51 protein-coding genes are annotated in these 57,671 nt (G+C 45.4%); 35 read left to right on the top strand and 16 right to left on the bottom strand.

What is annotated here, in order from left to right; genetic code table 11:
* The first annotated feature begins 329 nt into the window (after positions 1–329).
* From Q1Q15_RS07145 to Q1Q15_RS07195, 11 genes are all read left to right on the top strand, one after another.
* Positions 330–2,111 carry an aminopeptidase P family protein gene (locus Q1Q15_RS07145; RefSeq protein WP_300458014.1) on the top strand — a complete coding sequence of 594 codons (1,782 nt, stop codon included), beginning with the start codon at positions 330–332 and terminating at the stop codon, positions 2,109–2,111.
* 397 nt (positions 2,112–2,508) lie between these two features.
* Positions 2,509–2,673 (top strand): rubredoxin-like domain-containing protein, encoded by a 165-nt coding sequence (locus Q1Q15_RS07150; RefSeq protein ID WP_300458015.1) that lies wholly within the window; start codon positions 2,509–2,511, stop codon positions 2,671–2,673.
* A gap of 37 nt (positions 2,674–2,710) precedes the next feature.
* The gene (locus Q1Q15_RS07155) at positions 2,711–2,893 is read left to right on the top strand and encodes a hypothetical protein (protein WP_300458017.1); all 183 of its coding nucleotides are present in this window, start codon (positions 2,711–2,713) and stop codon (positions 2,891–2,893) included.
* Entirely contained in the window at positions 2,886–3,464 is a 579-nt protein-coding gene (locus Q1Q15_RS07160; RefSeq protein WP_300458019.1) for a hypothetical protein, read from the top strand. Before Q1Q15_RS07155 ends, Q1Q15_RS07160 begins: the two co-directional genes overlap by 8 nt.
* A 41-nt stretch (positions 3,465–3,505) precedes the next feature.
* Positions 3,506–3,685, top strand: coding sequence for a rubredoxin (locus Q1Q15_RS07165; protein WP_300458020.1), 180 nt, complete (start codon positions 3,506–3,508; stop codon positions 3,683–3,685).
* 62 nt (positions 3,686–3,747) lie between these two features.
* A complete protein-coding gene (locus Q1Q15_RS07170; protein ID WP_300458022.1) occupies positions 3,748–4,578 on the top strand; it encodes a rhodanese-like domain-containing protein in 831 nt (276 codons plus the stop codon).
* Between the two features lie 50 nt (positions 4,579–4,628).
* Entirely contained in the window at positions 4,629–5,750 is a 1,122-nt protein-coding gene (locus Q1Q15_RS07175) for an FAD-dependent oxidoreductase (protein WP_300458024.1), read from the top strand.
* Positions 5,751–5,808: 58 nt separating this feature from the next.
* Positions 5,809–7,953 carry a bifunctional TVP38/TMEM64 family protein/FAD-dependent oxidoreductase gene (locus tag Q1Q15_RS07180; protein ID WP_300458025.1) on the top strand — a complete coding sequence of 715 codons (2,145 nt, stop codon included), beginning with the start codon at positions 5,809–5,811 and terminating at the stop codon, positions 7,951–7,953.
* Between the two features lie 51 nt (positions 7,954–8,004).
* Complete coding sequence (locus Q1Q15_RS07185) at positions 8,005–8,196, top strand: ferredoxin (RefSeq protein ID WP_300458026.1); 192 nt, start codon at positions 8,005–8,007, stop codon at positions 8,194–8,196.
* Positions 8,197–8,210: 14 nt separating this feature from the next.
* On the top strand, positions 8,211–8,786 hold the full coding sequence (gene rbr, locus Q1Q15_RS07190) for a rubrerythrin (protein WP_300458028.1): 576 nt from the start codon (positions 8,211–8,213) through the stop codon (positions 8,784–8,786).
* A gap of 222 nt (positions 8,787–9,008) precedes the next feature.
* Positions 9,009–9,362, top strand: a complete 354-nt coding sequence (locus tag Q1Q15_RS07195) for a DVU0772 family protein (RefSeq protein WP_300458030.1) — start codon at positions 9,009–9,011, stop codon at positions 9,360–9,362.
* Positions 9,363–9,452: 90 nt separating this feature from the next.
* Here the strand turns inward: Q1Q15_RS07195 and proC are convergent, their stop codons facing one another.
* Complete coding sequence (gene proC, locus Q1Q15_RS07200) at positions 9,453–10,310, bottom strand: pyrroline-5-carboxylate reductase (RefSeq protein WP_300458032.1); 858 nt, start codon at positions 10,308–10,310, stop codon at positions 9,453–9,455.
* Positions 10,311–10,740: 430 nt separating this feature from the next.
* Here proC and Q1Q15_RS07205 point away from each other — a divergent pair, with 430 nt between their 5' ends.
* The 6 genes from Q1Q15_RS07205 (at position 10,741) to nifS (ending at position 16,180) form a co-directional block, all read left to right on the top strand.
* Complete coding sequence (locus tag Q1Q15_RS07205) at positions 10,741–12,096, top strand: lysine 2,3-aminomutase (RefSeq protein WP_300458033.1); 1,356 nt, start codon at positions 10,741–10,743, stop codon at positions 12,094–12,096.
* 97 nt (positions 12,097–12,193) lie between these two features.
* Entirely contained in the window at positions 12,194–12,682 is a 489-nt protein-coding gene (locus Q1Q15_RS07210; protein ID WP_300458034.1) for a MarR family transcriptional regulator, read from the top strand.
* A gap of 89 nt (positions 12,683–12,771) precedes the next feature.
* Positions 12,772–13,557: a TIGR02757 family protein gene (locus Q1Q15_RS07215; RefSeq protein ID WP_300458035.1), complete on the top strand. Its 786-nt coding sequence runs from the start codon at positions 12,772–12,774 to the stop codon at positions 13,555–13,557.
* 19 nt (positions 13,558–13,576) lie between these two features.
* Entirely contained in the window at positions 13,577–14,290 is a 714-nt protein-coding gene (gene sfsA, locus Q1Q15_RS07220) for a DNA/RNA nuclease SfsA (RefSeq protein ID WP_300458037.1), read from the top strand.
* 144 nt (positions 14,291–14,434) lie between these two features.
* Positions 14,435–14,998 (top strand): Fe-S cluster assembly protein NifU, encoded by a 564-nt coding sequence (gene nifU, locus Q1Q15_RS07225; RefSeq protein ID WP_300458039.1) that lies wholly within the window; start codon positions 14,435–14,437, stop codon positions 14,996–14,998.
* 9 nt (positions 14,999–15,007) lie between these two features.
* Entirely contained in the window at positions 15,008–16,180 is a 1,173-nt protein-coding gene (nifS, locus tag Q1Q15_RS07230; RefSeq protein WP_300458040.1) for a cysteine desulfurase NifS, read from the top strand.
* Positions 16,181–16,241: 61 nt separating this feature from the next.
* Here nifS and cysK read toward each other — a convergent pair whose 3' ends face one another.
* The 3 genes from cysK to Q1Q15_RS07245 are packed head-to-tail and all read right to left on the bottom strand — an operon-like array spanning position 16,242 to position 18,536.
* Positions 16,242–17,165 carry a cysteine synthase A gene (gene cysK, locus Q1Q15_RS07235; protein ID WP_300458041.1) on the bottom strand — a complete coding sequence of 308 codons (924 nt, stop codon included), beginning with the start codon at positions 17,163–17,165 and terminating at the stop codon, positions 16,242–16,244.
* A complete protein-coding gene (epsC, locus tag Q1Q15_RS07240; protein WP_300458042.1) occupies positions 17,149–18,135 on the bottom strand; it encodes a serine O-acetyltransferase EpsC in 987 nt (328 codons plus the stop codon). Before epsC ends, cysK begins: the two co-directional genes overlap by 17 nt.
* A 5-nt stretch (positions 18,136–18,140) precedes the next feature.
* Entirely contained in the window at positions 18,141–18,536 is a 396-nt protein-coding gene (locus tag Q1Q15_RS07245) for a helix-turn-helix domain-containing protein (protein WP_300458044.1), read from the bottom strand.
* 319 nt (positions 18,537–18,855) lie between these two features.
* Between Q1Q15_RS07245 and clpB the strand changes: the two genes are divergently transcribed.
* A complete protein-coding gene (gene clpB / locus Q1Q15_RS07250) occupies positions 18,856–21,444 on the top strand; it encodes an ATP-dependent chaperone ClpB (protein ID WP_300458045.1) in 2,589 nt (862 codons plus the stop codon).
* A gap of 490 nt (positions 21,445–21,934) precedes the next feature.
* On the opposite strand, the gene Q1Q15_RS07255 is transcribed toward clpB, so the two are convergent.
* The 3 genes from Q1Q15_RS07255 to Q1Q15_RS07265 all read right to left on the bottom strand — a co-directional run bounded on the left by Q1Q15_RS07255 (position 21,935) and on the right by Q1Q15_RS07265 (position 27,288).
* Complete coding sequence (locus Q1Q15_RS07255) at positions 21,935–22,207, bottom strand: hypothetical protein (RefSeq protein ID WP_300458046.1); 273 nt, start codon at positions 22,205–22,207, stop codon at positions 21,935–21,937.
* 913 nt (positions 22,208–23,120) lie between these two features.
* Entirely contained in the window at positions 23,121–26,588 is a 3,468-nt protein-coding gene (locus Q1Q15_RS07260) for a serine hydrolase (protein WP_300458048.1), read from the bottom strand.
* A 394-nt stretch (positions 26,589–26,982) separates the two neighbouring features.
* Complete coding sequence (locus Q1Q15_RS07265) at positions 26,983–27,288, bottom strand: hypothetical protein (RefSeq protein WP_300458050.1); 306 nt, start codon at positions 27,286–27,288, stop codon at positions 26,983–26,985.
* 168 nt (positions 27,289–27,456) lie between these two features.
* Between Q1Q15_RS07265 and Q1Q15_RS07270 the strand changes: the two genes are divergently transcribed.
* The 7 genes from Q1Q15_RS07270 (at position 27,457) to Q1Q15_RS07300 (ending at position 34,859) form a co-directional block, all read left to right on the top strand.
* Positions 27,457–27,756, top strand: coding sequence for an AAA family ATPase (locus Q1Q15_RS07270; protein WP_363320893.1), 300 nt, complete (start codon positions 27,457–27,459; stop codon positions 27,754–27,756).
* Between the two features lie 343 nt (positions 27,757–28,099).
* Entirely contained in the window at positions 28,100–30,928 is a 2,829-nt protein-coding gene (locus Q1Q15_RS07275) for an ABC transporter substrate-binding protein (RefSeq protein WP_300458053.1), read from the top strand.
* A 134-nt stretch (positions 30,929–31,062) separates the two neighbouring features.
* Positions 31,063–31,338, top strand: a complete 276-nt coding sequence (locus Q1Q15_RS07280) for a PEP-CTERM sorting domain-containing protein (protein ID WP_300458055.1) — start codon at positions 31,063–31,065, stop codon at positions 31,336–31,338.
* Between the two features lie 566 nt (positions 31,339–31,904).
* The gene (locus tag Q1Q15_RS07285) at positions 31,905–32,945 is read left to right on the top strand and encodes a hypothetical protein (protein ID WP_300458056.1); all 1,041 of its coding nucleotides are present in this window, start codon (positions 31,905–31,907) and stop codon (positions 32,943–32,945) included.
* A gap of 264 nt (positions 32,946–33,209) precedes the next feature.
* Complete coding sequence (locus Q1Q15_RS07290; protein ID WP_300458058.1) at positions 33,210–33,608, top strand: hypothetical protein; 399 nt, start codon at positions 33,210–33,212, stop codon at positions 33,606–33,608.
* Positions 33,609–34,119: 511 nt separating this feature from the next.
* Entirely contained in the window at positions 34,120–34,518 is a 399-nt protein-coding gene (locus tag Q1Q15_RS07295) for a hypothetical protein (RefSeq protein ID WP_300458059.1), read from the top strand.
* A 5-nt stretch (positions 34,519–34,523) separates the two neighbouring features.
* Positions 34,524–34,859 (top strand): hypothetical protein, encoded by a 336-nt coding sequence (locus Q1Q15_RS07300; RefSeq protein ID WP_300458061.1) that lies wholly within the window; start codon positions 34,524–34,526, stop codon positions 34,857–34,859.
* Positions 34,860–35,392: 533 nt separating this feature from the next.
* On the opposite strand, the gene Q1Q15_RS07305 is transcribed toward Q1Q15_RS07300, so the two are convergent.
* Positions 35,393–36,070 (bottom strand): TetR/AcrR family transcriptional regulator, encoded by a 678-nt coding sequence (locus Q1Q15_RS07305; RefSeq protein WP_300458063.1) that lies wholly within the window; start codon positions 36,068–36,070, stop codon positions 35,393–35,395.
* Positions 36,071–36,176: 106 nt separating this feature from the next.
* Here Q1Q15_RS07305 and Q1Q15_RS07310 point away from each other — a divergent pair, with 106 nt between their 5' ends.
* The gene (locus tag Q1Q15_RS07310) at positions 36,177–37,130 is read left to right on the top strand and encodes a DMT family transporter (protein WP_300458064.1); all 954 of its coding nucleotides are present in this window, start codon (positions 36,177–36,179) and stop codon (positions 37,128–37,130) included.
* A 375-nt stretch (positions 37,131–37,505) separates the two neighbouring features.
* On the top strand, positions 37,506–39,026 hold the full coding sequence (locus Q1Q15_RS07315) for a glutamate synthase-related protein (RefSeq protein WP_300458066.1): 1,521 nt from the start codon (positions 37,506–37,508) through the stop codon (positions 39,024–39,026).
* A 185-nt stretch (positions 39,027–39,211) separates the two neighbouring features.
* Here the strand turns inward: Q1Q15_RS07315 and Q1Q15_RS07320 are convergent, their stop codons facing one another.
* Together Q1Q15_RS07320 and Q1Q15_RS07325 are read right to left on the bottom strand one after the other, a co-directional pair.
* A complete protein-coding gene (locus Q1Q15_RS07320) occupies positions 39,212–41,452 on the bottom strand; it encodes a vitamin B12-dependent ribonucleotide reductase (RefSeq protein ID WP_300458067.1) in 2,241 nt (746 codons plus the stop codon).
* 154 nt (positions 41,453–41,606) lie between these two features.
* Positions 41,607–42,500, bottom strand: coding sequence for an AlkA N-terminal domain-containing protein (locus Q1Q15_RS07325; RefSeq protein ID WP_300458069.1), 894 nt, complete (start codon positions 42,498–42,500; stop codon positions 41,607–41,609).
* Positions 42,501–42,699: 199 nt separating this feature from the next.
* Between Q1Q15_RS07325 and Q1Q15_RS07330 the strand changes: the two genes are divergently transcribed.
* From Q1Q15_RS07330 to Q1Q15_RS07360, 7 genes are all read left to right on the top strand, one after another.
* Positions 42,700–43,311 carry a ferric reductase-like transmembrane domain-containing protein gene (locus Q1Q15_RS07330; RefSeq protein WP_300458071.1) on the top strand — a complete coding sequence of 204 codons (612 nt, stop codon included), beginning with the start codon at positions 42,700–42,702 and terminating at the stop codon, positions 43,309–43,311.
* Positions 43,312–43,502: 191 nt separating this feature from the next.
* Complete coding sequence (locus Q1Q15_RS07335) at positions 43,503–44,090, top strand: YceI family protein (protein ID WP_300458073.1); 588 nt, start codon at positions 43,503–43,505, stop codon at positions 44,088–44,090.
* Between the two features lie 109 nt (positions 44,091–44,199).
* A complete protein-coding gene (locus Q1Q15_RS07340) occupies positions 44,200–44,850 on the top strand; it encodes a TetR/AcrR family transcriptional regulator (RefSeq protein WP_300458075.1) in 651 nt (216 codons plus the stop codon).
* A 274-nt stretch (positions 44,851–45,124) separates the two neighbouring features.
* The gene (locus tag Q1Q15_RS07345; protein WP_300458076.1) at positions 45,125–46,087 is read left to right on the top strand and encodes an amino acid ABC transporter permease; all 963 of its coding nucleotides are present in this window, start codon (positions 45,125–45,127) and stop codon (positions 46,085–46,087) included.
* Positions 46,084–46,848 (top strand): amino acid ABC transporter ATP-binding protein, encoded by a 765-nt coding sequence (locus Q1Q15_RS07350; RefSeq protein WP_300458078.1) that lies wholly within the window; start codon positions 46,084–46,086, stop codon positions 46,846–46,848. The genes Q1Q15_RS07345 and Q1Q15_RS07350 overlap by 4 nt, the downstream gene beginning before the upstream one ends.
* 72 nt (positions 46,849–46,920) lie before the next feature.
* On the top strand, positions 46,921–47,805 hold the full coding sequence (locus tag Q1Q15_RS07355) for a transporter substrate-binding domain-containing protein (protein WP_300458080.1): 885 nt from the start codon (positions 46,921–46,923) through the stop codon (positions 47,803–47,805).
* A 68-nt stretch (positions 47,806–47,873) separates the two neighbouring features.
* Positions 47,874–49,832, top strand: a complete 1,959-nt coding sequence (locus tag Q1Q15_RS07360) for an FAD-dependent oxidoreductase (protein ID WP_300458082.1) — start codon at positions 47,874–47,876, stop codon at positions 49,830–49,832.
* A 63-nt stretch (positions 49,833–49,895) separates the two neighbouring features.
* Here the strand turns inward: Q1Q15_RS07360 and Q1Q15_RS07365 are convergent, their stop codons facing one another.
* Complete coding sequence (locus Q1Q15_RS07365; protein WP_300458083.1) at positions 49,896–50,567, bottom strand: 4Fe-4S binding protein; 672 nt, start codon at positions 50,565–50,567, stop codon at positions 49,896–49,898.
* Positions 50,568–50,735: 168 nt separating this feature from the next.
* Between Q1Q15_RS07365 and Q1Q15_RS07370 the strand changes: the two genes are divergently transcribed.
* A complete protein-coding gene (locus Q1Q15_RS07370; RefSeq protein ID WP_300458084.1) occupies positions 50,736–50,969 on the top strand; it encodes a hypothetical protein in 234 nt (77 codons plus the stop codon).
* A 44-nt stretch (positions 50,970–51,013) separates the two neighbouring features.
* Here Q1Q15_RS07370 and Q1Q15_RS07375 read toward each other — a convergent pair whose 3' ends face one another.
* The 5 genes from Q1Q15_RS07375 to Q1Q15_RS07395 all read right to left on the bottom strand — a co-directional run bounded on the left by Q1Q15_RS07375 (position 51,014) and on the right by Q1Q15_RS07395 (position 57,310).
* Entirely contained in the window at positions 51,014–52,399 is a 1,386-nt protein-coding gene (locus Q1Q15_RS07375) for a sigma 54-interacting transcriptional regulator (RefSeq protein ID WP_300458085.1), read from the bottom strand.
* 131 nt (positions 52,400–52,530) lie between these two features.
* Positions 52,531–52,737, bottom strand: coding sequence for a ferredoxin (locus Q1Q15_RS07380; RefSeq protein WP_300458086.1), 207 nt, complete (start codon positions 52,735–52,737; stop codon positions 52,531–52,533).
* Positions 52,734–52,967: a hypothetical protein gene (locus Q1Q15_RS07385; RefSeq protein WP_300458088.1), complete on the bottom strand. Its 234-nt coding sequence runs from the start codon at positions 52,965–52,967 to the stop codon at positions 52,734–52,736. The genes Q1Q15_RS07380 and Q1Q15_RS07385 overlap by 4 nt, the downstream gene beginning before the upstream one ends.
* A gap of 87 nt (positions 52,968–53,054) precedes the next feature.
* Entirely contained in the window at positions 53,055–53,747 is a 693-nt protein-coding gene (locus Q1Q15_RS07390; RefSeq protein ID WP_300458089.1) for a DVU0298 family protein, read from the bottom strand.
* A 269-nt stretch (positions 53,748–54,016) separates the two neighbouring features.
* Complete coding sequence (locus Q1Q15_RS07395) at positions 54,017–57,310, bottom strand: hypothetical protein (RefSeq protein WP_300458090.1); 3,294 nt, start codon at positions 57,308–57,310, stop codon at positions 54,017–54,019.
* Positions 57,311–57,671 lie beyond the last annotated feature (361 nt).

Consider the following 57,671-nt stretch of genomic DNA (forward strand, 5'->3'; position numbering starts at 1 on the left):
CCGCCACAAGTGTAGCCCGGCATAGAGCCTGTCAACATAGCCCATCCAGCGAAGGAAAGGTAATCTGGTCTGAACGGGTATGGGATATTCATAAAAAGTTACATGCGATTGCCCTGCGGCAATCCTAACAGGAAGTTCACTTTTCTCCTCTGGTTCCATCCGATTCTATATCCAAGGATATATAAATGCTTAAACCCTTTTTATGGGAAAGTGTAAAAAAAATTTGTGAGAAAGTTTTAAATTATAGTATAGTTCAAGAAGATCGGTATGGGAATGTGTGAAAATAGCCAGATATCATTAAAAATTTTTCAGACAGGAATCAAGGTCAAATGATGAATACCAATGAGAAAATAGCGTGTGTCAGACAATGGATGAAGGACAATGAACTGGCCGCACTTGTCGTCCCAAGCGGTGACCCCCACCAGAGTGAATATGTGGCCGAACACTGGCAGGCAAGAAAATGGCTCACCGGGTTCTCCGGTTCGGCCGGAACAGCGGTGATTACCCTTGACCATGCCATTCTATGGACGGATTTTAGATACTACATCCAGGCTGAAAAACAGATCGCGGACTCACATTTCAAGCTGTATAAAATGGGAGAACCGTCAGTCCCCTCCGTTGAAAAATGGTTGTCAGAGAATCTGGAATCCGGCGATACCATCGGTATTGATGGAAATGTGGTCAGCATGGCAAATGTGGAAAAGATTGAAGCTGATTTTGAAACCAAAGGTCTGTTGTTGAAGACAACCATTGATATGATCAAGGATATCTGGGTCGACAGGCCAGCCCGACCGATGTCCAATGCTTTTTCGTTGTCAAAACGATATACGGGAAATCGCCGGCAAGAAAACATCAAGGTCATCCGGGAACAGATGAATGCCCTGGGAGCGGCGTATCATTTGATGGCAACCCTTGATGATATTGCCTGGACGTTGAATCTTCGGGGACAGGATATCCATACCAATCCGGTGAACATTGCTTTTGTCTTGATTGCCCCGGAAACGGTATCTTTATTTGTCAGCAAACAAAAAATCAGCCATGATCTTGAACAGGAATTGAACCGGGATGGTATTGTCCTTGTTGAATATGACGGCATCATGGATGCCTTATCCCAGATTCAAGACAGCCAGACGATTCTGATAGATCCTGAAAATACCAGTTACAGATTGTATCAGTCGATCAATAAAACCTGCAAGATTATAAAAAAACCCAATCCAGCCATTGCACTGAAGGCAATAAAAAATGAGACACAAATTGCTCATTTGAGACAGACAGCTGTTAAAGATGGGGTGGCGGTGGTTCATTTTCTTTTCTGGCTGGAACATCAACCGGCAGATGCACAAATTACCGAACGGTCTGTTGCCGATAAACTGTATGCATTTCGAAAAAGTCAGGCGTTGTTTGTGGACAACAGCTTTGATCCGATTATGGCGTATCAGGATCATTCAGCCATGTGTCACTATACGGCAACCAAAGAATCCGATGCGGTCATTGGCCGAAACGGGATGTTTTTAACCGATTCCGGGGGCAATTATTTTACCGGTACCACCGATATTACCCGGACCATTTTTCGGGGAGAACCGTCAAAACAGGAAAAAATAGATTATACCCTGGTGCTCAAAGGTCATATTGCTGTGGCAACAACCTTGTTTCCCAGCGGCACTAAAGGTTTTCAGATTGATACGCTTGCCCGGCAGTATTTGTGGCAGCAGGGCATGGATTTTGGTCATGGTACAGGGCATGGCGTGGGGTTCTTTTTATGTGTTCATGAAGGCCCGGCGAAAATAAGCCCCCATCCGGTTGATGTCAAACTTGAAAAGGGCATGGTACTGACCAATGAGCCCGGCCTCTATAGAGAGGGCCGGTATGGTATCCGGCTGGAAAACATGATTCTTGTGGACCAGGCCTTTGAAAATGAGTTCGGGACATTTATGAAATTTGAGAACTTGACGCTGTGTCATTTTGAAAGAAATTTGATGGCCGGGGATCTGTTGTCCAGTGACGAAAAAGAGTGGATCAATGCCTATCATGCCATGGTAAATGAAAAACTGTCTCCCCATCTGGATGCAGCAGTGGCATCCTGGCTCAGGGAAAAAACCCGGCCCATTTAAATGGGGAATCCATTGCCGTTGGGGAAAATGCGTGCTATAAAAGAGACAGTCACTATTCATTCTATGGGGCCATCCCCCTGATGTGTTCATCCGGGACCTGTTCTTTATCGGTCATGTTTTTATATGAAAAGAATATCACCACAGAGCTCACAGAGGATACCTCTGTGGTCTCTGTGGTTAAAACATTTTTCATGATTTGTTGTGCCCACCAGGGCATGGGGGGTATTAAGAAATGAAATGATGGCAGGACTCATAAAAATATGGGTATGTTTTTTATATATTGGTATGCTTTTTGTATGAAATATTTTTTATAAGATATAAGAATTGTACCAGAAGAGCGATAGAAGGGAATAAACCTGGTAACAATCGTCTATTAATTAAAATAAGGAGAAATATTATGGTTAGCTGGTTATGTAGTAAATGCGGGTATACGCTTGAAGCTGAAACGCCGCCGGAAGAATGTCCGTCCTGCAAGAGTGACTGTTCCTTTGTTGACAACTCCTGCTATACACCCGATTGCGCAGGAAAGCCAAATGACCCCCAGATCAAGGGTGGAGAATAAATGTCAGATACGATAAACCGGATTTCAGGAGGCTGTTATGACAAAAAAATACAGAATAAAAACGTCTTGTCCCCAGTGTGGATGTTCAGAAGTCGCTCACCTGTCTGAAGCGGAAATGAAAAAACGATATGGTGATGTTCCCAATATTGAACTTGACTGTCACGAGTGCATGATGCGGATGGACGCAGACATTGAGGAAGACACCGGCTCGGATGGATGATCAGATCGCCAGTGCCAAAGCGTATCACTGGGCAACAAAATATAACCGGCACAGGATAACGCCCCGCGCGCTAGATTTTGATCATTATCCAGTGCCGGTTAAATCGTATGATTTTAAGCATAAAATCAATCTGATAAAGAATCTTTCATCCCTTGATCAAACGGCTTCCATTCTGGTTGATTTTGATGATGAAACCGTGTCCGGTTTTTTATCCCTGGACAACACAAAGGAAGTCCCTCTGGTCTGTGTGACCGTGGGGAGGGATGACCAAATGCCGGGTCATCAAATTGACGCGGGGGTTGCCCTGACCGGGCCCAGGGCAAAACAAAAAAATGTTCAGTTTTCCGGAACCGCCTATCCGCTGCTTCAAAAGATATATAATCTGGGTAAAACAGATTGCCCAAAGCGGTGTACACTTTCCCGACACTTACAGGTAATAACCGGAAAAGCGAAAAAGACCATCCGTCTTTCCGATTTCCAGGCCCTGCCGATAAAAATAAATTATATGGACACGGTCATACACCGACGGTCCAAACGAAATTTCATGTCTGCAGGGCCGGTTAAAAAATGAATGTATGACGGTATCTTTAAATTAATTAAAGGAGTTTAAAAATGGCAGAACCCAAAGATATGTATCAATGCCAGACAACGAATTGCGGTTATATTTATAATCCGGATAAAGGAGACAGAAAAGGAAAGATTGCAAAAGGAACGAAATTTGAAGATCTGCCCGAGGATTGGAAATGCCCGGTTTGCGGTGCCAGTACCAAAGCGTTTAAATGCCTTGGTTAAGTCTGCACTTCGAATGATTAGACAGTTTTTATAAAGGGTAAAAAATAAAAGGAGACGTTGGTATGAAATGGATGCAGTTTTTTACACCGGCCAAATCATTGGATTTTAATGAGGCGGAAAACTATATTGCTCAACACCCGGGAGAGCAGATCACCATACTGGATGTCAGGCAGCCCTCGGAATACCAGGACAGCCATATTCCAGGGGCTGTCCTGATCCCTTTGCCCCAGCTGTCAGACCGGCTGGGTGAGTTGGACCCTGAAAAACCGACCCTGGTCTATTGAGCCGTGGGCGGACGTAGCCGGGTGGCTGCACAGATGCTGGCAGGAAAGGGGTTTAAACACGTCTATAATGTCTCCGGCGGGATAAAGGCCTGGCACGCAAAAACCGCCATTGGACCCCAGGATCTCGGGATGACCCTTTTCAGCGGCAAAGAATCGCCGCTGGATGTGTTAACGGTAGCGTATTCCCTTGAACAGGGGCTGCAGGAATTTTATGTGACCATGGAACAAGAAGCGAAAAATGCGGCCGTAAAAGACCTTTTCGCGAAATTGTCGGAGATTGAAGTGAAACATCAGATGTCTATTTATACGGCATATTGTGACATCAGTGATACACAACTGAGCAAAGAGGCCTTTGAAAAAACGGTTGAAGTAAAGGCCTTGGAAGGCGGTCTGTCTACCCGGGAATATCTGGAACTGTTCAATCCGGATCTGACGTCTGAGACAGACGTCATTTCCCTTGCCATGTCAATAGAAGCCCAGGCCCTGGACCTTTATCAAAGGGTATCATTTAAAATTGAAAACCAGGCATCAAGGGAGATCATCAATAAGATTGCCAATGAAGAAAAAGTACACTTGGCAAGCCTGGCGAAACTCATGGACAGTCTTTAACCTAAAGGTCACACGTAACCTGAAGGTCACACGGAAAAGGAGAAGCTAGCTTGAGAAAAAATCTTGTGCTTGTTGGAGGGGGCCATGCACACATGATGACCCTTGAGAATATCGATACGTTTGTTGAAAAGGGGTTTAAGGTAACGGTGATCGGTCCTTCCTTTCATCACTATTATTCCGGTATGGGACCGGGAATGCTGGGCGGGACCTATACACCGAAGGATATCCGATTTGAGACAAAAATGGTGGTTCAAAAACAGGGGGGCGTTTTTGTAAAGGACAAGGTGGTCCGGATCGACCCGGGGAAAAAAGAGATTTATACACAGACCGGTCATACGTTTCCCTATGATGTCCTTTCCTTTAATGCGGGCAGTTATGTTCCCATGCCGGAAACGTTTGAAAACAGTGATACGGTTTTTTCGGTTAAACCCATTGAAAAACTCATGGAAGCAGCGGATAAACTCAAGGCCCTTTTTGCGATGAAAAAGGGTGTTGTCAGTATCGTTGGCGGTGGCCCCTCATCTGCAGAAGTGGCGGGTAATGTCTGGCAGCTGGCAAGAAAAATGAACCAGCATCTGCCGGAAATCCATATTTTTGCCGGTAAAAAATTCATGTCCCGGTTTCCTGATAAAGTGCGATTAAGGGTTATTGCTTCCCTTAAAAAAAGGGGGGTTCTCATCCATGAGACCGGTTATGTCAAAGACGTCAAATCCCATGAAATTTGTCTTGACTCCGGCGATACATTTTCAACCGATTTTATTTTCATGGCCATGGGGGTCAAACCCTCGACTATTTTTGAGGCATCCGGTCTGCCTGTGGGGCCGGACAAAGGGCTTCTGGTAAATCAATACCTGCAGTCTGTCAGCTATCCTGACATATTCGGCGGTGGGGATTGTATCTGCTTTAAAGATCAACCGCTGGATAAGGTGGGGGTATATGCGGTTCGACAAAACCCGGTTCTGCTGCACAACCTGATGGCAGCCCTGGAAGGCGGCACACTTGAGGTGTTTGATCCGGGGCCTGATTATCTGTTGATTTTTAACATCGGCGGTGGACAGGGGGTATTAAAGAAAAACAGTCTGGTGTTTGGCGGGAAAATGGCCTTTATGGTGAAAGACTATATTGACCGTAAATTCATGAAGAAATTTCAGGCCATTGAAAAGCAGATATAACCGGCCCTTTTGCAATGGTCATCAAGGATTGAAAACGGGGTAAAAAAGGAAAACACGAATGAAAAAAAACCAGGGATTCAAGGTCGCACTGTTGGTTGTAATCGCCGGGCTAATCGTCCTGTTTTTCTGGTTTGATCTGGATCACAATTTTTCGCTGGCCAGCCTGAAAAATAAACTGGATGCCTTCAACGATTATTACGGTGAGCATAACGTTACCACCATGATAATTTACATGGCCGTTTATATCCTCATGGCGGCTTTGTCCCTTCCCGGTGCTGTCATGATGACCCTGGCAGGTGGTGCCGTGTTCGGGGTCATTTACGGGACGCTTCTGGTTTCCTTTGCCAGTTCCATCGGTGCGACCCTTGCTTTTCTATTTTCCCGGTACCTGTTCAGGGACTGGGTTCAGCATAAATTTTCTTCAAAGCTTGCTGCCATTAACAGGGGGATAGAAAAAGAGGGGGGGTTTTACCTGTTTACGTTAAGGCTTGTGCCGGCGTTTCCTTTTTTTGTGATCAACCTGGTGATGGGGTTGACCCCGCTGCGGCCAAGCGTTTTTTATATGGTTTCCCAAGTCGGCATGCTGCCTGGAACCCTGGTGTTTGTCAATGCGGGAACTCAGTTGGCTAAAATCGAATCAGCCGGTGGGATTTTATCGTTGAACCTTCTGGTGTCCTTTGCCCTGCTGGGGATTTTTCCGATTATCGCCAAACGATTCACCGCGGCTGTAAGGCAGCGGAAGGTATGGGCTAAATTTATAAAGCCCAGGACATATGACTATAATCTGGTGGTCATCGGTGCGGGATCTGCCGGGCTTGTGGCATCCTATATTGCCGCAGCCGTGAATGCAAAAGTCGCTTTGATTGAGGCACATCGGATGGGCGGGGATTGTCTGAATACCGGTTGCATCCCCAGCAAGGCCCTTCTTGCCAGTGCCAAACTTCTCGCCCATGCGAAAAGAGCCAAGGACTATGGGCTGGACACGGCTGAAATCACATTTGATTTTGCAGCGGTCATGGAGCGGATTCAATCTATTATCAAGAAAGTGGCCCCCCATGATTCCATTGACCGGTATACTGAATTGGGGGTGGAGTGTATTCAGGGTCGGGCAACCATCGCATCTCCGTTTGAGGTTTGTGTGGGGGATAGAACCTTAACCACGAAAAATATCATTGTAGCCACCGGTGCAACACCAATGGTGCCTGACCTGCCGGGGCTGGAAAAGATATCCTATCTGACCTCGGATACGATCTGGGATATCCGGACACTGCCCAAAAACCTGGTGGTGCTGGGAGCAGGACCCATTGGGTGTGAGCTGGCCCAGGGGTTCGCAAGACTGGGGTCAAAGGTGACCCTTGTCCAGAGGGGTTCCCGGATAATGAAAAAGGAAGATCCCGATGCCGCCCAAATTGTATTAAACCGGTTTCAGGCTGAAGGCATTGAGGTGTTGTTGACGCATGCTGCCAAATCAGTGGACGTTGTGGGGGAGGAGAAACAACTGATTTGTGAACATCAGGGAAAAGAGGTCCGGATAAAATTTGATGAGATTCTGATTGCCCTTGGCAGAGTACCGAATGTTAAGGGATTTGGTCTTGAAGAACTGGGGGTTGATATATCCCGGAATCAACAGATTGAAACCAATGAATTTTTACAGACCAATTATCCCAATATTTATTGCAGTGGCGATGTGCATGGCCGGTATCAGTTTACCCACACGGCAGCCCACGAATCCTGGTATGCGTCTGTCAATGCATTGTTTGGCAGATTAAAAAAATTCAGCGTGGATTATGATACCATTCCATGGGCAACCTATACGGATCCTGAAGTGGCCAGGGTCGGCATTAATGAGACAGAGGCCACCCTGGCCGGGATGGATTATGAGATGGTTAAATATGGCATTGATGACCTTGACCGGGCCATTGCAGATTCTGAAGATCATGGATTTGTAAAGGTTTTGACGGTACCGGGAAAGGATAAAATATTGGGGGTTACCATTGTGGGGCATCATGCGGCTGACGTAATTTCCGAGTTTGTGCTTGCAATGAAGCACGGAATAGGGTTGAATAAAATCCTTGGGACCATCCACATTTATCCCACAATGGCGGAAGCCAATAAGTATGCAGCCGGGGTGTGGAAGAGAGTTCATGCACCTAAAAAATTACTTGTATGGGTGGGGAAATACCACGACTGGATGCGAAAATAAACAAGTTGTCAGATGTAAAATAAATTATTTAAAAATGGAGGAAAATTAAAAATGAAAGTAACGATTACCAAACAGTGCATGGGTGACAGGAACTGCAACGATCTTTGTCCTGAAGTGTTTGAATATGATGAAGATCAATTAAAATCTACGATTAAAATGGATGAGATTCCGGAACATCTTAAAGCCATTGTTCGTCAGGCAGCCGATGAATGCGGTGCGGATGCCATTATTATTGAAGAATAAAAAAGAAGGTGTCTATGGTTAAGTTCAGGGAAAGCCAGACAGCGATTAATCTTCATACGTCCTTTGCAGCAGAGACCCAGGCCAGAACACGGTATGATTTTTTTGCCAACAAAGCCCGGGATGAGGGGTATATCCAGATTGCGAAAATCTTCCAAGAAACGGCAGGCCAGGAATTTGAACATGCCCTGCGGTTTTTTAAATTTTTCAACGGGGGGGAGCTTGAAATACAATGGACCTTTCCCACTGGTGTGATCAAGGATACCCATGCCAACCTTCTTTCGGCGGCCGCATTGGAAAAATATGTCAGTGAGGACATGTATGCCAAATTTGCCAAAATCGCTGAAGATGAAGGGTTTGAGAGAGCAAAAGATACGTTTGTCAATATTATTGTCGCTGAAAAGCACCATGAAAAGCTCTACCTTGAGCTGGCCGACAATATTGCAGCGGACAGGGTCTTTCAACGAGACGATGAACGCGTCTGGCGGTGCCTGAGCTGTGGATACATTCACACGGGAAAAGCAGCCCCCCAAAAGTGCCCGGCTTGTGTGAAGCCCGCCGGTTTTTTTGAGTTGCTGTGTGAAAATTGGTAAATTGTAAATGAGACACAGCAAATGAGACATAATGGTCTCATTTGCTGTGTCTCATGTCTGTGGCGATCATTTCGTTTCAGCATGTTTTATCCTCTCTGGGTGCAGAAAGCCTTTTCATTCATAGGATTCTGGTCAAATCAATGCCAACGGCATAAAATTTGCATTTCATTTCATCAGAGTATGAATAAGATTGGATCTGATATAAAAAAACCGGAGGTGGTTATGCAGCTGAATGATATAAAAGAAAATTTTAACCTGGTCAATTCAGTGGACTGGGATATGACCCCTGAAGAAGCCATTGCGCTTCATCTTGAGTGGGGACCGTTAAGATCTCAAGCCTATTATAATTCAAGGGATAATGAGAATGAAACCGTGTATTTCGTCATCAATACGTGGAAAAATCCGCCGATTCTGACCCTGGTCAGGCGGAAAGGGTTTGATTCGGAAGAATTGGGAGATTTCAGGCTTCCGAGAAATCTTGAGACAGAGTTCATGAAGGGAATCGGTCAATACAGGGGGGTATATGCAGTTGAAGGAAAGGTTAGAGAGTGGCTTAAAAAGGAGCTTGCCGTTTAGGTTCAAACGTGTCACCACCCGCTTAACCTTCCATTGCCGGATGTTCGGGGCAGAAATGCCGTATTCACATTTCTGCCCCGAAGGGTTTTTTTATGTGTTGTTTTTATTGTTTTCTATAAAATCTTTTACCATCATATCTCCCAGTTTTTTTGATCGCTTTGCAGCGGCTTCCACTGCATTTATCAGGGTGGTTCTAAGTCCTCCCTGCTCCAGGGTATGGATGCCGGCAATGGCTGTTCCGCCGGGAGAGGCCACCCGGTCTTTGAGCTGTCCCGGGTGCTCTTTGGAGTCAAGCAACAGTTTTGCTGCGCCAAGGACGGTCTGGGTGGATAGAAATAGAGAATCTTTCCTTGACAGCCCCATTTTGACGCCCGCATCTGCCAGGGCGTCCACAATAATGAAGATATAAGCCGGACCGCTGCCGCTCAAGCCGGTGAAGGCATCCATGAGGACATTTTCCTGGATAAAGACTGTTTTTCCGACAGAATCAAAAATGGCTCTTGCCAGGGCCACATCTTCTTTTGATGCATATTCTCCGGCGGCAATGGCAGTGGCACTTTCTTTAACAAATGCACAGATATTGGGCATGACCCGGATGAGACGAAGCTCCTTATGGAGCCCTGATGCGATGGCAGCCAGTGGTACACCGGCTGCAATGGAAATGATCAGTTTCGATTGATCCAGCACCGCTGCGGTTTCTTTTAAGACCGATCCCAGGATCTGGGGTTTTGTGGCAAAGATGACGATTTCAGATTGCTGGGCCACTTTAATATTGTCAGTAGTGGTGGAGACCCTGTATTTGTTGTGAATGTCTTCCAAAAGATTTTCTGAAATATCTGAACAGATAATATTTTCAGGTTTTGCTGCTTTGGAAAGAACCAACCCACTGATCAACGCTTCCCCCATATTTCCACTTCCAATAAATCCTATTTTTTTTTCCTGCAGCATAGTGACGATACTCCTTCGTATGATTGATTAAAAAAATTATATTAAGCCGTTAAAATTAATATAGTCAAGATAAATTTCTACCTGTGCGGTTAGTTTTTAATCATTGACCATTCGTTTTTTTATAAAACGGTTCAACATCTTTTTTGCCGCTAATGGCTAACCGCACAGATCGATAAATTCTGGACCCGATGGGCAGGTTTTATGGGCCATTGCTTGGCAAAGGGCGATATGATTCCATGCTTTTTAGAATTTACTAGATAGTTCTTATCGAAAGTATAATTTATGAAAAATAGCCTATTCTTTTTGTTAAAATGGCTTATATAAAGGGATATTTGATTTTTTAAAAACATTGACCCCAATGTAATTTAAGGTTATATTAATTAAAAATATATCGAGTACAACCTAAAAATCAATCAAGGAATGTTGTTTTATGAAATATGAATCATATACCCTTAAGAACTATCATAAGATGTCAAAGTTAAAATTTCTGCCCGAAACCGATATCTTTGACATGGCTGTCGTGGGAAGGGTCCTGCCCTTTAAAACAAACAATTATGTGGTGGATGAATTGATCGATTGGGACCACTATGCAGATGACCCATTATTTACCATTAATTTCCCCCAAAAAAAATTCATGGACCCGAAGCACTTCGACATTATCTCCGATTGTTTGACCTCCCATGCGGACCGCTTTGCGATGGATAAAGCCGTTGATGGCATACGGCTGGCGTTGAATCCCCACCCCGCGGGTCAACTGGATTATAATATCCCGGAAATGGAAGGAAACAAGGTCAGCGGCATTCAGCATAAATATTCGGAAACCATGCTGGTATTTCCGGCCCAGGGCCAAACCTGTCATGCCTATTGTACTTTTTGCTTCAGGTGGCCGCAGTTTACCGGCATGAGTGAGCATAGGATGGCGTTGAAACAGGCGGAAGTTTCCGCTCAATACCTGAAATGTCATCCTGAAATTACAGATGTCCTCCTTACCGGTGGTGATCCTATGATTATGAATGCCAGTCGCCTGGAGGTCTATATCAATGCGTTATTGACATCCGGTGCTGCCAATCTAAAAACCATCAGGATTGGTACAAAATCGCTTTCTTTCTGGCCCTACAGGTATCTGACAGATACGGATTCCGAAAAAATACTGGAACTTTTCAGAAAGGTTACCGATGCCGGTATTCACCTGTCCATTATGGCCCATATTAATCATCACAGGGAGATGTCCACCAGTGCTTTCCGTGAGGCTGTGAAACGGATCAGGGAGACCGGAGCGGTTATCAGAGCCCAGTCGCCTGTCTTGAATCATGTAAACGCGGCATCAGATATATGGGAAAAAATGTGGTTAGACCAGGTGAGTCTGGGTATTATTCCCTATTACATGTTTGTTCCCAGAAATACCGGCGCCCACAGATTTTTTTCACTCCCCCTGGTAAAGACCTATGAAATTTTCAGAGAGGCGTTCAGTCATGTGAGTGGCCTTGCCAGAACCGTCAGGGGGCCGAGTATGTCAGCATTGCCCGGAAAGATCAAAATCAATGGAATACCCGAGATAAATGGGAAAAAGGTTATCTCAATGTCGTTTATCCAGGCAAGGTCTTCGGACTGGGTGGAGAAACCATTTTTTGCTGAATATCATGACACCGCCTGCTGGATTAATGAATTAAAACCTGCTTTTGGAGAAACGGATTTCTTTTTTGAACGGGATGATACTGACGCTTCGGGACTGAATGCGTTTGATGATGACACCGGCATCCTTTCTTCAATTATGGCATTGAGCTGACACCGGTGGGGATTTCCTTGAACAGGTAAAAAATTTGTTGCTTTTTAGTCAATTATTCGCCAAATAATATCAAGAATCAATTTTAAAGGATGGAAAAGTGGATCAGGTTAATAATTTACGGTGCAAAGAGCTCCTTGTTTTATTGAGGAAAATGACACAGGCCCTTTATATCCATTCGAAACACCTGAGTAAAAATTTCGGGTTGACCGGTCCCCAGCTGATTATTCTTCAGGAATTGTTAAATGGAGAAATTACGGTTTCTGAACTGGCACGACGGGTCAGTTTGAGCCAGGGAACGGTAACGGATATCATCCACAGGCTTGAGAATAAACATCTGATCATCAAAAGGCGGAGCAACCAAGACAAACGGCGAGTCATGATTACCCTTTCAGAAGAATGCAGGCATATCCTGGATCTGGCCCCCCCGCCACTTCAGGAAGCATTTGCAGATTCTTTTACCCGGTTGGAAGAATGGGAACAATTGATGATTTTAAGTTCCATGAACAAAATTGTAAAAATGATGTCTGTTGAAAAAATGGGTGCGTCCGCTGTTCCTGTCTCCAATCCCGTGAAAATACCGTCTTGAAAAATTGTTTGAATTTCTCCGGTCTGGTCCTCAAATCACATGTTTGTCATGATGGAAAATAAAATTGACAGTCAGGCATACAAAACATCATGATATCGTTAAAAGACAATCTGGAGTGCCTCTACTCGCAGTATAATAAACGCGACTATGTGGACCCTGATCCGCTTTTGTTCCTGTATGATTATCCTGAAAAGAAAAACCGGGAGATCGCAGGATTTATTGCGGCCTGTTTTGCCTATGGGCGGGTTGTGATGATTATGAAAACAGTGGACTATATTCTGGGTAAACTGCTGCCCACGCCTTTTGAATATCTCATGACCCGGACGAAGAAAGATATGGCACATGATTTTAAAGGCTTTCGATATCGGTTTGCCAATGATACTCACCTGACCGCCCTTTTATGGGGGATCCGGGATGTTTTACAGGGGTTTTCCTCCCTGGAAAATTGTTTTTATGCCGGAACAACCCTTGCCGATGAAACGGTCCTGCCAGGCCTTGCCTTTCTTTCTGACCAGATAACCCATAACAAGTCAATGGGTCATCTGCTGGCGGATCCGAAAAAGAAGAGCGCCTGCAAACGAAGCCACCTGTTTTTGCGTTGGATGGTACGAAAAGATCGGGTGGATCCGGGCGGATGGGCGAAGATAAGCCCAGCCAGATTGATCATCCCTTTGGACACCCACATGTATAAAACAGGACTCCTGCTTGGATTCACAAAACGAAAGAGTCTGGATTTAAAAACAGCGCTTGACATTACCCGGGGATTCAGGGGTATTTTAAGGGAAGATCCCGTTAAATATGATTTTTGTCTGACCCGGTTTGGTATCCGGAAGGAATTGGGCATGGACGATTTGCAGTCGGTTGTCTGCCGGTGACAGAGGAAAGGGTGATGATATGACATACATGGGCGCTGGGCTGCCGCCATTGATCCCGGGTATACTGATTCGACGGTATAAACGGTTTCTGGCCGATATAGTGCTTGAAACAGGGGAGCAGGTTACGGCCCACTGCCCGAATTCCGGATCCATGAAAGGGTGTGCGATTCCCGGATCACCGGTCTGGCTGTCCAGGAGTGATAACCCCAAAAGAAAGACCCATTATACCTGGGAACTGATTAAAGTGCCGGAAACCCTCGTCGGCATCAATACCCTGCTGCCCAATAAACTGGTAAAAGCGGCCATTGAAAATGGTATGATAGAAGAGCTGTCCGGCTATGACAGGGTGACCGCTGAAGTGAAAACAAGCCGGCACACACGGCTTGATCTGCTGCTGGAAAATCAGGCCAATGAAAAGTGTTATGTGGAGATAAAAAACTGCACCCTGGTGGAAGAGGGGATGGCCATGTTTCCGGATGCGGTGACCACAAGGGGACAAAAGCATCTTGAAGAACTTGAGCGCCTGGTCTCTTTAGGGCACAGGGGGGTGATTTTTTATCTGATCCAGCGGATGGATGCCCGGGCGTTTAAACCGGCAGATATGATTGATAAGGCCTATGCTGAAAAATTGAAAAAAGCCGTAACCCACGGTGTTGAAATTATGATAAGGGACACGATCATTGATACGCAACTGATTCGATTGGGAACCGTCGTCCCGGTTTATCTGTCATGATATCTCAGAAAGGCCCGGTTTGCCGTTGATATTTTAAAAAAAAGGCCCGTCTTTGTTGACATTCTACCACTTTGTAGTATTTTAAACTTATATATTTGGACAAAGCGTAAAACCCTGTGGAGTTTTTATTGAAGGAGACAATTTATGTGGGATTACACAGATGCAGTTAAAGATCATTTTTTAAAACCCCGGAATGTGGGTGAGTTGGAAGGGGCCAATGCCATAGGCGAAACGGGCTCTTTAAATTGTGGTGATGCATTGAAATTATATTTAAAAGTGAATAAAAACGAAAGAATCCTTGATGCATCTTTTATGACCTTTGGATGTGCCAGCGCAGTGGCATCGTCATCTGCGTTGACGGAGATCATTAAGGGAATGACCCTTGATGAAGCGTCAAAGGTAACCAATGATGATATTTCCGATTATCTGGGGGGTCTGCCAAAAGAAAAAATGCATTGTTCCGTCATGGGACAGTCTGCTTTGAAAAAAGCCATTGCCAATTTCCGAGGGGTCCAGATCCTCGAAAAACCTGGCGAGATGGTATGTGAGTGCTTTGACGTAACAGATCTTGAGATCATTGACGCGGTAAAGGCAAATGACCTTAAAACCACCGAGGATGTGACGAATTACCTGAAAGCCGGGGGGGGATGTGGTAAGTGCCTGGAAAGGATTGAACAAGTGATTGAATCTGTTAAAGCCAAAGGATAATTTGAAAACATGAACATTATATATACGGACAATAATGCCACAACAAAAGTTGCAGATGAAGTTCTGGAAGAGATGTTGCCTTATTTTGGGGAATTATACGGCAACCCCTCTTCCATGCATACCTTTGGCGATAAAGTTGGCAAAAAACTCAAACAGGCAAGACAACGGGTGGCGGATTTCATCAATGCAGATCCGGATGAAATCATTTTCACCAGCTGCGGCACAGAAAGTGATAATGCCGCTATTTTTTCTGCCATTAACGCGTACCCTGAAAAAAAACATATCATCACGTCCAATGTCGAACATCCTGCCATTAATAACCTTTACAAACATCTGGAAAAGACACAGGGATATGCGGTTACCTATGTTCCGGTGGATAAAAAAGGCCGTCTCAATCTGGCGTTGTTGTACAGCAGCATGTCCGATAATACGGCGATTGCTTCATTCATGTGGGCAAACAATGAGACAGGGGTGTTGTTTCCCATTGCAGATATTGCAAAAAAGGCCAGAGAAAAGGGAATCCTGTTTCATACGGATGCGGTTCAGGCCGCCGGTAAACTTCCCATTGATGTGAAAGCCAACGGAGTGGATATGTTATCGCTTTCCGGGCATAAGATTCATGCGCCAAAAGGAATAGGCGTGCTGTATGTGAAAAAGGGATTTAAGTTTTCTTCCTTTCTGATTGGCGGACACCAGGAGAAAGGGCGGCGGGGGGGTACGGAAAATACCGCATCCATTATCGGACTTGGAAAAGCCTGTGAGCTGGCCCAGAAAAATCTGCCCGTTATGAATACCCGTGTCAGGGAACTTCGGGACTACCTGCAAAACCAGCTCCTTGAAAAAATACCCAGCTGTTCGGTCAATGGCGATCTCGAGCAGAGACTGCCCAATACCGTGTCCATAGGGTTTGATGCCGTGGAAGGAGAATCTATTCTTTTGATGCTGGACCGTGAGGGCATTTGTGCGTCATCCGGATCTGCCTGTACATCCGGTTCTCTGGACCCTTCCCATGTTCTGATGGCCATGGAAGTGCCGTTTAAGTCAGCCCATGGGTCCATTCGGTTTTCGTTGTCCCATTATAACACAAAGGATGAAATGGATCGTATCATTACAGCCCTTGTTCCCGTGATCCAGAAATTAAGAGACATGTCGCCGTTCTGGAAAGATGGGCGAGTGGTTTAAAATGCCTGACAATGGATCCCCTCCCAACGTGGGGGGGATCATATGATTGGATTTGAACAGTTTAATTTTTGAACAGGTCTGTGCTCATGTATCGTTCGCCGGTATCACAGACGATAAATACAATGGTTTTACCGTTGTTCTCCGGGCGGGCGGCAACGATCCTGGCCGCATGAAAGGACGCACCCGATGAAATTCCGCACAGAATGCCTTCGTCCCGGGCAAGATCTTTTGCCCCTTGAAACGCGTCTTCGTTTTTAATCGTAACAATTTCATCGAGAATGTCTATATTGAGATTTTCAGGGATAAAGCCGGCGCCAATCCCCTGAATTTTGTGGGGACCCGGGAGTCCTCCGGAAATCACAGGCGAATCCGCCGGTTCCACTGCAATGGATTTTATCTTGGGATTTTTCTGTTTCAGTACTTCTGATACCCCGGTAATGGTCCCACCCGTACCCACGCCGGCCACAAAAATATCAATTTTCCCCTGGGTATCCTTCCAGATTTCCATTGCAGTGGTTTGCCGATGGATCTCCGGGTTGGCAGGGTTGGAAAACTGGTCCGGCATGAAGGCATTGGGCGTTTCCCTGAGGATCTTTTGGGCTTCTGCGATGGCGCCTTTCATGCCCTTTGATCCTTCGGTGAGGACAAGGGTCGCCCCTAGATGTTTTAAAAGCTGTCGCCGTTCAATGCTCATGGTTTCCGGCATGGTTAATATCAATTTCAACCCTTTGACCCGGGCGACAAAGGCAAGGGCAATACCGGTATTGCCACTGGTGGGTTCTACTATGGTGGTGCCGGAGTTAATTTTTTTTGTTTTCAGGCCATCTTCAATCATGGCCAGTCCGATCCGGTCTTTAACGCTTCCGGCCGGGTTGAAAAATTCAACTTTTGCATACAGGGTTGCCCCGGTTTCCAAGCTTGCCGATTTGATATATACCAAGGGGGTATTGCCGCAGGTTTTTGTGATGTCAGACCGGGTATTCATGGTTCATCTCCTTCTGGGTTTCCTGGTGTTTGTAAATCAGGCGGGGCGATTCGATAAATACTTTGGTGTCCGCCGGGATAGATTGGGTCAGCCAGGCATTGCCCCCGACAACACACCGGGCCCCGATGATGGTTTCTCCACCCAGGATGGTGGCACCGGAATAGATGATGACATCATCTTCAATGGTGGGATGGCGTTTGGCACCCCGAAGTTTTTCTCCGGCATTGGGGGGCAGTGACAATGCCCCGATGGTGACATTTTGATAAATTCTAACGTTGTTTCCAATAACACTTGTTTCCCCTATAACGATACCTGTTCCATGATCAATGACAAACCGTTTCCCGATGGTTGCCCCGGGATGAATATCAATCCCGGTGAGGCTATGGGCATGTTCCGACATGATTCTCGGCAGCTGGGGAACGCCCTGTTTAAATAGAATGTTGGCAATTCTGTAGACCGTTATGGCGTATAATCCGGGATAAGAAAAAATGACCTCATCGTGACTTTTTGCTGCAGGATCGCCATCATAGGCACCTTTTACATCTTCTGCCAAGGCCCTTCGAAGGTCTGGAATCCGCTGGATGACCTTTAGCGCCACGTCATTGCCATGGCGTTCACATTCGGAACAGGTTTGCCCGTAGCGCAAACAATCATGCCTGAGGACGTGAATGATCTGTTCGGATAGAATATCATACAGCTGAGAAATTCCCTGACCCAAGTTGTAGACCATGTTTGCCCCGTCAATTTTTTCTTTTGAAAAATAACCCGGAAAGAGGATCTCTCTGAATTGATCAATCATCTCCTTTACAGAGGTTGAAAAATGAATGGGCTCATCCCCGATATGGGCAAAGCTTCTGTCATCGTCTATGGACTTCAGAATGGCGGTAATGGCCGTTGACAAATCTTTGCGAGCCTCGGAGGCATTTTCTCTTCCGATCTGGCATAAATTATCTTTTAAAAAATCATCCATTATGTTCAACTTCCTTTTTCTGTCTCAAAGAATCGTTTGAATACTTCACATTTTTTGCATTCTTCCATTTTGTCATCCCATGAATTGTGGGCTTCGCCATTGCATTTGGTCCCGTTGATGAACCAGCACAGATCCCCTGCATTAAACTCCCAGGCCGGGCATTTTTGAAGTTTTTTGTCGGGACAGTTCTGAATATCCCAGCATTTATCCGGCGTTTTTCCAGTGTCCAATATGGATCGGGAAAGCAGGAAAAGCACTTGCCGCTCAACATGATGGGGGATCTTTCTCCATCCTTGTTCATAACTGTGAATGGCCTTGATGGAAACGCCAAGAAGCTGGGCCAGCTCTTTTTGCGTTTTTTCCAGTTTTGCTCTGCTCTGTTTGAATTGACTGCTTTCCATTTGGGCTCTTTCTTAAGTATAAGGGTTGTATATCGCTCAGTTTAATAAAAATAACATATACCACAGGGTGGGGGCTGTCAATGGAAAACCTTGTATCTAAAGGATAAATTTATATAAAAGTCGTGCGTTATGAGTTTTGAGTTCTGAGAAGGTATGCCGCCCTCAATACGCATGATTCTCCTCTCATAACGGTCCTGTTTTGTTGTGCCCGCTGGGGCATGGGCGTTAGTATAAAAATAAATGAGACAGGGCAGCTTGACGCTACAATTTATTGCATTACTTTATATGATATTTTATAAATAATAATGAAAGGTGTCCCATGAAACTTGATAAATTAACGGTTAAATCACAGGAACTTTTGCAATCCGCCCATGATATGGCGGAAGGTGCCGGTAACCAGGCCATCGAACCGATCCATTTTTTAAAGGTCATGATAGAAGATGATCAGGGAATTGTTTTTTCCATATTGAAAAAAATCGGTGTTCAGATGGAAGCGTTGAAAAGAGACGTTCAAACCGCTGTCGAAAAGCTGGTAACCGTATCCGGTACCACCAGTATTTATCTTTCCCGGGATGGGAAAAAAATATTGGATCAGTCGTTTTCCGAAGCCGAGAAGATGAAGGACCAGTATGTGAGCCTGGAGCATATCCTGCTGACGCTGGCCACCTTGAAAGGGGACGTCTTTACGGTTTTAAAACAAAATGGGGTTTCCCGGGAAGCGATTCTCACGGTTTTAAAGGATATCCGGGGAAATCAGAGTGTTACAGACCAGAACCCTGAAGAAAAATACCAGGCCCTGGAAAAATTCGGGAAGGATTTAACGGCACTGGCCAGGGATGGAAAGCTTGATCCGGTGATCGGCAGGGATGAAGAAATTCGGCGGATTGTACAGGTCCTGTCAAGACGACGGAAAAACAATCCCGTCCTTATTGGTGAGCCCGGTGTCGGGAAAACAGCTATTGTAGAGGGTTTGGCCCAGAGAATAATTGAAGGGGATGTCTCCGGTACCTTGAAGAACAGGCGGGTGATTGCCCTGGATATGGGGGCACTGGTTGCCGGAGCCAAGTTCCGGGGCGAGTTTGAAGAACGCCTCAAGGCCGTATTAAAGGAGGTGGAAGCAGCCGAAGGGGAAGTGGTTCTGTTTATTGATGAATTGCATACCGTTGTCGGGGCGGGTGCCGCAGAAGGATCAGTGGACGCTTCCAATATGTTGAAACCTGCCCTTGCCCGGGGAACCCTGAGATGTGTTGGCGCCACCACGCTGAATGAGTATCGAAAGTATATTGAAAAAGATGCGGCCCTTGAAAGACGCTTCCAGCCGGTTATGGTCAAAGAACCCACTGTGGAGGACACCATTTCCATTTTAAGGGGGTTGAAAGAAAAATATGAGGTCCATCATGGCATCCGGATAAAGGATTCAGCCATTGTGGCGGCGGCCACCCTGTCCAATCGGTATATTGCCGACCGGTTTCTGCCGGACAAGGCGGTTGACCTGATTGACGAATGTGCTTCCCGCCTGAGAATTGAGATCGATTCCATGCCCAGGACCATTGATGAGATCCTGAGAAAAATTACCCAGGCCCAGATTGAACGGCAGGCCCTGCTCAAGGAACGAGATAAGGCCTCCCGGGAGCGGCTTGAAAAACTTGAGATGGACATCGCGGCGATGAAGGAGGATGTTGGCCCCTTGAAACTTCACTGGGACAACGAGAAGCAGCTCATTCAGGAGATCAGCGGTATTCGGGAGAAGATTGACCGGTCCCAGACCCAGGCCCATGTGGCAGAGCGCAACGGAGACCTTGAGCAGGTGGCTAAGATCAGGTACGGCACCATTGAACAGCTGCAAAGAGATCTTGAGGTGAAGAAACAGGCACTCAATGGCCTTCAGCAGGACAAGAGAATGCTCAAAGAAGATGTGGAAGAGTCGGATGTGGCAGAGGTGGTCTCCACCTGGACCGGGATTCCGGTGTCGAAAATGCTCAAGGGAGAGCAGGAAAAACTGATCCAGATGGAGGATCACATTAAACGCCGGGTCATTGGTCAGCGCAATGCCATTGATGCCGTATCCAATGCGGTCAGGCGTGCCAGATCAGGGCTCCAGCCTGAAGACCGCCCCATTGGTACGTTTATTTTTCTGGGGCCCACAGGGGTGGGAAAGACGGAACTTGCAAAATCCCTTGCAGAATTTATTTTTGACAGTGACCAGGCCATGGTCCGAGTGGACATGTCCGAATATATGGAAAAGCACTCTGTGGCCCGTTTGATCGGTGCGCCTCCGGGATATGTGGGATATGAGGAAGGCGGCTATCTCACCGAGGCGGTGAGAAGACGACCCTATTCGGTGATCTTGTTTGATGAGATTGAAAAAGCCCATCCAGATGTTTTTAATGTACTTCTCCAGGTTCTGGACGACGGCAGGATGACCGACGGGCACGGCAGAACGGTAAATTTTAGAAATACCATTATTATCATGACCTCCAATGTCGGGTCCCGTTTCCTGCAGGAGATCGGTACCCACGGGCTTGAGGAGGCCAATGTGCAACAGGAGATCACCCATGCATTAAAAGAGGTGTTCCGGCCGGAGTTTTTAAACCGGATTGATGAAATTATCACCTTTCATGCCCTGACACTGGAGAATATAAAAGAGATTGCCACCATTCAGATTGAACGACTCAACCAGCGGCTGGCATCCCGCAGCCTTAAAATTCATCTGGAGGACAATGCCATGGAACATCTGGCACAAAAGGGATATGACCCCACCTTTGGGGCGCGTCCCTTAAAACGGGTCATTCAGCAGGAGATTGAAAATCCCTTGTCCATGGCAATTCTCAAAGGGGAATTCGGGGAAGGGGCTACCATTAAATTTATCAAAAATGATGATGGGCTGGTGTTGACGTCGGAGGGGTAAGATATTTGTACGAGCGAAAAAAAAATTGGGAATGGTGGGGAAGATACCACCATTCCCTGGGGGTTCCTTCTCTTGGATACCGTGCTTTATATCCAGGAATTTGGGATTTTTAAGACCGTCCTTTTCAGTTTGTCTAACATCATAAAAACAAAATTAGAAATTGTATTGTTTATATTTTGAAGGTGCTCTGATCCTTATCGTTTAATGGTATATGAAAAATATTACTCTTCTAACCACAAAATTAGGGGTAGGTTTTAATTGAAATATGAGAAGAAGGTTCCATATAGCCATTATTTTTTTGATTCACCTCATTTTTCATTTTTATATACCAATGTTCTTTGCTATAGAGTTTCTCTGAACATATGTGAGATTGCCAAGAATTTTTCTAAAACCAAGACTATGAATACTATGTGTCGCTGGTTGAATATGAATCCCCATCACTACTGGAAAAAGAAGTAACCGCCTATCCAGAAAGAGATTTGACGTTCGATTATATCAGTTTGGTTGCTGGATAGTGCGATATTGCAGGTTGATTTTGTATTTGTGAAATTCTTAACATGTAGCGGTTTTTAACATTGAATATGTCAGACTCTGCAATAACTTCAAATCCAAATTTCTCATAAAACCGTACATTATTATTCACATCGGTTTCAAGGTATGCCTCGGCCCTACAGGCATCTACTTCCATAATGAAATATGATATCCACTCATGTTTTTTCCATTCGATAATTACCAAGGTAATAATTAAAATAAATCTTCTCATCTCAACGCACATTCCTTGTAAACACCAGACACCCTCTTTAAGAGATGCATTCGGCTCATTTTATCCTGTTCTCTGGCGTTTCTGAGTCTATAAATCTGTAGAAACTGTAATAAAAAAATAACATTAAAAGCACAGCTATTATTATTAAAGGGATTGTTCCCAGCGCAAAACTTCGTGGCATATGCTCAAGCCAATAAAATCGTTTTGTGGCAATGAAATTTGACAGGACAATCAAATGAAGAAAGATAAAAATGGAAATTCCAATAATGATGGAAGATATAGGCTTGCTCAATACAGTTTCTTCATCATGAGAAAGCTCCTTCCTAAAGAAAAGGAAAAAGCTTAGATGGAAAACTGAACTGATCAACGGCACAACTGCATCAAAGTATGGATTCATAAGCAAAATGGGGAAGTGAACATACATATCGAATACAAATGGAATTTTCTTCAGATAAATAACTGACACTGCAAGAGATCCGAGGATCGCGAGCATGCAAGCCTTTTTAAGGGAGTCTTTGATTTTTGAAATATATTCCCGGTAAAAGACCAGCCAAAAAATAAGATGGATTAAAATGAATAAAACATTAAATAAAATTGTTGCTTTTACTACGAAGATACTTTTGAAAATAAGGGGGAAGACAGTGCCAACTATACGAATAGAAAAAGAAAGAATAATGCTGACAATTAACAGCAGCGTAATTTTTTTTAGACACAAAACAATCCCCTCTCAATCTTGCTTGCTTAACTCACCCTGCATTTGAGCTCCAAACGGGATGCTACCCTGAGCAGTTACTTCTTCAACCAGTCCCGGCTATTTTTAAATCAGAACCGGTCAATTTTGACAGACAACGTAAACGCCTGTTCCATTGGATATTCACAGACCATTCGATACTATGATTATATCTAAAGCATGTTAGTAATCATCGTTTATTTTATCAAAATAGATGCGACGAAATCCGATTTCCCGGTAAGCCTTGATTACCTTTCCCTGCTTGTCGGTAATTATGTTTATATAGAATTTTCCCAGGCCATTCATATGACCGTAAAATCGATTGTCAGATTGTGGAAAAAGCTCTATGTTGCCAAATGGCGTCGATGCAATGAGTTTCTTTTTTTTGAATCGAATTTGAATTTCCAAATCCAAGGCATTTTCAGGAAGATCTGTTTCTGGACTGACCCTATAATTTCCAATAATCGCTTTGACAGTTCCGGTGGAGAGCGAGTGCGCCTTGCCTTCAGCTACCGGACCAAGTACGGCAGGCATGATGTGATTGACAATGAGCGCATCGTTCAGATCATGGCCCATATCGTTATTGTAAACCTTGCTGGTAAACACTACGACCAGATTCTGAGCCGGGAAGATATAGATCTTTTGTCCCCCCATTCCCGAAGCCCAGTATCCGCCGATAGTTCGTCCTTGAACATTCATCGTTCCCTGGCGCCATTGATACCCGTAGCCGTAGCCGCGGCCGGTGTCGATAAATGACCGGGTTGATTCCCTGACCCAATGTTCTGATAAGATGCGTCGGTCTTGCCACCGTCCCTGATCTATCATGACTTGACCGATTTTTGCCATATCCCGTGGTATCATGAAAAGATCTCCGTGTGTAGAAACAGGACCGTCAGGGTGGCTGAGCCAACGATACCTGTCTATCCCTATCGGACCGAAAAGATATTTTTCAGCGAATTCGTCAGGGTAAAGTCCGGAGGCCTTTCTAATAACTTCACCGAGCAAAACGGTCAGGCCACTATTGTAATTCCAACGGGAACCGGAAGCCTGAATCTTCTTTGTCCTTAACAGTGTTGCCACAGGTTCCTGGCTTTTATAGTAAGCGTGAAGGCTGTTTTTGGGATCAGTGTAGCCATATGTGATCTCATCCCAATCTAATCCGGCAGTCATTGTTAGCATGTGTCTTAATGAGATATCATATTCTTTGTCGATCCAAGGGGTGCCTTTGTATTCAGGGAAGTATCGATATACAGGTATATTGAGGTCAGGTATCATATTTTTATCAACGGCAATGCCAAAAAGCATTGAGGTTATGCTTTTTGTGGTCGAAGCAATCAGGTGCTCTTTCATTGGATGGTAGCCGTTGAAATATTCTTCCAGGATCAGCTTTCCGTTTTTTATCAGAAGGATGCTGTCAACATTTTTGTATACTTTGTCCACCAGCTTCTGCATCATATTATATATCGGCTTCTGTGCAACGCCTTCATTGTTCAAGGTTGATGTCGCCCAGCCATCACCGGTTCGAAACGGCTGCTGGTACCGATACGCTATCTTATCCGCCATAGTCAGGGGGATCCATGAACTCTGTGCCCGGTTTTGGACCTTAACGAAATTCTCATGGTCGGTAACACGCAACCGCCAGCGGTAGCTTGCCCCGGGCTTGAGAAAATCATTGGGGACAGCATGGGAAATCATATTTTGTATGATGGGGCTCCTGTATATCCTGCGACCGGATGCGTGCCTGATTTCCAATTGATAATAATAAGAAGCATTCGCCGAAACGGCCTGCCAGGAGAAAGTTGTCCCGGCCGTATTGACCATACCGCTGGGTTTCATTTGAGTTTGATCCATTAGGGGAATCGGCTTTGGCTGGTTTTGCACATCATGCGCTCGTCCTTCCATACCGGCCCCTTTTACAACAACCGTATATTCCCCCGGCTTTGGCGAGCCCGGAATTCTCAACCAATAATCGCGTGATCCGCCAAAATACTTGAAATCGTTTTTGCTGACAGGCATCTGACCATTTGGGCCGTTGACGATGATGGTTTCAATGTCGCGTGCAGGATCCCCGGGAAATCCTTTTCCTATGATGACATCCAGGTAGGTGCAAAGGCCTGTGCCTGGTTCATGAACGCCATGTATTGCTGCTTCAATCGGTATTTTAACCGAGATCATCTCCTTCAGGATCTTCCGATCATAGTATTTTCCCGCAGCCATGACCCCTTTAATTTTTTTTAAATTGGTTGTGTCTGCCAGGGGATTGGCCTCAAGCAGCAAAAGGTCAGCACGTTTACCCACCTGGATCATCCCGAAATCATCCAGGCCCGTCATACGCCCAATGATTTTGGAAGCCGTCGCTGTTCCGGCGGCAATGGCCTCATACGGTGTAAAACCGTTATCAATGAGGGTTTTTATTTCATCGTGTATTGATAATCCCGGAACCAGTCCCATTCCACCGGTCCCCGCGTCCGAGGATAACAGGAGGTCTACACCAGCTTTTTTTAACGCCTTGAGCATGAGCGAGTCAAGGGCGTATTTAATCTTGGAGAGATGTTCACCGCCTTTGAACTGTCGCTGATGCTTTTCACGGTTATTTCTGAATTCGGTGAAATAAGATGCTGGCAAATAAATATTCTCCGGGCGCTTTAGAAATTCATCCGAATGGAGAAGTTTTTTAATGATAAGCTCGTCCAGGTTCAAGGTCGTGCAGACAGGAATATCGGCCTGTTTCAACTTGGCTGCGATGGATTCCAGACGCGGTTTAAGAATATTTAAACCCTCCTGGACGGACCCTTCCATTAACATCTTAAAATCCCGGGATGCCGCAAGGATAATCTCATCCAGCCATTCTTTGCCGATAAGGGGTTGATTCAATTTAAAATCAACCAACTCCCATATCAATTCCTCAATGTGGGCGATCTCATTCAGACCGCCTGCTATAGCGTTGTCCAAACCGACCCGAAACGGAATATGACCGGCGGCATACATCTCCGTTTGTTTTGCAGCAGCCATAATTGCTTCGAATTCTTCCCTGCTCATATATGAATAGAGCTTGATAAAATCAAAACCGGCTTCATGTTGCTCCAAAACCTGCCTTGTCGGGAATTCGACCGGGCCATCAAGCACCTTACCGCAGGTAAAGATTTGTGGCCCAATCCTTTTTCCAATTCGAATGTCATCCTTCCATTTAAGTGCATGATCAACCTCATCGGCAGAAGGGCCAAAACAGCGAATGGTTGTCACTCCATTCGCCAGATAAAGAAGAAAAGGATCCACCGGCCAAGTCCCACGGGTCCAGTGCTTACGAAGATGCATATGCATATCTGCCAGCCCGGGCATAAGATAGGTACCACTACCTTCGATAATCATTGCATTGGCAGGGATCACTGCCTCTTCAGCTGGGCCTGCGGCTGTAATTATCCCATCTGATATTACAACCGTTTGATTTTCAACAATCTGCTTTTGGCCTCCATCCATGGGAATCAGGTTCACATGAATAAAGGCGGTTGCTTTTTTTATAGTGCTGCAAAGTCCGTTTGGTTGGAAAAGTATCGTAGTCAAGATTACAAGAATTAAGATCGCCAGGCATTTTAAAACTTCTATTAAAACGGATTTTTTGTTCATAATGACACATTCTGTTTTGATGTTCATTTAAGCGCCGAAGCTGCTCATCAGTGGGATTTTTCGGATTGATCATGCAAGTATAAATTTGAACAGTCTTTTTGCTCATTAATGATCTTTAGATTCCTTAACACAACAATACCATAGGGGCAAACTTTATGTAAAACCAAAATCGTAAAATCCGAGAAGCCACTCCTTTTTTTACCGGAAAACATTCCCTTTATTTGACTTTTCTCAGCTGTTTATGCGTCCTGATCGAACGATTAGACAGCATATTTTCCTCGTGCTGACGTATGGTATAAAGGGTCAGAATTCTTTTTCGGCGTCGAGGATTGACTGGTAGATCAATTAATCGCCGATTTTTTGAAGAATGAAACTCATGATTAATTATCCATGTTGAAACAGCCATAGGGTGTTCAGATTATCAATGATACCAGATGAAATCTTGAGAAAAATTACCCAGGCCCCGATTGAACGGCAGGCCCTGCTCAAGGAAAAGGACAAGGGGTCCCGGGAGCGGCTTGAAAAACTTGAGATGGACATCGCGGCCATGAAAGAGGATGTCGGACCGTTGAAACTTCACTGGGACAAAGAGAAACAGCTCATTCGGGAGATCAGCGGTATCCGGGAGAAGATTTATCGGTCCCAGACCCAGGCCCATGTGGCAGAGCACAACGGAGACCTTGAGCAGGTGGCCAAGATAAGGTACGGCACCATTGAACAGCTGCAAAGGGATCTTGAGGTGAAGAAACAGGCACTCAATGGCCTTCAGCAGGACAAAAGAATGCTCAAAGAAGATGTGGAAGAGTCAGACGCGCCAGATCAGTTCTCCAGCCCGAAGACCGCCCCATTGGTACGTTTATTTTTCTGGGGCCCACAGGGGTGGGAAAAAACGAGCTTGCAAAATCCCTTGCAGAATTTATTTTTGACAGTGACCAGGCCATGGTCCGGGTGGACGTCCGAACATATGGAAAAGCACTCTGTGGCCCGTTTGATTGGTGCGCCTCCGGGATACGTGGGATATGAGGAAGGCGGCTATCTTACCGAGGCGGTGCGAAGACGACCCTACTCGGTGATCTTTTTCGATGAGATTGAAAATCCCTTGTCCATGGCAATTCTCAAAGGGGAATTTGGAGAAGGGGTGACCATTCATTTTATCAAAAACACGGATGGGCTGGTGTTGACGTCGGAGGGGTAAGATATTTGTCCGGGCCAAGGGTTTTCAGCTTTTAGCTGAAAACCCTTTTTTGCTTCTGGTGACATACCGGTGACACCAAGAAGGTTTTGCTCTCATTCTGAACTTAAAAAGTTTAATAAATTAATTCTCATCCTCCAAAAATTTAAAAGATCTCAGAGAATATTTAACTCTTCAAACCCTATGCGCAATATCCTCAATATTATTTCAGCCAATAAAAAACCCGGCCAGAATGTTACCCGGCTGATTTACTCCTGACATTGCATAAAATTATTTTTTTAAAAGAATTCCTCCGATTGACAAGTTTGTTTGAATTCGCTATGGCATCATAAGAGATTAAAATTCCATGATAAAGTCAAACCTGTTGAGAAACGGGTATGTGAAACAACGAATTATTATAGATCGTCCGGGTGAATCGAACCCTGCTTTTATTTTGAAAGAAAGGAAATATCAATTGAAAAAATTTATTTTTAATATTGTTATTATATTCTTTTTATCATTATTAGTCTGGAACAATACAGCACTTGCGGGAAAAGTATTGGTTGACTCTTTTTCATCTGGTTATCTTGATGGTGAAAAATGGTGGCCACGCGAATATGTTCGTGAGGTGGTGGATGGGAAATATATATCCAAACTGGGGAATTCCAAGGGAATGGGGGCCGAGGTGTTCCCGGGTATATTCCGTATCGGGCTACCCTTGACTGATTCGGCCGACATTCATACGATTCAGGCAGATATCACCATTGTTGAAGCGGTGCTCGATGGAAAGGCCTTGGACACAAAAAGTTTTGCCATGATTGCCGGGTTTTTTTATAATGTAAATGAAATCGAAGAATTAGCCGGTGATATTTTTGCGCAGATTAATATCGGTGACCAGGGCAATGGTCTTGAAGCCTTCTGGGAAGTTGAAAAACGTCTGTCAAATGATTCATTGCAATGGGAACGTCTCGGCTCCGGCACCATAAGCCTGGATAATCCAATGCAATTCAACGTGCCCGTCAGCGTAAAACTTTCCTATGATGGAAACAAAACATTTGTATTTTCTGTAAATGGTAAGACAACAAATTTTACAGGAACGGAAGAAAAGCAAAGAGGCCCCCAGGAATATTTCAAAGCCCTACAGGTTGCAATAGACGCAGCCAATGGCTCCAATACCGGTTTTATTTCGGCTCAATTTGACAATGTCTATATCAATAAGGCTGAGACCATCTATGATGATTTCTCCGCTTCAACCCTGGATCATTCCAAATGGTCTTACCCTGAATGGGTCAGAGAAATTTCAAATGGCCGTCTGCAATCTGTTTTAACGAGATCTAATTCAACAGGGCAGGTCAACACTTATCTTTCAAACAAAGACACCCCTTATTTTGAGGCAATAGCCCGTATTGACAGTGATACTCAATTGTCCGACGGGGCCAGCTGTATTACCCGGCTGCAGGGATATTATTATAATGACACCAGGGGCCCTGGCAGTGGACTTGAGTATAACAACTATGAAGGGGATATATTTGCCCAGGTGAGGCTGCAATACTGGAGTGATGGTACCCTCAATGCCCGGGCGTTTGTTGAGCGCTCTGACACAGCCGATGAAGCCAGTTGGACCACTCTTTTTTCTCACACCTTTTCAATACCGATCTTTCTGGATACCGATTATATCCTTTCTATATCATTTGAAGATAATAAATTAATTTTCAGTTGTAATGATGAAACCATTGCCTATACCATCACTACACCAGCCTACCCTCCCTATGGAAAGCACAGGGGGCTTAAATCCAGACTCTATCTTGACCCGGACGAAACCGGTTATCTGAAGACCCAGTTTGATGATGTTTACATCTGGTCTCCAGACCTGAAAGGAGACCTCAATTTTGATGCCAGGATATCTTTATCAGATGTGATTTTGGGCATACAGGTGTTGACATCTTTTCCATCGGGATCGGAACCCTATGCAAAGGCAGATGCAAACATGGATGGAAAAATCGGTCTGGAAGAAACAATTTATGATTTACAAATCGCATCAAACAACAGAGAAATACCAATTAATAAAACCTATAATATCGGTCTTTCCCTTGCACTTACCGGCCCCACTTCAGAAGTTGGGATAATCTATGCAAACGGCATTGAAGATTATTTTAAGGAGGTCAATGATACACACGCCCTTGGATATGACGAGATTCACTGCATGATCCGTGATGATCAATATGTTCTTGCACAAACCAATGAAAATTTTCAGAATTTTTTAACCCAGGATATTTTGTTTTTTCTTGGATATTCAACCTCAAGCATGCTGGCCATGAAAGAGGACTTTGAGGCTGAAAAAATCCCTGTGATATCCGCATCTCTCCATGCGGATAATCTTACGGATTCCAATTATATCTATCTGCCCATGGCATCTTACAATGAGCAGGTCATAGCCCTTGCCGATTATATTGACCAGCACCACCAGAGCGATACCCCCAAAGTTGCGCTGTATGTCCATCCATCTGCATTTGGACGAAGTCCGTCTGCAGCCTTGACGTCTGCTGTGGGTTCGGGCCTTGATATAGAAATCGTTGAAACAATTGAACATGACACCGGCTTGAATACCACTGAAATCTTGAATCTATTTGTCAGCAATAATGTACAATATGTGATTTGCCAGACCATTCAGAGCCCTGTTGCAGATCTGCTAAAGGCAGCAGCAGACATTGGTGTTACCGCTGCAACGTTTGGGGAAGCAGGAAAAATAACCTTTCTAGGTGCCCATTATACTGGCGGCGCGGATTTGATTTCCCTAACAGGCGCTTCTTTGAAGGATTACTATTGGATAACCGCATTTATTGGAACCTCCCAGGAATCAGTTGGAAAAGACAAACAGCTTGCCCTTGCTGCTAAATATAACCGCAGCGATGCAACGGCAAATTCCTATTTCTATGCAAACGGCATTATGGTAGCCCAGCTGGTAACTGAAACCATAAAACGGACCAAATCAAAAGGCCTTGAAGTAACACGGGATAATTTAAAAATTGAAATGGATCAAATGAATGGAGAGAATGCCTTCCATCCTTACACCACAGTTGGTCCGGTTACCTTCTCCAATTCAGATCATGCCGGAGTGAATACCTTGCAGATGTATAATATTCAGGATGGTGTGTTTAAACCATTTGGAGAGGCTTTTATTGCCGAGTTTTTATAGGAAATAAAAATGTCTCAAATAGAAGAATATTAGACTATTAAAATAGCAAAAATAAGGTATGTTTTTTGCTATCAACCATAATAATGAAAAGGCAAACTTGTTCTGAATCAGAAATACAAAAGTAGCAGGTCATTATGACAGCCGGGTGTTATTTGGTTGGTCATTTTTTGTCTGAAACTCTACTTAAACAGGGAAAGTTACGTCATGATAGCACGGGGCAACCGCAAAATATTTTTAACAGCAATGGTGATGGTACCTATGATTTCTACCTTGAAGCTTTCGACGCCGCTGGAAATATATGCAAACCATTGTTGGGTAGGGAGGAGCACCAGTCCCCAGAGTCTTCAGCAATGATCCTTTTCGGACTTGGCCTTTTAGGTCTTGCCGGAATCAGTAGAAGAAAAAAATAATAAAAAGTTTTATTGAATCCATTTAAGCGGCAGGGTCATTCATTTGGCCCTGTTTTTCCTTTTGCTCATCCCCTGATTTTTGATTACATGATATGGACCATTGGCGGCATCATAAGTTATTTTTCCAAATTAAAGTGTAAATATATATCAACTTGATTTCAAGAGATTTTGAAAAAATATTTACCGGGTTCTGATCAAATTCTACAGTATCTCTAATCTCTCTGATAGCAATCTTTACGTTAAACCGTTTGCCACAGACTTTGTGATCAATAAAATAAAAAAATTACTGACAGATGATTAATCAACCGCCGGACTGCAGGGAAAATAAATCCATTGTTAATGGTCTCTTTTTTCCGGAAAGCCATTGATTATTTTTCCCTTTAATTTCATATTGTTTCGTTAAATCAAACACATACAAAATAGGTATAAAATTTGCAAGCTTATGACCTTCAAGCGCATTGATGCGTGCATCTATAAGTATTTTTTGGCGGAGTCCAAAAACGATCGTTATTTTGGCTGCTATTCAGGAAGAAGAAGAAGCTGACATTAAAAAAAGGAGGCCGATCTTGAAGATTGATACATCCAATATCAACTTGTCTTCGGCATGGGCGTTTTCAGAACAAAACCAGGTTAAATTTGAACAGGAGGTCAGGTTTTTTGACTTGTTTAACCACAGACTGGAAAATTTCAATGCTGGCGTTCAAAATGAACATCAAATCACAGGGCAGACCAATCCATGGTATGAAACCACAACCCTTAATGGACAGGGGGTTGTTGAGTTATCCCGGCAGTTTCAAAATGAACTTGAAAAAATGCGTCAGATTTTTGAGGCTATTTCTCAACGGCTAAATGCCACCGGATCAAATGGCTGTTGCATTCATCTTGCCCGTCTTGATAGAATTAATATCAATCCGTATCAACGGGTCTTAGGTATGAGGGAGTATGAGTACCGGGAAACAAAAACATATGATCACCGGGAAAAGGAGACCATGGACTTTTTTGCTGACGGACGTGTTAACACAATGGACGGAAGATCCATTGATTTTTCTTTTCAAATGAATCTTGAAAGAGATTTTTTTCAACAAGATCAATTTGTACACAGTGAAAAAGGCTATGTCTTGATTGATCCTTTGGTCATAAATCTTAATACCACAACACCTCAATTTTCTGAAACAACGGCTTTGTTTGATCTTGATATGGACGGGGAAAAAGAAGACATGGCAATGCTTGCGCCTGGTAGTGGGTTACTTACTCTTGATAAAAACAAGGATGGGATTATCAATGACGGCAGCGAGTTGTTCGGTCCTTCCACTGGGGATGGGTTTGCCGAATTGATTGAATATGATCTGGATCATAATTACTGGATCGATGAAAATGATGCCATCTTTGATGATCTCACCATTTGGGAAAATACTGAGCAAGGTGATATGCAGTTAACGAAAATCAAGGACGCGGGCATCGGCGCCATTTATCTTGCCAGTGCACAAACCCCCTTTGATTTAAAAAATGAGGACAACCAATTGCAGGCAAGAATTAAAAAGAGTGGACTTGCACTGAATGAAGATGGTTCTGTGAGTTCTATCCAAGAGATGGACTGGACAGCCTGATATTAGAATCTTTAATCTTAAAGAGCGGAAAATTTAAAATTTTCCGCTCTTTATGTTCCGGGGTCTTGACCAAAATTTTCTGTATCTCCAATTATGTTGCGAGTTTTACCCCGCCTTATCCCATATATTGTAATCTGAAAATGGGAATTATCCCTTTTTCTGTTTATCACTTAGATTTGAGTGTCATCCGATTTGTTATTTTTGTATGTTCAACAGAAAAAAAACTGGTAAACTTATGGTTTAATGAAATTTTCGGGTGAATAAATGGAAATTAATGACAAAATAGAACTTACCTATAAAATTAAATCTGAAGACTTAGCAAAATCATTATCTCTTGATGATAGAGATGATTTCCCCGAAGTGTTTGCCACTTCCAGAATGGTTGCCTTGATGGAGTTGGCAGCTTCTCGCCTAATACGGCCCCTACTAAAAATTGGGCAACTCTCTGTTGGAGTTAATGTCAATGTAAATCACACTGCAGCAACTCCCAATCATCAAGAAATCAAAATAGTGGCTGAGTTTAAAGGTATGGAAGACAAACTATTCCTCTTTGAAGTCAGCTTATATGATTCTGCTGGAAAAGCTGGAAGTGGTACTCATACAAGAGCAATTATCGACACTGATCGTTTAGAAAAGAGTGCTATCAATAGAGTAAAAAAATAACCCGTCGTTGCAGCGGACTGCCAGGGGCGAGCCCTGGTGCCCTCGCTTCGCTCGGCAGCCCCTGAACTCCAACGTTAAAATTTAGATAAGGAAGTGGTTGCTCAAATAGATATTAACACAATCATGTTTATACACTCATAGAGAGTTGACATTTGGTATTCAATATTACATTATTCTTTGTCTTTTATTAACGTAAACATAGGGACGACTTAAATAAAATGGATTTAACCACCATAGGATTATTATCTCCTCCAAATCTTAATGATTAAAAAATTTTTTGATCATTAAGTACATGGGAACTGACAAGGCTCGTTAGATGAGACATCTGCTACGGGCAGATGGAGACGTGTATGTCTTTTATCGGTCAGCTCATGAGTGCGGACTGAAAAAATGATGGAAAAAATCGCTAAAATAGTCCAGAAAAGTGAGGGAAAAAGTAAGGAGCTCCCTCACGTTCCTTGGCCGGTGCGTTGATGGAGGGCTCCTGCCACATTAACCAATGGCGGGAACCATGATATCATTAGACGTGCTTACTCAACAATCGTTATTTTCACTTCTTCATCAAATTGATTTGGACCTGGCAAGGCAAACCAAAGAACGAAACGCCTTCCTGCCATTTATTAATTCCTTTATCGATAAAGTCAGCGAGGCCATTCAGGAATATAATCCGGATAAATGCTTAACGCGGATTCAAAAAAACTGGATTGGATTTTGTATCATGTCTGTTCTTATGACCAATACTGTGTGCTGGGTCAATTTCGACAAAACCAGTATGGGGAAACGCTCTTTAGCAGCGCTGTCCTGGATGTTCAGGACGTCTAAAATTCCATGGGGAATCTTGTTGGTATCCAGCACCAGAGCCGTGCTTAGGCGGCATGGCATAACCCTTTCGAAGAATCTCATTGGGTGAGCCGCTTGAGGGAAAACTTCACGAGCGGTTCTGATGGGGAGGGGCTGGAAACGGGTCTGGAAAAGATACCGCGCCAGTCCTTTACCCGACAGGTTTTTTTTGAAGACTGGAAGGGGCATGAAGGGTGGGGACGTTTGACCAAACAGCCAGGTGATGAAGGATCAGACCGAAGCCTGATTCTGAACCTGCTGGTAGATCATTGTTTTTTCTTTCATCCCGATCAACTGGCCTTTTTGGAAAACAACCTTCCCGCATGCACTGTAGGAAGCCTGGTGAGTAAGATTAAAGTAGAATGTCTTGTGGCGTTTATTCAGGAAATTGCTTGTGATGAAAGGCCATAAAAGACGTTGAAAAAAATTGTCGAGATGCTTGAGAACAATGTTGTTAAGTTGCGACCATCGTCGAAGCATATGGCGGGTAGACAAATCGGTCGCCTTGAACCGTCTCCAGCTTTGAAATATAGAAAGGCTGCCTGATGATGCTGTAGCCGAAAGGCGAACACGAAAAACTTGATCATCGAGTTTTAGGCTTAATCATTTGGCTGGTTGTACGCGATCGGCCCGAAGAAAAGGGATACAAAGGGTACATCCCAATAACGGTCCAGCCAAAAGCTTTGTCTTTGTTACAGAATCGGTTCCCTTGTCTTTATCGGGAACAGTTTCCGGGGTGACTAATATGGGGGTCATGATGGGACCAATGCTACTACAACCTGTTGTCGGCAAAATACTGGACATTAATTGGGCGGGCCGGATGGTGGACGGATTCACCGGAATACGCACCTTAACACCCAACCAATTGAAAACGATTTATTTCACTTCTCAAAAAGGATAGGGGGCCGCCATTATGAACACTCAATTAATTGTGTTGAACGGTTTTATGTAAAAAAGTCTTTTGTTTCAGGAAAAAAGCTGGATAAAAAGGCCAGGCACGCCTTGACTGAATCCTCTGGCGTAAGGCAACCGGGAGATATCAGATAGTTGACCCAGAAGCCGTCAACCATGGATGTCAAAGTGACCGCAATGGCTTTCAGGCGCATTCCGTTAATGGTTTCATCCCCCTTCGACAATTGACGCAGCAATCCTTCCACTTCTGCCTCATATTCTCGGTCGATACTCTCACATATTTCCAGATAGGTTTTTCGGTGGGGGGTGACACCCCAGAACGCCAACCATACAGCCAGTTTGTTTTGGTCGGCGATGGGCGGGCTAAGCAGGGTCTCCACGAGCATCTTTAATCGAGATGCCGGGCTCTGGCTGAGGTCGGACGTTATTTTGCGCCATGCCTGTTCATGCTCCTGATACAAGATACAGAATGCTTCAAGCATAAGCTGCTCTTTGGTGTCAAAGTGGTAATTGCAAATCCCCCGTGACAACCCGGTTCGCTGGGCGACTTTGGCCATGGTGAGGCCGGCAAGCCCCTCGCTGGCGATGATGTCAATGGTGGCATCGAGTAGTTTTTGTCGGGTGATTCGTTTCTGTTCGGAACGTATCGTGCTCTGGCTATGTGATGCCAACGGCGATTCTCCCATCGTGTTAAAAAGATCAATATACATACCCCTTGACACTATCACTGAACAGATGTATAGTCAAATAAATTATAACTGAATGATCGTATAGCCAGTCGAAACATCCGGTTTCCAATTGAAAGGAGTTATTCATATGAGTAAGAGCCAGTCAGCCACCCTGGGGATCCTGCTTATTTGCTTTATCTGGGGGGTTGAGTTTGTCCTGATCCGCAATGCGATTGCTGTATTGGAGCCCCACAGCTTCAATTTTATCCGTTTCGGTATTGCCAGCCTGTTTACCGGCATCTGCATGCGCCACGGGAATCAGCGGGATGGATTGAATTGGCGGTTGATAAAGCGGGGTTGTTTTTTGGGCATACTGCTTTATCTGGGGTTTACCTTCCAGACCTTCGGGCTTCTCTACACCAGCGTATCCAACTGCGCGTTTATCACCAGCCTAAGTGTGGTTCTGGTTCCCATCGTGGCTTTTTTTGCGCTGGGCGACCGGCTTCGCCTGACCACGATTGTCGGGGTAGGTATTGCCACAGCAGGGCTCTATTTTCTTACCGTTGCCGGTGATGTGCCTTTCAATTTTGGAGATTCTTTACCCTTTGTCGGGGCTGCTATGTTTGCCTTGCACATCGTTTATACAGGCAAGTACAGCAGGGAGCATGGCGCCCTGTGCCTGACCCTGGTGCAACTGATCACCGTGTCTGTCCTCAGCCTCGGTTCGGTCCTGGTTTCTGAAGACTGGCATCGATTGCTGGATATCGGGGTTGTCGGCGATCCCAGAGTCCTTTTTGCCCTCTTTGTCGCCTCTATTCTGGGCACCAGTCTGGCTGTTATGATTCAGACCTTGGCTCAAAGCCATCTGAGCTCTACGCGAGTTGCTCTGGTTTTTTCCCTGGAACCTGTCTTTGCCTCTCTGGCGGCCTTTCTGGTATTGAAAGAGCAACTTCCGGCCGCTGCAGGCGTTGGTGCAGTAATGATCCTGACCGGCATCCTTCTGGCTGAACTGCCGTCGTTTTCCTTCACGTCGTGTAGATCCAAAAGGGTCAAAGAAAAAATTAAGGGTGCCTTAGGCTTTGAGATTGACGTTTCCCTATAAAATAAATTCTGTTGTCACTCCGAAAAAATAGGTACTCTCTGTCATCATAGATAAATTTAATATCAAAGATGAAGTCTGCATGCTGGTATTTAAACTCATTTTAACGCTTTTTATGGGAAACACCACGGTTGTTTTTTTATTGTTTCGCTTTGAATAAAACGCCTTGGAATGACACCAAATCGTATGGTTCAATCGCTTTGACAAGGTGAGATGAAGATGGTGATATGGATCTTCTGGTAGAAGTCTCAGCGCCTCATTTCGACTGGACACTGAGTCTGCAAAGGTATATGGAAGATACGGGTGATAAAAAAAATGAAATCGTTCGAAAACGCAATTAAATGGATCATTTGAAAATGATAAAAAAAGAGGAATGACATGTCTTATTCACCAAAACTGAGTTCCGGATTTACATTTGGCAAAAACCGAAGTGCTTTCATATCCCCCCAGTCGGGAATGTGCTCGTTTTGTACTCAAGATTGCAGCGGGACCTGTGAGTTGGCACAAGCGGCCGTATTAGGGGCCCAAACGGTTTATCCTACAACCACCGGAAATAATCAAATTGCATCGGAAAAAGATTATCCCATCGATTTTTCCCACTTTAATATCAACGGCCGTGTGTTCGGAGCCCAGGGGGCCAGTAAAACCCAGGACGAGGCCACCATTTTTAATGTTAACCTGGAGCGGACTTATGGCGTTATCTCCCCGGTTAAGATGGCCATGCCCGTCATACTGCCGGCATTGATTAAGCTGAACTGGCAGGACTACTTTGCCGGAGCCGCCATGGCCGGTGTAACCTGTGTGATTGGTGAAGATGCCAGGGACAATGAGCCGAATTTGAAAATTGACAATGGAAAGGTTACGGATGTTCCCCTGCTGGAAAGGGCCCTTGACTGTTTTCACCGGTATGATAGGGGGTATGGGCAGATTGTGGTGCAATGTAATGTGGATGATGACCTCATGGGGGTTCCGAAAATTGCCATAGAAAAATATGGGGTCAGGGCCATTGAAATTAAATTTGGGCAGGCGGCAAAGGGAATCCAGCCAGTCAAACGGGTAAAGGATCTTGAAACCGCAATTGTCCAACAGCAAACCGGTCATCTGGTTCATCCCGATCCCAGTGACTTGTCCATACAAAGAGCCTATCATGACGGTGTTTGCCCGAATTTTTATACCTATGGCAGATTGCCCTTGTGGACAGAAAATTCCCTTAAGGCCCATATTACACTGTTAAGAGATATGGGTGCCAAAAATATCTATTTTAAAATGGCGGGATATGACAGGGTGGATATTGAACGTGTCCTCCGGTTGGCCTGCGCGGCGCAGGTGGATATGGTCACCTTTGACGGAGCCGGCGGCGGTTCAGGATACAGTCCCTCAAAGATGATGAACGAGTGGTCATTGCCCACGGTCTGTCTGGAAGATGCCGTGGTCCGTATGTGTGAACGATTGAAATTTGAAGGATGCTCCCTGCCTGCCATGGTGATGACCGGTGGATTTGCAAGTGAGGATCAGGTATTTAAGGGTCTGGCCTATGGGGATGGTCATATCCTGGGGATTGGCTTGTGCCGGGCTTCAATGGCAGCTGCCATGACCGGAAAAACAATCGGTGAACAGATAAAGACTGGAAATGTGCCGGAAAGATTTAAACCATATGGGTCAACAATTGAAGACATATTCTGTGACCTCCCTGACTTGCGTGCCATTTACGGCACAAGGGCGAACAAGTTTCCCACCGGGGCCATCGGTGTTTTTTCGTATCTCAATAAAATTGCATTTGGGTTAAAGCATTTTGCTGCCCTGAATCGAAAATTCAGCATGGACCTTTTGAACAAAAGTGACCTCATTCCCCTGACATCCGAGGCAAGAGCCTTGATTGTTCGGGGGACACCTTACTGAATTCAGCTGCTTCGGTTTGGATAGAGACAGCAGCTCCCCGGCTCAATGCCGGGGCAGAATATAAGATTAATTGTGAGATCGTTTTATATGAAAATGCGACATCAGAGCCCTGACGGGCGATATAATACCCTTTTCGTTATTCGTTGTGTCGGCAGGCCGACATGTGGGTTTATATGAAAAATGTTTTAACCGCACTTGGTGTAACCGCAGGAATGGCATTTCATACAGCCTTCTTCAAAGGCAAGGGCCTGGCCACATTCAGGGCAATGATCTGATTTGAGCTGGTTTTTTGGGGGCTTGGTATTTTTTCCTGGGCCGGAAGGCAGATATCGTTTCTCAAGCACCTTGGCAATGGCATCCGGAATGGAATACACCAGGCCACCTTCCTGGAAGACCGCATGTTCCCCCCGAATTCCTTTGATCTGATCGATAATTTCTTCAACGCCTATCCCTGATCTCAAAGCCAGTGAAATCAATCGTCCAATCGCTTCTGTTTTGGCCTGGGTGGATTTACCGGATTTTCCAATGGTTGCAAACAGCTCAAACGGCCTGTGCTTGTATTCAGATACGGTTACATAAAGATATCCCATTCCGGTCTTGATTTTTTCTGTAAATCCCTCAAGGATTTTCGGGCGCTCTTTTCCCGCATGCAGAAAGTCATTCCCGTTCTCTTTTCCGCCGTTGCCGGAGACGGACAAGACCTGATTCTCTTTGCTGCCATCCCGATAAATGGTCACCCCTTTACAATTTAATTTAAATGCCTGATTATATATAAATTCAACATCGTCCGTTGTTGCATCATGGGGAAGGTTAACCGTTTTTGAAACAGCATTATCCGTGTGCTTCTGGAAAGCGGCCTGGATCTTTATATGGGCCTCTGGGTTAATGTCATGGGCAGATACATATACTTTTCTCAGATCATTTGGAATGTGAACATTTCCTTTAATCGTGCCTTTTTCAGCGATTTCCGCCATGAGTGCCTCCGAGTAAAAGCCATGCTTTTTAGCGGCTTTTTCAAAAATCGGATTCACCTCGATGAGAAGATCATTATCCATTACATTTCTGATAAAACTTAACGCAAATACAGGCTCGATTCCGCTGGAACATCCGGCAATGATACTCAGGGTGCCTGTGGGGGCGATGGTGGTGGTGGTGGCATTGCGCAACCGCATTTCAGGATCATCTTTAAATACGCTATGCTCAAAATTGGGGAAGACCCCCCGTTCCTTTGCCAATGCACAGGATGCTTCGTGAGATTCCGTTTGAACAAACGACATAATATCCTCGGCAATGTCTATGGCATCATTTGAATCATAGGGGATATTCAACATATACAGCAGGTCTGCAAATCCCATGACGCCCAGGCCGATCTTCCTGTTCCCCTGCACCATTCGTTCTATTTCTTTAATGGGATATTTTGACATATCAATGGCATTATCCAGGAACCTGACCGAAAGATGGATGGTTTTTTTAAGTTTCGGATAATCAACAACAGGGATATCCTTTTTTTTAGTTATAAATTTTGTCAGGTTAATAGACCCGAGATTGCAGGCTTCCATGGGTAACAGCGGCTGCTCACCGCAGGGGTTTGTGGATTCGATTTCACCGAGGCCCGGCGTTGTATTATGCCGGTTAATTTCATCTAAAAAGATGATACCCGGATCTCCCGTGGCCCAGGCCTGATTGACCAGTTCTTCATAAACAGCCGCAGCATTTAGCTGACCTGAAGGTTTTTGGGTGTGGGGATCAATCAGATCATAATCGCTTTTTTCAACAACAGCCGCCATAAACGTGTCGGTTATGCCAACAGAAATATTGAAATTATTCAGTTCCTTTTTGTTTCTCTTGCATTTGATAAACGACAGGATATCGGGATGGTCCACGCGCAGGACCGCCATGTTGGCACCACGCCTTGTACCGCCCTGTTTAACCTGTTCTGTGGCTGTATTAAAAATCTGCATGAACGAAACCGGACCGGAAGCAACGCCGCCGGTGGATCCCACCCGGCTGTTTTCCGGGCGAAGTCTTGAAAATGAAAAACCAGTCCCGCCACCCGACTTATGAATCGTTGCAGCATTTTTAACCGCTTCAAAAATGCCATCAATACTGTCTTCCACCGGAAGAACAAAACAGGCCGCCAATTGGCCCAGACTTCGGCCGGCATTCATCAGGGTGGGGGAGTTGGGCAGAAATCTGAATTCTGTCATTAAGCGGTAGAACTGATCTGCTGTCTTTTGGACATCTGCTTTTTTGTTATATTTTTTTTCAGCCTGGGCAATATGGCCTGCCACCCTTCTAAACATTTGTTCGGGTGACTCGCTCACCTGTCCTGATGCATCTTTTTTCAGGTACCGTCGCTCCAGAACCGTCCTGGCATTTTCGGATATAAACTGGATGCAGTCTGTGAGTTTTTCAGGTGCTGTCATATTTACCACTCCTTTTTTGGATATTTTATCTTCCCTTGATCTCATTTAGTTGAATTCTATACCCCCAGATAAAAACATCTTGGCCTGGTGAAAAATATACCTTATATTGTATTTGTAAAAAATACAAGCACAATATGTAGAAAGTATTTGTTGATCACCTATGTTTAACATTCCACAGACACAAGGTTGCATAGGCCCTGTAGGGGCGCCAGCTTTCAGCCATAGCCATCACCTGCTTTTTTGACGGCGGATTTTCGTTGCTTGTAAGTGCTTTGATGATGCCCAAGTCAGTTGCCGGAAAGCTGTCGATCATTCCCAGTCCCCGCATGGCAACGTAGTTAACCGTCCAGTCCCCGATGCCCTTTAATGCCGAGAAATTTTTCTGAAATGTTTCAAAGGGCTGATGGGGTGTGAGCGTAAACTGCTGATCAAGAATGCCCTGGGCAGCTGTTTTGATGGTTGCCTGACGGATTTTAGTGATGCCCAGCCCATCAAGCCCTGTTTTTAATATTTCCGATGGATCCGGAAAAAAATAATCCAGTCCGGGGGGAAACCAATCGTCGCTGTTCAAGGCCGCCTTTCTGGCCACTCTTGCGGCCAATGTTGTCGCAGCTTTTACAGATATCTGCTGCCCCAGGATAGCCCTTACGACAAATTCAAACGGATAAAATGCCATGGGCAGGCGTGGAACATGACCGGTCTCCATCCCTTTGGATAAGTGCTTGTCTTTTTGAAATCTTTGGTTGATCAACGTAAAATCAGTATCCAGATCAAACATCTTACGAACCCGTTTAATGATTTTTGTGTGGCAGGTTGTGTCGCTGCAAATAATTTTAAGTTCCAGGGCAGCCTGTTCCGGGTTGTCTGTGACGATAAAGAATCCTTTTGTCCCATCGATTCTGAATGTCCTGGCATAGCTGATATCGGTGACAATTTCTACGCCTTCCATTGCCCTTGGCTTCATGAAGGCAATCAGGTGGTTAAAGTCAAAGGGCTTTTTGTAGTTCAATAAAAGCGGTGGGGTGTTGTCGGTGCTGTTTTTTTTCATCAGGGTTTCATCTTTTCAATAAAGATTGACGGACGGTTTTTTCCGTTTGTCCGTTGAAGCGCCATTGCTCCGCCCGGGTTTCCCGGATTGGCTGCTGAACGGAACGCATATGCCCTTTACATTGATGCGTAAACCCTTAAATTAAGGAATATGCCGATGGTGTCAAATTGAATTTTTAAATTTTCATATAGGTGCCCGAATGAACAAGACCTGTTTTTTTAAATGGATGACGCTTTTCATTTTGATTGCTGTTTTAGGGGGGGCCTGTACCATACCCTTTTATTTTGAATCTGCATCCATCTATTATAAAACCGGTATGGATAAACTCATGCTCAGAACCGGTAAGATCCTGGGCATCGTTGCGGCACTGCTCATGGTTTTCCAATTGATATTGGTCGGACGGTTTTCAGCACTGGATCAACTTTGGGGTCTTAAAAAACTAGTTCACTATCACAGAATTAACGGGGTAATCCTTTTGATCGTTGCCCTGATTCATCCGGTGCTGATATTGGGGGCAGATCATTTTGTTTTATTCCCGCTGGAATCCAAATACTGGCCTGAGTTTGTCGGTGTGTTCCTCTTGGTGCTGGTGCTACTGTTTGTTGGGGTCTCCCACTGGCAGAAGCCACTTGGCATAACCTACAAGACGTGGCGGGGGATGCATAAACGAATGGCACCGGTTCTCTTTTTGCTGGTGTTTGTCCATGTCTTCAATGTGAGCCGGACCTTTGAATCCGGTGTTCCCTTTTATGCCGCAAGTGTCTGTGCGGTAATCGTCGTCTGTTTGATGATTCGAAAGTTTTTCAAGTGATGCCTCCTTATTTTATCCTGGGTTTACAGCAGGCAATGGCTGTCTTAGTTTAAGGAACCGGACAAAATTTTTTGTCGGCTCAACTTTTGCTCTTTCGCTTTAATGGGAGAGGTCACGCTTTTTGTATGGTGTTGTTTTACCAAAGATCGGTAATTCGGTTTATCAACCCGTAAAACCCAAGGAGAAATCCAATGAAAGCATTATTTAGAGTTTTGATGGTCATTATCGTGTGTTGTGTCTCGTCACAGGTCTCTGCATCTCAATGGCATATAGATGCGGATCATTCTGAAATCCGGTTTAAAATCAAGCATATCCTTACCACTGTTTCCGGATACTTTACTGAATTTAAAGGCGATGTGATATTTGATCCGGAAAATCCTGATACAGGGAAATTTGATTTTACCGTCGCTGTTAACAGTGTCGACACAAACAATGGCAAACGGGACAATCATCTGCGATCCAAAGATTTTTTTGATGCGGATAACTTTCCTGAAATGACATTTAAATCCTCTAAAATTTCTCATTTGACAGACAATCGTTATGCCCTGGAAGGCAGGATGACCATTAAGGATGTGACAAAAACGATAAAGATTGAATTTCAGTTTTTTCACCCCCGGTCCCACCCGTTTGATAAAAAGAAAAACGTCGGTGGGTTCCAGTCAGTGTTTACGATTCCCCGGCTCGCGTACAACGTGGGAAATGGTAAATTCCTGAAAATGGGCGTGGTTGGCAGTGATGTCGAGGTGGAACTTGCCATGGAGGCGCTGACAGAGAAATAACCGGGCACGACCAACAAGGGGATTGAAATTTTTCTGCGGGAAGCGGTATAGCGCTTTCTTTTTGCTTCCAATATTTCTCCTGCCGTCTATTTTGTGATATGGTATTGCCATGGACAATACAGAAACAATTGAAACTTTGTACAAGGTTGCAAAAGATCTTTTTTTAAGGGAAGGGTATAAAAAAACAACGATTCGAAAGATTGCAGAACACACGGGCATCAGTATTGGTCTGGTGATTTACCATTTTTCAGCGAAAAGACACATTGCGGTGAAAATTATTCTTGAACAGTTTCGGGTGCTGCAGGATATTGTCCGGGAATATGTAAACCTGCATGAGGACCCGATGCTGTATACGGCTGTGCTCATTCGTCTGAATCGATATGTCTGGTGGTCATGGTACAGGGATTTTTATCTTGAAACACTGGATAGTGATATTTATACGGAAGCCATAGAACTTTCCGGGATGAGAAGCTCAATTGAGCTGGTAAAAAAGTTAAACCTGAATAATAATGATGATTATATTGATTTTTATTTTAACTATCTCCCGGTCAGCATTGAGAGGTCATTGACACTGAGCAAAGAAAGGGGGCTCCTTCAAAAGATTGAGGAAGATGATATCCCTGATTTTATTTTTCGATCGTCCGTGGACAGATTTGTCACGGATAAACAATCCATCGCAACAACCTGTCAAGTGTCCAGACAGATTGTCAAAAAGATTCTCCGCGCAGAAAAAAAACAGATATTAAAAAAAATGGTCTAGCAGATAATAAAGCGGTCTTTATTCACGGTGTGAACTCAATTGGAAACCCAAGGTATTTTTTTGTTCAAGCCTTGGCATGACAGATGCTGACCCCGGAACCGAAAAAATTTATCCCGCCAGAAAATACTTGACAGGAAAAAGAAGACCCTTCATATTGAACGCGTTCAGTGGCATAAAATTATCCCCTGGATAACCATGTAATGGCACGGCATTGACAGGCGGTAATCCGCCCGGGATGAACTGGAAAGGGTACAGAAAAAAAGAGGGTTGATGGATGGTTTCAGATGCGGCCGGCAAAAACAGCGGGGCAAAAAAGGGGTTAGAAAAAAGAGTCCCTGTGGATGCCAATGGAAGGGTTGTGGCCGTGGCGCGGCGTCGCTGGGGTGAAGTTGTGCTGACGGTCATCATTGGGTGCCTGCTGCTGGCCCTGGCCTATTCCCTGATGGTGAACCCCAATCTGCACTGGAACGTGGTGGGTGAATTCTTTTTTGCACCGGCGATCATGGACGGCATCAAGACAACCCTCCTTTTAACCGTATTCAGTCAGTCCATTGCGGTTGTTCTGGGCATTGTTATTGCCCTCATGCAGCAGTCGTATAATCAGACGATTGCATTATCTGCAAAGGCGTACATCTGGTTTTTTCGGGGAACCCCGCTTCTTGTGCAACTGGTGTTCTGGTTTAATCTGGCGCTGCTGTTTCCAACGCTTGGCATTGGCATTCCCTGGAAGGATTTTTGGTGGGGTATTGATACCAATCGTGCCATTTCACCGTTTATGGCTGCCTTGCTCGGCCTGGGATTGCATGAGGCCGGGTATATGGCTGAAATTGTCCGTGGCGGGCTGTACAGTGTCGGCAAAGGGCAGATGGAGGCCGCCTTGAGTATCGGGATGACGCGGGGCAAGGCCCAGCAGCGGATTATTTTGCCGCAGATTATCCGTGTGATTATTCCCCCCACCGGCAACCAGTTGATTACCATGCTGAAAGCCAGTTCCCTGGTTGCAGTGATTGGTGGTGGTGATCTTCTCACACGGACCCAAAGTCTTTATTCCCAGAATTATGAAGTCATGGCCCTGTTGATCATTGCCTCCTTCTGGTATCTCTTCCTGGTTTCCATCGCCAGTATCGGCCAGTATTACCTGGAACGATCCCTGGCCCAGGATACACCAGGGTATGACCCCAGACCCTTCTGGCGTCGTCTGGGAGTCAATGTCCTTAAACCCGGGAGAACCGTATGAGTGATCATATCATTTCCATCCGCGGGTTGAGCAAGGCATTTAACGGTCACCGTGTTCTGGATGACGTGGACCTGGACATCGACCAGGGTCAGGTTGTCTGTGTCCTGGGGCCTTCCGGTGCCGGAAAAAGCACCCTTCTTCGCTGCATCTGTCATTTTGAAAAAATAGATACCGGACATGTTTCCGTGGACGGTACGATTATGGGCTACCATTTCCACAATGGGAAGCTGCACGAATCCTCATCAAAGCAGATCGCCCGTACGAGACGGAATATTGGTGTTGTGTTTCAACAATTTAACCTGTTCCCGCATTTGACTGCCCTTGAAAATGTTATTGAGGGACCGGTTCATGTGCTGGGTCTGTCAAAGTCAGAAGCGATTCTTGAGGCTGAAAAACTATTGAAACAAGTGGGGCTGACCGACCAGAAAAACAAGTATCCGGCCCAGATGTCGGGGGGGCAGCAGCAGCGCGTTGCCATTGCCCGGGCCCTGAACATGAATCCAAAGGTCATTTTGTTTGATGAACCAACCTCTGCCCTTGACCCCGAGCTTGTGGGCGAAGTCCTCCAGACCATGAAAGACCTGGCCAACCAGGGCATAACAATGATGGTGGTCACCCACGAGGTCGGTTTTGCCCGGGATGTAGCCGATATCATTGTTATTATGGAGAGTGGGCGGATCATCGAAAGCGGTCCGGCCCATGAGGTGCTGGGTCACCCGAAACACAAACGGACAGCTGAATTTCTCAGAAGCGTACGATAATCGGGTCGATGATACAGATAACGGCCGGATGATATACATTTTATCAATTTAATTCAAAAGGGAGAACGTTTAATGAAACACAATGTTAAGGATTTTGACGGCAAGACACGCGCTTGTTCAGCCATTATTTATTATGTATCGATTGCCATCATGGTTTTTGGCATCAGTGGCCTGGCCTTTGCAACATCCCCCAGGGATCTGCTTCCGGAAAAAATAAAAAAGGCCGGCGTGATCCGTGTGGCCACCCCCCTGGATTATGCCCCCTATGGCTGGCTGGATGCCGGCACCATTGAAGCCAGGGGATTTGAAGTGGAAGTTGGACAGGCCATTGGTAAAATCCTGGGCGTGGAATGGAATATTTCCGATATTAAATGGGAAGGCCTTATTACCGGCATTGGTTCCGGCCGACATGAAGTGGGGGCTGCCGGCATCAGCGACAGAATCAAACGCCAGAATAATGGTAATTTTGTTGATTTTTCCACGTCTTCCAATGCCGTGGTTGTTGAAACGAAAAATGCTGAAAAATTTAACGGCATTGATGACCTTTGCGGCCAAACTATCGGCACCTGTATCGGCACCTCAACGGTTAACGTCGGCCATGACCTGTCCGACAAATGTGTTGCCAGGGGTAAAAAACCGATCCAGGTCAAAGAATACCCCACGGTTCCTGCCACTGACCTGGCCATGAAATCCGGCCGTGTTCCCGCCATTATTGTTTCCACAGAACAGTCTGGATGGGCCATTTCATCGGGTTTACAACCTTGGAAAATGGTGGCATCCGGGTATATGTCCGAGCCCATTGGCTTTCTGGTAACCAAGACGGTTCCCGGACTGGACAAAGCCATTCTGGCCGCTGTAAATGAGCTGTATGCCAGCGGCCGGTTAAAACAGATCGCAGACAAATACGGCCTGGGACAATCGATTACCAAACCCGGATTAAACCTGGCAACTGAGTAACGATTAAGTATTGGAAGGGCCGACGATTGTTCCGATAAAAAAAAGCAGGACTGCAGGGAAAATGATTTATGGAAAACGCCACACATATATTCCGTCCGATAAAGGTGGGTGCCTTAACCGCAAAGAATCGAATAGAAGCAGCACCGGTAAGTGTTTCTGATTTAACCCGGGAAGGCTACCTGACCGATGCCCATGCCGCTCTATACGGAATGAAGGCAAAAGGGGGGGCCGGTATTGTCACGATCGGGGAAGGCTATGTTAGTCGGTCCACCGGACGGGCCCATGCCCTGGTTATTCCCTTGTATGATGAATTTGTGCTGCCGGGGTTGATTCAAACCACAGATGCCATTAAGGCACACGGTGCCATTGCTTCGGCCGAGCTGCTGCATTGCGGGGTCAGGTCCCATCCTCAGTTCTGTCAAGATGGCAGGGTATATGGTCCCAGTGAAGGGATGAATGTCTATGGGGCCCGGATTATTGAAATGGATGAAGATATGATTTCGCAAACCGTTGAATCCTATGGGGATTCAGCGGAAATGGCCCAGCTCGGTGGTGCGGACATGGTCATGATCCATGGGGGGCACGGCTGGCTGCTCTCCAATTTTTTATCCCCGATTCACAACCAGAGAACAGACCGGTTTGGCGGCAGTATTGAAAACAGGGCGCGAATTTCCCTGATGGTGGTTGAAAATATTCGAAAAAAGTGCGGCCCAAAGTTTCCCATTGAATTCCGCATGAGCGGCTCTGAGTTTATTGAAGGGGGATTTACCCTGGAAGATACCGTTGAATTTGCCAGATTGCTGGACGGCAAGGTCGATATCATTCATGTGTCCGCCACCTCTTTTCACGACCCGGATGCCGGGTTAAGAATGTTTCCGGGCGTGTTCCTGCCCCATGGCTGTAATGTCTTTCTGGCCGAAGCCATTAAAAAAGCGGTGAAGACGCCGGTTGCCACGGTGGGGGGAATCAACAGTGCCGAGGATATAGAGGATATCCTTGCCACCGGCAAAGCCGATATTGTTGCCCTGGGAAGAGCGCTTTCAGCAGATCCTTTTTTGCCGGAAAAAATTCGGTCGGGAAATCCTCAAGGGATACGGCCGTGCATTCGCTGCAATAATTGTATCAGTTCAATTTTTGTTCCCTATATTAAATATGCCACCCGGGTGAATCGGTGTACGGTAAACCCGGATTTTGGCCGGGAACTGGACCAATTGTATCGCCGGGACCCCCTGGAGCCGGAAAAAGTCATGATCATCGGCGGTGGCCCCGGCGGGATGCAGGCAGCCATCACAGCAGCGGACAGGGGGCATGATGTTTTGCTGTTTGAAAAAACCGATGCCCTGGGGGGGGAATTGAGATATGCCACCGCTCCGGATTTCAAGGCCGACCTGAAAAAATTTACTCAATACCTGATCCAAACCGTGCAGAACAGCACGGTTAAAGTGGTGTTCAACACTGACGTAACCGTGGATCTTGTCAAACAGATCAACCCGGGTATGTTAATTATTGCCGTTGGTGCAAAACCCATTACACCCCGTATACCGGGGATAGACAACCAAAAGGTGCTCATGGCAGGGGAGATGGCCCGTCATCGCCCTGCAGTCGGACAAACGGTGGTCATTGTCGGCGGCGGACTGGCAGGGTGTGAGGAAGGACTGCATTTGGCCCGGCAGGGCAAAGATGTCACTGTCCTGGAAATGAAGGACCGCCTGGCAATGGAAGGCACGTATCTATACTGGCGTGCCTTGATGGTGGAACTGGAAAAAGAAAAACGGTTAAAAACGGTTACGCATACCATTTGCAGGGAAATCAACGATGAAGGGGTGGTTGTTGAAACCGTGGATGGCAACAAAACCGAATTTAAAGCCGATACCATTATTATTGCTGCCGGTTTTGAGGCCAGAACAGAATTGGTGGATTCCCTGAGGGAGTGTGATTGCAAGTATACCGTGATCGGAGATTGTGTAAAACCGGCCACTGTCCTGGAATCCGTTCACGGCGGTCACTTTGCCGCACTGAACATTTAAGGGACTCGCAAACGCATCTCCCCCGATTGCCGGTGCATTGCCGGTAATCGGGATTGCCATGGATTAAGCACCCCTGCCATCGTATTTTGTTATGGCATTCACCGGACAGGTGTCATAACATGCCCCGCATTCCAGGCAATGTTTCGGATCAATTGCGTATCTGTCGCCGGGAGTGATGGCTTCTGTCGTACAGCGCTCCGCACATGCACCGCAGGAATTGCAGTCCGAATTTATGGCGTAACGGTTTGGGGGAGGGGCAATGCCGCCAAATCCAAATCGAAATCTTATGATTTTGTTCGGTTTATACAGGTGAAGCAATTCACCATGCCCTTTTGCAAAATAAAATAATTTGAACGCGTCAGGTGCTTTTGCATACAAGGCTTTTGTCCCGGGATTTACCGCGTAAAATTTGTTCATTATTTCGATGGAATGAGTTCTTGATACTTCTCCGGATAATTTAACCATCAGCCAGTCTTCGGTTGTGCCGGTCACCGCTGCATTTGGATTTTTCATTAATTCATCATAAACCGGTTTTCCCACAGCCGTACCAAAATATAGATGGCCATCGTCCAGCAGGTTTAAATCAAAGATTCTATTTGAAGGGGTTGTTTCGTTTATCCCTATTGTTGAAAACCCCACCCACCTGATGTTTCCAATAAGCTGGAACGCCTTTTGTTTAATGGCCTGGTTTCCGCTGTTCTCTGTCAAGCCCAATATGATTTTTTTTTTATCCACTGTTGATCCCTTTCTTTTTTTTCCGGCTAAATCAACCCTGTGACCGCTTGTTTGAGGAATAAAATTGCTGTATTGTTAATCAAAAATACGCTGTCGGTCTTTTTATGGCTGAACATGTTCAATGTGTCAATTTTTTTTTGATTATTCATCTCAACCGGAGGAAACGAAATGGCAAAAAAAATAAATTCTGTGGTCTTTGAAGGGACGTTCAGGGTCTGCCCGGCATGCGGTTACACGGACGGATTTCATACCATGCTGAAACAGGTCGGTGAGACGGTGAAATGGCTGTTTATCTGTCCTTCCTGTCATGAGATATTTGACATCGGATATACGGTAAACAATTTGATTGAAACAGAAAGCACGGGAAGGGGGGCGCCAGGACCAATGGCAGGCCCTCCATGATTTTCAGCTGAGCGGGATGGCGGATACGAACAGACGCTGCATCATCAAAATTGATCCGCATAGGTTTTAATGTCTCCATTCTGGTCAAGAAACCGGTAAAGGGTTGCCCTTCCAACACCCAGCACCCGGGCCGCCTTGGATTTGTTGCCGCCGGTTTTTTTAATGGCTGCCTTAACCGATTCAATATTCAGTTTGCCTTTGACCGGGAGGGGTTCCGAGGGTATCGGCCTGTCTGATGGCCTCATGGGAACCGATGCGTCCCGGGTGATTTCCCGGGGAAGATCTGATGGCAGAATTTTATTGTCTCTTGAGCGCACCACGGAAAACTGGATGATATTTTTTAATTCCCGAACATTTCCCGGCCAATGATAATCCAGCATCACGGCCAGGGCCTCACTGGTAAGCTCGGGCACCGGATTGTTGCTTTCCTGTTCCGCTTCCTTTAGAAAATGGGCAGCCAGCAGGGGAATGTCGTTTTTTCGCTGCCTTAAGGGCGGCAGATGGATGGGGATGACATTCAACCGGTAATAAAGGTCTTCCCTGAATGTGCCCGCCTTGACTTCATCTTTGAGATTTTTATTGGAGGCACTGATAATCCTGACATCCACAGATATCTTTTTTTCGCCGCCCACTTTTTCAAAAGTGCCTTCCTGTAAAAATCTTAACAGCTTTACCTGGGTTTTTAAAGGCAGGTCCGCCACTTCATCCAGAAACAGAGTGCCTTTATGGGCGAGCTCAAATCGTCCTTTTCTCTCTTTTATGGCCCCGGTAAAGGCCCCTTTGACATGTCCGAACAATTCACTTTCCACAATGCCTTCAGGGATGGCACCGCAATTTACCGGGACAAACGCACCGTTGCCATAGGAACTGATGTCATGAATAGCGCAGGCGACCCGCTCCTTCCCTGTTCCGGTATCACCTGAAACATGCACCGGGTAATTATAAAGGGCCACATCCCGGATCTGCCGGAAAATATCCTGCATGGCTTTATCTTTACCAATGATGCCGGCAAAACTTGAAATTTTTTCAGCTTTTAACGACAGGTTAAACGATTCAGTGACATCTTTGAAAGATGCCAATACGCCCTTGAATACAAAATCCTGACCAATGATGGCCGAGACGGTCATCTCGAGTTGACGGGTGGAACCGTCTTTTGTAATAATGTTTAACGGATATTCCTTAGTGCCGAAAGGAAATTCGGGCGGGCCATCGCAAAAAGAACATTTTTCCCCGCAAAAAGGGGCTTGAAATACCATATGGCAGTCTTTTCCAAGAACCTCTTCTTTTAAATATCCGGTAATTCTTTCTGCTTCTTTATTAAAAACCGTAATGATTCTATTCGGCGTATGGGCAATGATTCCCAGTTTCAGGTTGTCGAGAATAAGATTCAGGTTATCAGGGTCGAGCAGGGTATGTGTCAACTCAGTCATCGTGTCATTTCCCAAATAAAAAAATACAAAGCGTGATTTCAGATACTGACAAAGTAAATGACACATTTGTGTATCAGGTGCAATGTTTTTTTAATGGGGCCGTAAAATACTTATCCTGAGTCCCTTGAACTTTATTCCCAGGTAATACAGTCTTTGGGGCAATTTTTTACGGCTTCATGGATATCATCATCAGAGTAATCGTCAAGGGCAAGCACATCAACAAAGCCGGCATCATTGATCTCAAATGCATGGGGTGCCAGTTCCACACAGATTTCACAAAGAATACAACCGCTTAAATCAACAACAGGGGATTTTATGGAACATAGATCGTTTTTCATTCGAGGGCCTCCTTTCTTATTGAATGATCCCACCAGCCTTTTTGCCTATGGGCATGCGTTTCTTTCTGCGCAAGATCAAGAAGCCGGTAACCGGAATCCAGCAGAATGCCGTAAAGCACACCACATGAGGGGTCTTCCCGCTGCTCATACCCCGTCTGGGCAAGTTCGATCATTTGGTGGGCAAGGTCAATGGTTCGAACAAGATTAATATCACATTTTTTTTTCATCATGGCCTCACCATTTTTAATGTTCGGTTTACATGCATCCGGCTGATTCAGCTTTGAAGAGGATCTTTATTTGAACTGCCATATTATAAATCATGCAAATGCTCTGGGCCTTTCACACGTCAGGGACATATCTGAAATGCGGGTGGTTACAAAATTCCACCCTGTGAAGATGTCAATCCGGTTCGCATCTGTGACAATATTTTCAGGTACCAGACCGCAATCTAAACTATTGGCATTGAACAGTGCCCGGACGGCATATCCTCTTTTGATGGGATCAGGCGAATGCAAAAAGCCATAAAGCAGGCCTTTGCTTTTTTCATCCAGGTCCCCGGGTGCTGATTCGAGGTAGGTGCCAATACCCCATAAAACACCCCTTTGAAGCATCTCATGTTCAATATAATTACCATCCGGATCAAGGTATGAAAAAAGTATGGATTTGAATTCCAGGGCCAGTTCCGGGCTTTGGCAGAGAATTTCACCCATGGCTTCCGGAGAACCCCATCCAATGCCGCCGGATTCATCATTCAGGTTCCACATGATACGTCTCAGCACAATCCGTGCTTTTTCAATATGGGTTTTTCCCATGCGAGATCCAAGGTCGCCCATTGCGGCAATACTCCGGAATTTAACCCGTTCGTCTTTATGATAAAAGTGGGAAAAAAGATGCCCGACCAATTGCTCATTGGGAATTTGTCTTAACATCTCCAGGGCAGTCTCTCGATGGGCACCCAGAAGAATTTTTTCCACTCGTTGTTTTGTCTGTCTTCCATATGGTTTTGTCATGTTACAATCCCTTTTTCATTTAAGGGTAAGAAGTTACTTATTGATATAAGCATATAGTATGCCAGTTGTGGTAATGCCCTTTTTGAGAGCCGGGACAAGGGGCGGCCGGGGAAATCATTGGCGGGTCTGTCTCATGAAATGGGACAATTTTGTATCTAGTACCACAACCAAAATTATTGTATCCGATTTTGGACACAGCTAGGAATTATACACCAATTTTGTTTTTTCTGCCGCACAGCGGCTTCGCCCAACAAAGGGGTACCTAAATCTCATTCGGCCATGAGCCGGAGAATATAGACAGCCTCTTCCAATCCTATTTTTTCATCACCATTAACATCAGCTGCCCTCGTTATTTCCATGTTCAGATTATTGAACCTGGCGACTGACTGAAGTGTGAGAATGAGATCCGACAGGTTTAAATCTCCGTCACCGTTTACATCACCCCCTCCTGTGATTGGGTTACTTAGACGAAAATTGGCGGTAAGATTTCTATTGGCGGTTATGACAAATAAATAGCAGGGGGCCTGGCTTACCTCATGGTCATCTTCTGTCCAGTTTACAAAGGTGTAGCCCTCATTTGGTGATGCTTCCACTTTCACTGTGACCCCTGCATCATAGATACTGGCACCGTTTATTGATCCGCCGGCAGAAGGCCTGGCTTGCAGCGTCACCGTATATATGGCGGGCGGCAGTGAATTGATGTTTACGGTGACGCTTTGAGAACTGCACTGTTTATAGCTGTTACAGGCGGTCAGTGTAATTTTATGCTCTCCTTCACCCAGGACATCCGTATACACTGCAGGACCAAAGCCTATCGCCGAATCAACCCGGTCGGAAGTCCAGACAAGCTGGTTATCATCAAAAATCTGGCCTTCCTGCGGATCATATGCTGATCCTTGCAATACCACGCCGCCTAGTGCAGTTGAAAAACTTGAACCCGATTCCGGTGCCTCAATATAAACTTCCGGCCCTTTTGTTGGTACCCGGAAGACACTGCTGACCATCGGCAAACTGGTGTTAAACCCGTCACTGGCGGTAACCCTGATCCGGGCCGTTTCACCGCCTGGCAACAGGTCGAAGTCCTGGGTCCATTGCCGGCCCCTTAGATCTGAAGCAAGTAATACCCAGTCCAAACCGTTAGGAGTGTATTCAATGGTGTAAAACAGACCATCTCCATCTTCATCTGATCCCTCCCAGGTGATGGTTTGAATGCCTTCCAGACTCTGGTCTGAGGTGAGCGTCAGGCTGGTATTATCAACAGTGGGGGCATTGGTACTGACCGCATATTCAGCAAGGGTGGTATTGTTTTGATCCAGGATTATAAACCTGGCGGTTCCTTCAGGGAAAGGAACCCTCACATTCCTAAGAGGGGCCGGGTCCAGTAGCCGCGGCGGATTGGAATGGACAAATGACGCAGGCGTAAACCCGTTGCTGGCTAATATTTCACCCGCTGCATTCAGAGCCTGGATCGTGTAACTGCCGGATTGCATTACAAATGCTTCAGTTGTCATATAGCTGGGCCAGGGGAGCGTGATTTTTACCTCATCATTACTGCTGACCCAGCCATACGCCTCTATCACACGGATTCCCCCGGTTAGGTCCTGTGATACCCGGCTCGGTAAAACTGATGCCGGTGAACTTAAGGAACTCAAAGAGCGGAGCAAATGCTGCCAAATACTTGGGGTAATCCAGTTTTTGGCTTGAGCAGCATTTCTGCCCATGAAACCAAGGGAGTCTGTCAGCAGGCCTCGACCACCGGTATCATAAGGATATAAATTTTTTGAGATCAGAACGCCTTCTGCCCCCGGATAGGGTAACACATTAGGGTCAGTGGCGGTCACGGTTTTCTCGGCATCATCCCAATCCGTACCCTGATACCCCAGGGGCGGTACATTTAGGCTCAGGTGATAGGCTCCCCCCAGATATTCATCGCCGATTTCATAGGTATGGGCGACCTCATGGGCAACGGTTGCCTGCATATCCTGATCGGAATTGACCACGATACTTACTGGAGCACCAAAGGTATAGCCCTGCATAATATCCCCATCTGGAAGCGGAATCCCTTTTTCAATAAAGCCGATGATCTGGTCATAAGGCCCATTGATCCTCTGCATGAAAGCCAGTGTTTTCCAGAGTCTATACTGGCCATCGTCGGTGGTAATGTCATAACTGGTGGCATCAAAAAGACTGCACTGCCGATAGGTGAAATCATTTGCGGCAACAGGATAAACCCGTCGCATGAAGGTTCCCCCATCTTTCCACTGGTTCCCGGGTGTTTCAATTGTTCCCTCATAGTTGACCTTTACCGGTACGGCCAAAACCTTAAGTTTGCGTTGTTTCTGGAATTTTATATTTTCCAGAGCCAAATCCTCTTCGGAATCACCCAGAGTGGCTACAAACTTATAGGTTCCTGCCTGCCAGTTTCCACAGCTGGAGGGGCTGGGCGGAATGAAAATCAAGGCATTGTTTGAAATGTCTTTTTTAAAACTGGTTAAGGTGGCAATTTTGTTGCCGTCCCGGTAAACTTCGACTTTTGCATCAGACTGTTCTTCAGCCTTGACATCATCCGGCAGAAAAACCTGGATCACTGTATCTTTGCCTGCCGCAAAATCAGTGGCGGGTTCATAATCAGAATCGTCCCGATACGCATAACGTCCCAGGACCTGGTTGGGCTGTATCTCCCTGGCCACTACCGGCCGGTTTATTTCAATAATGATTTCGATGGAGGAATTACCCTCATCATCCTCAAAAATATGCTTAACCGTTGTCTGCCCCCGGTATTCCCCAGCGGTAAAATTTAGATCACCCTCTGCGATAGTCCCTTCAGGGGTGTTATACATTTTGTCATACCAGGCCTGTTCTGCCTGTCCTGGCGCATTGTGTCCGGCATGGTCTCCCAGCTGCTCAGAATCAGAATGGCTGCCGTCCCAATTCTCCCAATGTCGCTCGCTGGTACCGGTGGTTTCAAAATAGTCATCCGCAGTATCATGTGTGATAAAAAAGAAGGGTTCCAGGGATATCCGGTAACGGGGCAGGTCGTTCGCCGATTCCGGAGGAAGGATAACCAGCCAGCCAACAGGGTTGTCACCGGCACCTTCATGCTCCTCCCCGGGCCAGCGATAGGACCAGGTTTCTACTGTAGTGCTCTCAAAATCTCTGGTTACATAACCTTCTTCCGGGGTCCATTTTTCCAGTTCATTCAGATACCAGATATCGTAGGTTCCGCCCCCGCTGCAACTCCTGCCATATCCATTGTCCGTCGTCGATTGATAATAAGGGTAGCCTTCATAGGATGTTCCGGTTTTGGTCAAAGTGGCGGTACCACTCAGATTCAATGTAAAGGTATCGTTGCCGTTATAGCGGGCATAAACCGTTCCATCATCGCGGGCACTCTCGTTCGACCAGGATCGATTGGCCTTGGCTTTGATCTGCCAGTTGATTTTGATCTCTTCAAGTGTTTCACTGTCTGCAGCCCAAAGGATTGATGACGGACAGACCACCCCGCAAATTAAGAAAACCAGAGTGAACAGAAGTGTCAAAATGGATTTTAGACCGGCATTCATGTCATACCCTCTCTCTAAAGACTTTGTTTTGTCTGCTGCTGTATCAAGGTGGCAAAGTTAAGACAAGAAAAAAATCAAGTTCTTGAAAAGAGGAGGGGGTCTAATTTGGACCACCTGAATATATATTGAGTTCAGTATAAATGTATCTAACTGATACTATTGTAAATAGTGTCGCTTAATGGTTTTAAAATAAGTAAGTGGGCGAAGTTAAAACCAACCCCGAATGTTGTGAATTTATGCTCCAAATCAATCAAAAAATGAATTTTTAAATAACACAGCAGCAAAGGTTTTTAAATGGACATACACTGGAAGACCTTTGACTGTATAGAACAACCGGGTGATGGAATTAAAGGTTGTGGTA

The organism is Desulfobacula sp., assembly GCF_030145145.1.
Classification (GTDB): domain Bacteria; phylum Desulfobacterota; class Desulfobacteria; order Desulfobacterales; family Desulfobacteraceae; genus Desulfobacula.

Excerpts from the sequence above, each read along its gene's own strand:
- Q1Q15_RS07145 (WP_300458014.1), top strand. The coding sequence starts at position 330 with ATGATGAATACCAATGAGAAAATAGCGTGTGTCAGACAATGGATGAAG.
- Q1Q15_RS07150 (WP_300458015.1), top strand. The coding sequence starts at position 2,509 with ATGGTTAGCTGGTTATGTAGTAAATGCGGGTATACGCTTGAAGCTGAA.
- Q1Q15_RS07155 (WP_300458017.1), top strand. The coding sequence starts at position 2,711 with ATGACAAAAAAATACAGAATAAAAACGTCTTGTCCCCAGTGTGGATGT.
- Q1Q15_RS07160 (WP_300458019.1), top strand. The coding sequence starts at position 2,886 with ATGGATGATCAGATCGCCAGTGCCAAAGCGTATCACTGGGCAACAAAA.
- Q1Q15_RS07165 (WP_300458020.1), top strand. The coding sequence starts at position 3,506 with ATGGCAGAACCCAAAGATATGTATCAATGCCAGACAACGAATTGCGGT.
- Q1Q15_RS07180 (WP_300458025.1), top strand. The coding sequence starts at position 5,809 with ATGAAAAAAAACCAGGGATTCAAGGTCGCACTGTTGGTTGTAATCGCC.
- Q1Q15_RS07185 (WP_300458026.1), top strand. The coding sequence starts at position 8,005 with ATGAAAGTAACGATTACCAAACAGTGCATGGGTGACAGGAACTGCAAC.
- rbr (WP_300458028.1), top strand. The coding sequence starts at position 8,211 with ATGGTTAAGTTCAGGGAAAGCCAGACAGCGATTAATCTTCATACGTCC.
- Q1Q15_RS07195 (WP_300458030.1), top strand. The coding sequence starts at position 9,009 with ATGCAGCTGAATGATATAAAAGAAAATTTTAACCTGGTCAATTCAGTG.
- proC (WP_300458032.1), bottom strand. The coding sequence starts at position 10,310 with ATGCTGCAGGAAAAAAAAATAGGATTTATTGGAAGTGGAAATATGGGG.
- Q1Q15_RS07205 (WP_300458033.1), top strand. The coding sequence starts at position 10,741 with ATGAAATATGAATCATATACCCTTAAGAACTATCATAAGATGTCAAAG.
- Q1Q15_RS07215 (WP_300458035.1), top strand. The coding sequence starts at position 12,772 with ATGATATCGTTAAAAGACAATCTGGAGTGCCTCTACTCGCAGTATAAT.
- sfsA (WP_300458037.1), top strand. The coding sequence starts at position 13,577 with ATGACATACATGGGCGCTGGGCTGCCGCCATTGATCCCGGGTATACTG.
- nifU (WP_300458039.1), top strand. The coding sequence starts at position 14,435 with ATGTGGGATTACACAGATGCAGTTAAAGATCATTTTTTAAAACCCCGG.
- nifS (WP_300458040.1), top strand. The coding sequence starts at position 15,008 with ATGAACATTATATATACGGACAATAATGCCACAACAAAAGTTGCAGAT.
- cysK (WP_300458041.1), bottom strand. The coding sequence starts at position 17,165 with ATGAATACCCGGTCTGACATCACAAAAACCTGCGGCAATACCCCCTTG.
- epsC (WP_300458042.1), bottom strand. The coding sequence starts at position 18,135 with ATGGATGATTTTTTAAAAGATAATTTATGCCAGATCGGAAGAGAAAAT.
- Q1Q15_RS07245 (WP_300458044.1), bottom strand. The coding sequence starts at position 18,536 with ATGGAAAGCAGTCAATTCAAACAGAGCAGAGCAAAACTGGAAAAAACG.
- clpB (WP_300458045.1), top strand. The coding sequence starts at position 18,856 with ATGAAACTTGATAAATTAACGGTTAAATCACAGGAACTTTTGCAATCC.
- Q1Q15_RS07255 (WP_300458046.1), bottom strand. The coding sequence starts at position 22,207 with ATGAGAAGATTTATTTTAATTATTACCTTGGTAATTATCGAATGGAAA.
- Q1Q15_RS07260 (WP_300458048.1), bottom strand. The coding sequence starts at position 26,588 with ATGAACATCAAAACAGAATGTGTCATTATGAACAAAAAATCCGTTTTA.
- Q1Q15_RS07275 (WP_300458053.1), top strand. The coding sequence starts at position 28,100 with ATGATAAAGTCAAACCTGTTGAGAAACGGGTATGTGAAACAACGAATT.
- Q1Q15_RS07280 (WP_300458055.1), top strand. The coding sequence starts at position 31,063 with ATGACAGCCGGGTGTTATTTGGTTGGTCATTTTTTGTCTGAAACTCTA.
- Q1Q15_RS07290 (WP_300458058.1), top strand. The coding sequence starts at position 33,210 with ATGGAAATTAATGACAAAATAGAACTTACCTATAAAATTAAATCTGAA.
- Q1Q15_RS07295 (WP_300458059.1), top strand. The coding sequence starts at position 34,120 with ATGATATCATTAGACGTGCTTACTCAACAATCGTTATTTTCACTTCTT.
- Q1Q15_RS07305 (WP_300458063.1), bottom strand. The coding sequence starts at position 36,070 with ATGTATATTGATCTTTTTAACACGATGGGAGAATCGCCGTTGGCATCA.
- Q1Q15_RS07310 (WP_300458064.1), top strand. The coding sequence starts at position 36,177 with ATGAGTAAGAGCCAGTCAGCCACCCTGGGGATCCTGCTTATTTGCTTT.
- Q1Q15_RS07315 (WP_300458066.1), top strand. The coding sequence starts at position 37,506 with ATGTCTTATTCACCAAAACTGAGTTCCGGATTTACATTTGGCAAAAAC.
- Q1Q15_RS07320 (WP_300458067.1), bottom strand. The coding sequence starts at position 41,452 with ATGACAGCACCTGAAAAACTCACAGACTGCATCCAGTTTATATCCGAA.
- Q1Q15_RS07325 (WP_300458069.1), bottom strand. The coding sequence starts at position 42,500 with ATGAAAAAAAACAGCACCGACAACACCCCACCGCTTTTATTGAACTAC.
- Q1Q15_RS07330 (WP_300458071.1), top strand. The coding sequence starts at position 42,700 with ATGAACAAGACCTGTTTTTTTAAATGGATGACGCTTTTCATTTTGATT.
- Q1Q15_RS07335 (WP_300458073.1), top strand. The coding sequence starts at position 43,503 with ATGAAAGCATTATTTAGAGTTTTGATGGTCATTATCGTGTGTTGTGTC.
- Q1Q15_RS07340 (WP_300458075.1), top strand. The coding sequence starts at position 44,200 with ATGGACAATACAGAAACAATTGAAACTTTGTACAAGGTTGCAAAAGAT.
- Q1Q15_RS07345 (WP_300458076.1), top strand. The coding sequence starts at position 45,125 with ATGGTTTCAGATGCGGCCGGCAAAAACAGCGGGGCAAAAAAGGGGTTA.
- Q1Q15_RS07350 (WP_300458078.1), top strand. The coding sequence starts at position 46,084 with ATGAGTGATCATATCATTTCCATCCGCGGGTTGAGCAAGGCATTTAAC.
- Q1Q15_RS07355 (WP_300458080.1), top strand. The coding sequence starts at position 46,921 with ATGAAACACAATGTTAAGGATTTTGACGGCAAGACACGCGCTTGTTCA.
- Q1Q15_RS07360 (WP_300458082.1), top strand. The coding sequence starts at position 47,874 with ATGGAAAACGCCACACATATATTCCGTCCGATAAAGGTGGGTGCCTTA.
- Q1Q15_RS07370 (WP_300458084.1), top strand. The coding sequence starts at position 50,736 with ATGGCAAAAAAAATAAATTCTGTGGTCTTTGAAGGGACGTTCAGGGTC.
- Q1Q15_RS07375 (WP_300458085.1), bottom strand. The coding sequence starts at position 52,399 with ATGACTGAGTTGACACATACCCTGCTCGACCCTGATAACCTGAATCTT.
- Q1Q15_RS07380 (WP_300458086.1), bottom strand. The coding sequence starts at position 52,737 with ATGAAAAACGATCTATGTTCCATAAAATCCCCTGTTGTTGATTTAAGC.
- Q1Q15_RS07385 (WP_300458088.1), bottom strand. The coding sequence starts at position 52,967 with ATGATGAAAAAAAAATGTGATATTAATCTTGTTCGAACCATTGACCTT.
- Q1Q15_RS07390 (WP_300458089.1), bottom strand. The coding sequence starts at position 53,747 with ATGACAAAACCATATGGAAGACAGACAAAACAACGAGTGGAAAAAATT.
- Q1Q15_RS07395 (WP_300458090.1), bottom strand. The coding sequence starts at position 57,310 with ATGAATGCCGGTCTAAAATCCATTTTGACACTTCTGTTCACTCTGGTT.